This is a genomic window from Mycobacterium uberis (assembly GCF_003408705.1).
Taxonomy (GTDB): domain Bacteria; phylum Actinomycetota; class Actinomycetes; order Mycobacteriales; family Mycobacteriaceae; genus Mycobacterium; species Mycobacterium uberis.
Genome location: NZ_QAYL01000004.1, coordinates 1 through 46,741 on the forward strand (window position 1 = coordinate 1; position 46,741 = coordinate 46,741).

Below are 46,741 nucleotides of genomic sequence, written 5' to 3' on the forward strand. Positions count from 1 at the left end.
CAACTCACACAACCCATCGACCCACACCACAACCCACACCACCACACCCCACATAAAACAAAACCACACAACACCAGACCAGGGTGGGCAGAAGCCCTGGCAGAGAGGCATCAAGGATGCTTTTTCGCATTGTTTGTACAGCCATAGGTACAAAGCTAGCAATCCGATTTCGCTGAGCCGACAAAGCCGGGAAAATCAGCGACGGTGCGTCCCTTCAGCGATCGGTTTTCGCGGCAAAAAATTCAGCCATCGTGTTCCTGGACCGGCCGATTTCCTAACACCCACTTGCGCAGCCCTTCCGTCGCGGCATCCAACACAATCTTGGTCGCACGTTTAACAACGAAACCTGGAATTAGCCCCGACGGCTCGACGGTGATATCGAAACGCACCCGCGTCTGATCGACACCCTCAGGTTTGACGCTGTACTCGACATGCTGTCCATGCTGCTGGAACGTCTCTTTAGCGTCCCATACCACCCAGTCAGGACCCCAGTGATATTCCAGGATCTCAGTATCGACTAAACCAAGAACTTTGACGATGGTCTTCACATAGCGGGGCTGACCATCCGGGTAGCAGTCAAGGATTTCAACCCATCTGTGGACCGGAGACCACACCGACAAGACGCTAACATCGCTAAGCGCCTCCATGACCAGATCTGGCGGCGCATCGATCACAAATTCCCGAGATGCTTGTACAGCCACTACTTCTAAGCTAGCAATGCGGTCCCCGTCCGTGTGCGGCGAATGAGCAACGACTTTGTTACCACCTGATTCCAGCAATCAATGTGGTTGCCGCAGACGGGGGACTGACCGGGCCAACAGGTGTTCGAGAAAACCACAGAGCCGGCACAGCCTAGTCAACATTGTAACAGGTGATTATCGTAGACCAGCCTCTCAGGGGGTCGTTGTTTGCTGCCTTACTCCACGTCAACACCGGGGTGACGAATACATCGATGCCGGCAAAAAACCTGTGTTAACTGTTCTTGGGTCTGACTGGCGAACCGCTGCGCGAAGATCGCGCGCATCTAGAGGATACAAAGCGATATCAAGCTGGCTCGACACCTCCTTGGCCAACAGACCAAGCCCGGTCAACAACGCGGCGAAAAACTGCGGATTGATGGCGCCGACAGACATATGTTTGCCATCGGCGGTCTCATAACAACGACAAAAAATACCACCATCGATCAGGAACAACTCGCGTTCGTCGCGCAGCGCACCGGTCGACTTCATGGTCCACATCATCTGGGCAAGCACACTGATCCCGTCTACCATCGCGGCGTCGACAATCTTCCCCTTGCCAGAACGTTCCCGTTCATACAGCGCGAACACTATGCCCAGCAGCATCAGCATCGAGCCGTGGCCAAAATCGGCGACCAGGTTCAGCGGTGGCCTCGACGACTGGTCGCGGTAGCCCAGCTCTAAAAGTGCACCGGTCTGCGATAGGCTAGTTAATAGTTGATAGCGTGACCCGCCATCGAGGCCAGCTACCCGTCCTGTCCCTAACCGGTAATACGTGCAAAGAGCAGTCAGCGGTTGATCGCTGCGCAGTCCCTGGGGCCGATACCAAATCGCTCGCAGGTACCGGGCCGGAAACAGCTCCAACAACACATCGGCTTTGGCCGCGAGCCCCCAATAGCGCCCCCGACTACGTCTTTAGGTCCAAGTCTACGATCCGCTTTCCGCAATACAGCAGATCGCGGTCCTAGGACGGCATCGTCACGCCCACCTGATGGCGACTCGCTTCGCCCGGCTTCACCGCGCTTATGATCGCCACACCGCCAGGACAGCGTACTCGCATCACGTCAACGCCGAGTTCGACCAAACACCACCCCCGCATAAGGTTCCGGTCCGATGCCACCAAGTTAGATGACCTTGACCCGGCCAGAGAACCCCAAAGGTAAGGTAATTATGTTACCTTACCTTCACCTGCAGCACTCGCTTACGCAGCTCCTCGACCGCTGTCTCAATCGACCCGCTGACCAAGCGTTTGAGTACGACGTGGGACAACGGTACCATCGGCTCGGTGCTGAATTTCAAACTTGACGACAGTGCTATCACCTTTGGAGATCGAACCATACTTCCCATACTGCGAGCGTTCTGCTAAGGATCTGTCCAGTGCACCATGTTGCCGCTCCAGAGGTAGATGTCACCATCTGTTCGTCGGTCATACACACGACCTTGATGTTCATTTTCGCTTTGCTGGGCCGCCCGTTTCAAGCACCTCAGCGCTCTGATGCGCAGCTAACCGCCTGGGCATCGCTTCGATATTGGCGGTAACGTCGAGAACCTCCTCAAGGCTGGCTTCGACGATAATCTTACGGGATTCATTGGCTACTATAGCCTAATGCGATAGCACGATAGAAAACCGGTGCCCGGTCGATAGTGGTTTCCGCCCAGCGTACCGTCGTCTTCGTGACCGCCTCCAAGAGTGAAGCCACGACCGATGCCGTCTATACAGTCAGTGACTACCTGCTTGACCGCCTCGCCGAGCTTGGCGTGACCGATATCTTCGGCGTCCCCGGTGACTACAACCTGGAATTTCTCGACCATATCGTCGCCCATCCAACGATTAGCTGGGTGGGCAGCGCCAACGAACTGAACGCCGGCTACGCCGCCGACGGGTATGGACGCTTGCGCGGAATATCCGCTCTAGTAACGACATTCGGAGTTGGTGAACTCTCGGCCGCTAACGCGATCGCGGGAAGCTATGCCGAGCATGTACCTGTCGTACACATTGTCGGCGGCCCTTCCAAAGACGCGCAAGGCACCCGCCAAGCACTACACCACTCGCTCGGCGATGGGGACTTCGAGCACTTCTTCCGGATCAGCAGCGAAATCACCTGCGCGCAAGCCAATCTCATACCAGCGACAGCGTACAGAGAGATTGACCGGGTGCTCAGTGAGGTGCGTGAGCACAAACGGCCCGGATACATATTGTTGTCCACCGACGTGGCCCGCTTCCCCGCCGAACCACCCGGTGCCCTATTGCCGCACTATATCGGAGGCACCAGTCCGCGAGCGTTGTCACTATTCATCGACGCCGCCACCAAACTCATTTCCGATCACCAGATAACGGTACTCGCGGATGTGCTGGTCCATCGGTTGCAAGTGATCAAAGAGCTCGAGACGTTGCTGGCGGCCGATGTGGTACCACACGCCACATTGATGTGGGGAAAAAGTCTACTCGACGAAAGCTCGCCTAACTTTCTCGGGATCTATGCCGGGGCGGCCAGCACCGAAACGGTCCGTGCAGGGATTGAGCAGGCACCTGTGCTGGTTACCGCCGGGATGGTGTTTACCGACATAGTCAGTGGTTTCTTCAGCCAACGGATCGACCCAGTCCGGACCATCGACGTGGGACAGTACCAGAGCAGTGTGGCCGGTGAGGTGTTCGCGCCGCTGGAAATGGGTACAGCACTCAAGGCATTAGCGTCAATCTTGGTGCACCGCGGCATCAACTCACCGCCAGTGAACTTACCACCTGGCAACCCACCTGCGGACCCACCATCACCCGATCAACCGCTGACCCAACAGATCCTATGGGACAGGCTCTGTGTAGAGTTCACACCGGGAAACGTGGTACTAGCCGATCAGGGAACCGCATTTTACGGCATAGCGGACCATCGGTTGCCGCGAGGAGTTACGTTCATCGGTCAACCTCTCTGGGGCTCAATTGGTTACACGCTACCCGCGGCGCTCGGCGCGGGATTGGCGTATCGCGACCGCAGGACAGTATTGCTGATTGGCGACGGCGCTGCGCAACTGACGGTCCAGGAACTCGGTGTCTTCTTTCGCGAGAGATTGGCACCGGTCATCGTAGTAATCAACAACGACGGCTACACAATCGAACGAGCGATCCACGGAGAGACAGCCCCCTACAACGACATTGTGCGCTGGTGTTGGACCGACATCCCGAGCGCACTGGGGGTGACCAATCACTCGGCCTTCCGGACAGAGACCTATGGCGAGCTCAATGAAGCATTCACCGTCGCCGCCGCACGTAAGGATCAGATGGTTCTCATCGAAGTCGTAGTGCCAAGGCTTGATCTTCCTGACCTGCTGATTGCATTAACCCAGTCAGCACGGGACAACAGCCAGATACTTCGGCTGTCTAGCCCAAGAAGGGGCCACTGAAACAGGCTCAGTTATATCGGTAGGCAAGCATCGCGTGATGCGTTCACTTTGCCGTCCCAATGCGCATCACGTCGAACAACCGGTCGACGAACAGTAAAGGGTAGGGTCATACTCCCACTTTGGATAACCATTAGACCACAGCGTCGGGATGATCAATCCTATACCATGCCTCATAATTTAATCAGGAAGCTCCTACACGCTCAAGCTTTAATGATAATCGTCAAAAGATTGAAAAAGCAATATATTTCGGATATCAGCTGCGTTTAATCTGTCTATCGCACAACAAACCTCCGCGGTTAGGGTTGGCACGTCGTGGACAGCTGCGATCACAGCCACCACTACCCCGGGTGCGGTGGGAGCTAATCCAGAGATCGGAGTCACTGCGACAAATCTGTCGATGATATCGCCGGTAGTCACCAAAGCCAGTCTTTCATCAATTTTTCCGGCAGCATTTCACAGTAGCTCGTCGAGAAATGTTATAAATTCTGATACTTTACATGCTGCCATACACTCTCGGCACCATGCAATCAAGTCAGCTTCGGACAACGAGGTCTTCGGCACCACAAACACTCTACCTACCTGGCCTAAGTCGTTCGTCGGGAATTCCGATGATCGCGGTCTTCACGACCGCTAGGTGGATCGAGTAGGACACCCTCGATCTCCGCCGAGTACGCGTTGAAGTCGCCTACGATGAAAATGTCCTTTTTGCGGCCGTTAATCCTCAGCCGTCCCGCCGCATCCAGGCTACTCAGATCGCCAGTGTGCAAACAACCCTCGACATCAATCGCCTTCGCGGTGTCATGTAGAGTTATCACAATACCCCTGTATGACACAGTATTCTTGGATCAAGAACTATCCGTCATCGGCAATGCGCTGCGCATTCCACTGGGTAAGTTGCACAGGTATGTTGGCCGAGCCCGCCCACTATCGACAGCAGTGGCGGCAGGTCATGGTTCCCCTAGGTCAGTAACAGCGAACGGTACAGCGTCGACGCCCTGGTCAGCATATTAGTCTATTTACACTTAAATCAGCTCCAGCACACTATTGATCTCGAAGACGGCAACCAGGACGACGGTGAATCCTCGGATCATCGAAACGATACAGCCCGTTTTGTAACCGAAGGTGTGGAAAAACAGGTTTACGATCAGATAGCGGTCACCTTCACGTAGGTCAGCGAGATAACACCAATCAGCTTAGAACCGCAGGTTCTTCAGGTGATTTATCATCACCCTTTTGGGCCGTCCAGTGATGACCGAGGTGTAGATGACATCCGCGATGTCGATGCCGCTGGTCCGCCGCTCGAATTACGAATCACTGGCCAAAAAGTCCGACTTGAGATAGATGGCGGCTACATCGGCAGAATCAGAGAAACCCTTTCCCAAGAAGCATTTTTCAACCAACATACTTTTCGCTATACTGCGAAATATAATGCCGGTAGCGTAGGCGGCCTTGAGCCTGGTATTGAACGGAACCAGCACCACGTCAGCGGTCAGCAAAACGAATGCTGCGACGATCCATGCGCCGGAATTTGATTCCCAGATGGCGACCTGATCGCCTTTGCCAGTACCATATAACGCGAAACATCCAGCAGTACAATGAATCCGGCCTATAATCCGAACGAGTATCGGGAACATGAAGCTGTCGACGACGGCTCTTAGCCGTAACCGAAGCGATCCGTCGCACTCAACACCATCGCAGAGATAGTCGTCCAACTTTGCGGACCCGGCTAATCGCTGCGGGCCACGAGAGTAATACCGACATAAGACGAGCGAGACTGCCGCCCACGACCTGTGCTTGACCATTTACGCTCAAATACTGCAACGTATCCGTATACTACAGGAGCTATACGAGCCCCTGCGAGTGCAGAAAGTCCGAGCCATAGAGGAACCTGTTCACCCCAATGAGGCCAACCAAGTCGCTGGCGCTATCTTCATATAATAAACTGCTGTGGATATGGTTCTTGCTCTTTTCGACCTAGTCACCGCCAGGAAAACTGTCCAACGTTTTCTTGTAAACACCGGTCAGCTAATCCAGCAACGGGAATAACCACTTCGATCCGGACTCGATGACCGCGACCTTCAGTCGTGGGAAGCAATACAAAGCGCCGTGAATCATCCAGGATACCACAGCATCCTGGACCGACCGTCACTTGTTGAGCATGGCCAATACATTCGTTTGGAATGGGAGTATATCCTTGTCGCCACCGTCCCATTCGGCGGTGTATTGAGCGTAGCCACTGTTCGACGAATGCATCGCCATCAGTACGTTATGGTCGACACATCGCTGCCAGAATGAGTCGAACTCCGGTACCGCGAACGAGCGTGGACCGCTGTAACCGGAAACGGAGACCGGCCGCACCAGAATCGTCCGCGCGCCACGTCACACCCACCCAGTCCAGCTCCTCGATCGCATTCTCGACGATCGGCAAGCTGACCACTAGGACGATGAAAATAGGATCATGGTAGCTGACACCCCACACCTGATCGAGCCACTGGTGTAGCGCATGCACCATCAACGCTGGGTCGTCACACATTCGCTTCTCAACCAGACTGGCCAGCGTCGGTAATATCACTGAACGGTCGACACCTAGCCTATTCATCAGCTCCAGTCAGAGGCCGGGCTCGCTAAAGGCCGGGATCGAGTGTCTCGGCTCACCAAATATTTGCCGGCGACTCTTGATTTCCGGATTGCCATTTTGAATTACTCCTCCCATCGTTCCAGAACGGGCGACCATCTCAAACGTGGAATTTAGAATAAAATCACTGATGTGACCGCAAACTGCAATACTCGTTCGGCTATTAACCTGGAGACATACTGGATCGCTTCGCTATAGCGCTTCAGCAGCTACTTGGTGAGCGAACCTTGCGTCTCGTAGCGAGTTTCGTGTCGGCGTCTCACAGTGAATACATCGAGTCAGCTACTGACATAATATACTCTATTTCTATGTATGAGAATCGTGATTTTCGTACATAGCACACTTCAACACCTGACCACACGAGCTATCACGCATGGATTCGGAGCGGCACAAGCAGGAACACAGAAATTCTTAGGCAATGTTATTCTCTTTTCACGAAAATGCGAATATAGCAAGAGCCGCACATAGTGTACTTATATTTTTGATCACGGACTTGCGGTACTCACCATCGACCGTCCCCACGTACGCAATGCCATTTCGCTGGGGACGATATATGTAGCACGACACCGTGCAAGGCGCCCAAGTCGTGATCATCAAGGATGCCGGCGATCGGGCATTTATTTTGGGCTGTAACCTCAAAGAACTCGGCACGATCCGAACCTAAGCAGGTGCCGCAGCGATGGCCTGTCAGATGCGGACGATCTGTGATCAACTGGCGGGGGCACTCGACCCGATGATCGCCGTGCTCAACGGTCACGCGCCCGGTGAAAGCGTCGGAGGTCGCTGTGACCTCCAAGGACATTGAGATTGGCTTCAATCAAGTGGCGTGCGAAGATCACACCAGTCTGGAGAGGAACGGAGCGGTTGACAGCATTGGTCGGCAAGAGCCGGACGCTGCTGCTGGCGGGCACTGGCACTGTTGTCCTCGACGCGACGGACACCGAAGGCATTGGACTCGCCGACCAGGTGTTCCCGCAACGGTCCTTCGAGCAGACCTGGCTCGAAATCGCCACAGCGTTCGCGAGTCAGGCAAATCGCGATATCAAACGCGTCATCAGAAGAACATCCACCGAAGAAGCGGTTGCGCGGTTCGCGCGATTGAGGGTCGACGATCAGCACTGGCTCACCACCGATCGCGTGCTAAACCAGCAGTAGCGCCAGTAACCAAACAAGCGGAGAGCCGACATGACGACCACCAAAAATAGCACGACCGTTACTGTGGCAAGAGCAACTACAGCAACGCTTTTCGCGGTGCTGCCGGTGCTGTTCCTAAGCTCTGGTACGTCACGCGTCGACGACCCGATGATGCATCACGTTACATACACCATCACCGCGTCTAAAACGATCTAGACCGACATCCACTTACCTGGATCAAGATCCGCCGATCTTCTCTGACTACAGCCACAATCCCTACCAGTTTGTCCCACACATAAACTTTGACACCGTCCAGGACAGTCCGTGAGTGTACGAACTCAATTTGGCAAACCCCAACGAGTGAGTAATAGTTTCAGTCAGCAATGACCCGGTCCAGGCTTGCAACATATCCGGAACAGGCTGCGGCTCGCCTTCTAGGCCGCATAGATAATTTTAAACCAGCTCAAAGGTTTCGGCGTGACCAATAGACATCCCAACCACCTGCTCGAGCATCAGTAACCGCGGCAAGCTGGCCATAAACACCGTTCATACCACCAGTGGTATGTCACAAGTACCCACTCCATAGCGCTGCCGTGCAGTCGTCACTGCATGGCACTGTTCATCGCGGAAACATGCAACTTAGTAGGCTGTTTCAGCCCGTATTTCCTTGCGACGATTCGCCGAGGTCATGAATTCCATCAAAATCCGAGTGCATGCGATATTGGTGCCAAACCTCCACAATGTCAACAACAGCCAAGGCGATTGCAGCGCTTTGACTTAACATCTGAAGACTTTCTTCGGCGCAACAGCGGAAGACCTCCAGGAACAGCTCCTTCCACGGTGCGGAAGTAATAATGCACGAGCTGAGATTTCAGCCCCGCCCTGTTCACGAGGCATCGCGACGTAACCCTCTTCAAGCATCAATTGCTTGGCCATATCGAGCAGTAAGCCGCGATTCTTAGCGTCGATGCCATGCCCTCACTCCATGCTGTTGACATCTGCTCAAAGGTTTATTGGCCTGTCAAGTCGACCACGCTGGTGGTAACCACGTCACGTTACAGCTTAGGTTGTCTACCTTTACCACATACATTATCGGCCATGCTGAACTAATGTTCAGCACTTTATAGATTTCGAACACGCGCGACGGAGAGCTCTCATCATCTACGCACCTGTCGGACAACATCAGTTTCTAGAAGAACGCACAACATGAACAACTACGAATCGATCAACTTCTTCAACGATCCGTCTTTCGTTCCGGGCCAGCACACCTAACTTGAACCGGCTGCGCAGCAAAAGCTACGTCATACAGCTACTGCACTACACGGTTTTTGCCGCCACCGGATAGGATAAAGCCGCCACCATCTATAAAAACACCGATACTCTACTCGAACTGCGCCGCGCTCGGTAGGCCCTTGCCGCCGTTGCTACTTCAGCCTGATGGAAACGACATCAACGCCCAGACCAACCAGAATCACCACAAATTCCCAATGTACGAACAGATGGTCACTATGGAACCTGTAGATCACAGCCGCGTGCAATCGCTGCTCAGCCAACTGCTGACACCGAGCAGGATCAAGCAGAATGAGTAGTTAGTATGACATCTTGTTGATCGTCAGCTTGACGAATTCTCAACTACCGGCGAATGTGCGTTCATCAACGAATACGTCTAGCCCTTCAACACTTTGATGATCCCCGACCTGCTCGGCGTCCCAGAAGACGACCGCAAGGAGTTCTGCGTTGTTTTGGATGCCGAACGCCTAGGCTCACAGGGGAGGAACGCTGGACCACGAATCGATTGGGGTCAACCCGTTAGAGTGGCGCGACAAACGCACTACTGTTCCTACATCGAGGACCAGCGGCGTAAAAAACCATGCAACGGCGTGCTGGCTGCCCTGGCGACCACCAGGTATCCGGATGGATCGACGTTCAGGGTTATCGACATAGTCCGTTCGGCCACCTTCTCCTGTTCCCGGCCGGCCAGGAAAAATACCGCCAGACTGCTCTCGGTTGCCTTACAGGTCCTCAGCAACCGAGCCCGATATCCAGCTACAGGCTACATCAGAACCCCACCGTAATTCCGCTATTCATCGAATGAGTCGCTTCGCATGAAAAGCCCTGTCAAAACCAATTCCTGGCTAGCCCGCAATGTAATCTCGATTATAGTCTAGCCATGCAAAGCATAAGCATATCCGCTCTGAAAGCACAGCGGGGACTAGCCGTTAACATGCGGAGGTCCACGCACGGATTCGGTTTACTCATTAACCCGTTGTATTGCTGCCTGGATGATGAAGATCGCTAGCTGGCACTGGGTGTTCCAGGTGGCCATGCCGCTCACAACGCCGGTTATTACTGTCACCCTCGAGAATGCCAAAGCGTGATAGCTGCGGGAAAGTTATGAGTGGCTTGGGACGGCACCGCCGTTAAATACATGTCTTTAGACTGCAGCACCTTTCACTGAACTGAACTTCCCGGAGGACCCGGAGCTCCCTGGTAACGGGCATCATCCTACCGATACTGTCCAACCTGTGGATGCAACGCTTGTTTTCCGGCGGGTCTTTCGCCCAAAGTGCTGTAAGTTTAATCTACACTACCATTATTGACATCTGCCGAATCGTTGTTATTCATCAATGTCCTGAGCTACTCGCCGGACAATGCCAGCTGGGTCATCGTGATAATGACCGCCAGCTGTATCGTCGTCCAACCGTCGACCAAACGAGAGGCCGACACAGTCGGTCCCCGCTCCCATGACAGTTACCCTTGCGATGCAAGCCGCGGCCCTGGCTAGGATCAGACTTGTCTTCAACTCGGAAACGACGCTGGCAAAATACTAATTCCGTTTACTATCATGGATATTGGTGTAGGAATCATACTTTCATCATGCAATATTTTGGCCATGTCGGCCGTGGGTACCGAACCGAGGCTCATCCAAATGATCTTCAACATCCCTGTTGCACTCGGCGTGGCACTTGCGAAGCCGGTAATCGGCGCCCTCACGGCATCGAAGATCGCCGCTGGTTTCGATCAACCGGAACTGCGGCAGGTGAGTGTATAACACGTCGGTTCGGGATCAGTCTAGGACGGTCATCTCTTGCAGGACAACAACATCCTGGTAACATAACCCAACGACACCGTCGCGGCTATCCAACGGGACGAGGTGAGTGCTTCATCAGCGGCAATCACGAACTCGATGTTGGTGCTTGGTGGCCGTCGCGCTAGTGGGCACGCTCTTCGCCTGGGCGTGGACACACTCTTCGAACCACAAGTCCACGGATTTCCTTGCCAGAAACTAAGGCTCTAAACACGAACCTCTTTGTTCTGTAAATCCACTGACATCATTGAGCGATGGTGGATGATGTCCCAGACAAACTACAGATGGTGGCCGGTTCCATCGACGACCCCGGCGCAGTCGAACTACTGGCCTTTGCAATCGGCGACGGTCATGAGCGACTTCATTAGGCGATCGAGCTATACCACAGTGACAAAACCACTATGGGTCTTCTCCTCGCAATCGCCGGGCAACATCCGTGCTGTTCTTGGTTTCGCGTTGACCGATGCCGAGGTGATCGTGTTTTATATTGCTACGATGCCCCTGGTCCGATATCGGCCAAGCTAGTTCTTTCTGGGCTCGGCACCTATCTGCCTATTGTTGGTTTGTTCGGGAGTTGGGGTGTTAGGTGATTGGTGTGGCGACTGGGGTGATGGGGTCGTGTTGTTGAGCGAAGACGGGGTCCAGTAGGCAGATGGTGCGGGTTCTTACGCCATGTGGACCTATTTACTGGGGAGTTGTGTGGCTGATCTTATGTCGTTTCCTGCTGCTGTCTATACGATCGTGCGTAGGTTGGAGTTGGGGGACGATTACCGGCGCGACTATTGATGGCGATGTCATGGTGTTGTTTTGTGGCCTTCTCGATGGTGGCCAGCGTTGTTGTCTGGGTTGTGGTGGTGAGGAGAGGGGATTTACCGCGATAGCGTTGTGCGTAAGGTGACTGATGTGCCCGTTGTCGGGTATCCGTTGCGGGTGTGGGTATCTCGCGGTACTGCTGCCTAGTTAGTGACTGTGATCGGGAAGTGTTTATCCACAACATCTCCTGGCTCGTCGGATCGGGCTGGTTAACTACGCTGTGGTGTGTGCGCTGCATTTTGCGGCCACTCATGATCAACCGCACCCCCAACAGGCCCACCAAAGCTATCAACGGCTTCCTAGGAGCCCTATGTCGAAACGTCCTCGAATTCCCCAACCTCGCCTACTACTGAATCCTATCCCTACCACACTGCGGCAACCTCACCCAACAAATCGACGCTTGGCAAAGTCAGCAATTGGCTGCGTGCACTTTCCCAATCGCAGCCGACGTCCAAGAAACAGTTCTGTCGTCGATACCGGTAGGAGACCAATGCGCTCAGCGTCCTTTGTCGGGCTTTGGGGGCCGCCAGATGGATCGGATCGACGTCAACGAGCTACTCAAACCGACGGGAAGGTGTCGGCCAATGCACGGTCGACATCGTGGACCAGCCGCCCGTAGGCAGTGACCAGCCGGCCCAGGTGGATTCTCAAGCGCTGTTAAACTAGTATCACTGTTAAACTAGTATCATATGGGTGGTGAGTTCGTTCTCGTTAGCGTGGAATATTTTGTCCGGGAGATTGTTGCACCACCGGGGCCAGCTTGGGGTCACGACTCAACTTATTGACCACCTTTACGGGATTGGCATCGGGGTCCAGTAGCTGTCAACAGCGTGTGATCGTGGTCGTCAGGTCGCCCAAGTCGTCGAGCACCAGTTGGCAGCACACGTGATCGGCGGCCGGTGTCAGGGTGACCACGGCGCTATTGGTAGGGAAGCCGCAGGCTGCGTCCGTACACGCCGGCCCGGACCTCCTCGCATCCGGGCACGGTGCCAATGGCGAGATGACCGAAAACACCCTGGTAGGCAAAATGGTGTGCGGACTGGGAGTCACAGTGACATGGTGCCCGGTGAAGTAGCTGCAGATTTCAAACCTCTGGACCGGACCGCTACGCGCTGGCGCAGCATCGTCGGAGTGCTCTTGAACATTAGGCACGCGGTGTCGTTGAACTGGTCAGATACTAGAAAACCCGGCAGCGAATGCGACATCACCAAAGGGCAGGACCGTGGTTTCGATCAGCAGCCAGGCTGGCTTGGGGTGTGTTGCGTACGAGCCAGTGTGAGCGGCCAAGACACTAATGTCCTTGCGGTCCACTATACTGTCCGTGATGAGCCGCATTGACGCTACCACGTCACCATGCACGTTCCAGTCCAGGGAACCCCGGGAAGTGTCGGGACGGCAGCGCTTGCACGCGCGAAAGCCCGCTTGTTGGACGGCTCTATAGCAGCGTTCGAAATCTTTATGCACGCCTTTAACATTTACACTTAGCCGCCAACAAAACTAGCGAGAGAACAACATCATAGTGAGCTCATGCGACGGCCTCGGTTTGGCCGGGCGGATAATAGTTTGGGCACGTTTCACGTTGTCTCCGTCGCGTCACGTGGTACCGCGATTCGGGTAATTGACAATGTGAGACATGATATAATCGTAGAAGCCCAATGTTGGCGCGTGAAATCTCGCGCCAGATGTTTCTGCTGGTTGCCGCTGAAAAAGGTTAGCCTCCAGCATAGTTTTTGGATCGAGCAATGTTGGTTCAGGCTAGACTCTCGCCGCTCCGAACAGCTTCGGTTTGGGGTGTTCTTCCTGCTGTTCTAGGTGGGAAAGTGTTGCGATTCGGAGACGATACCAACTCGCAACGGCTAAAAAGGTTTCCAACACTAAATACAACGGCTCGACGCCGGCAGTAATCGTTGCCCTGACATCGATGGCGGACGTGTAAAAGACGATGGCGTTCACCGTTGCTCATCAACTCGAGATCGCTGCGCGCAGTGGTGGGCACTCTTATGTGGGCGCGTCTACGGTGACCGACACCATGGTGCTTGATTTGCCTCAGCTGCTAGGAGGAATCAATTGCGACGTCACCACCGGGACAGGTCACGGTGACACTGGCTACCGGTTTGTATGCAATGCGCTAGGTTATGGCCGGCTCCGGTCGGGACATCTAACTGACACCTGCCCGTCGGTCAGTTCAACAGGGAATGTCCCAGGTGGCTAGGTGGGTGCCGATTTCCGATATGCTGCTTTGCTCTGTGATCGTGATCAATTGATGTCGGCATTGGTGGTGCTGCCTCAGTGGCTAGCTAGTCATCGGGTTTGCCACCAACCATCCCGACTTGTTCTGGGCGTGGGTGTTGCGCTGCGGTGGTGGCGGCAATGCCGGGGTGACAACCTCGCTGACCTTTGCCGCGTTCCCCGCCAAGGACCTAGACGTGGTAAACCTTAATTTCGGTCCGCAGGAGCTCGCCCAGGTTTTGCTCGGTTGGCAGAACTGATTACGTATCGTCGACCAAAGTTGCTGGGTACTGGTGGACGCCACCGTCGACCTGCTGGGTACGCATTGTCGTATCCTCATGACCTACCCGGTCCGGTCGGGCAACAACGTGGCGGGCGCTATCATTTCAGCTGTTGGGGTGCAACCGAAAGGGGCGGAGAATCACACCTTCAATTATTTGGAGCCGGTGAAGTATCTGGCTGTTGGCAACCTCAATCCGTCGTCGCTGTGATTACTATGAATTCGTTTTATGCCTTTTCCTCCGTCAACACGGCTGCCACCCCAGGGGTTGCCTCGGCTGTCGACGCTTTTTCGCGCGGCGTAGTCTGTGCGTTAGCGGTCCTGCATGCCTTCGATGGCGCGCTCGCCGATATGGCTTCTAGGAGGCTACTTTTTTGTGGTGTCGGTCGCCTGAGCTGATCCAGTAGTATGTGGAAACTTTTAGTGACTCAGCGGAAGTGACTACCTGGATCAATACGACACACCAAGCAATGCAATCGTATTTGGTAGACAGCCATGCTAACTATATCGAAGCAAACCAGCTGGCGTCGCGGTCCTTTGACACGAATTTCTTCCAAATGAGCGCGGTGTGGCAGAAGTTATGACCCCGGCTGAGTCATGTGCTTCGAACTGAATTTATAGTCGTCGAATGTCATCCAGGCTTGGCAGCTTACACGCACCACGCCAGTTGGGTGGGATGCTTGTGCCCGCAAAGCGCGCATGATTTCACCTAAAAACAAACGAGTGCAATCGTTTTCGCTTACGTCTTGCAGTGTTGTTGTCGTCGCTAACACCCGTCCTGGGTATGACTTGGCTAGTTCACACAGTTGGGTTGTCTCGTTGGCCGGCTTGCCGATCACGATGTACTCGAACTGTTTTTTGGTGGCTACATTGCCGACCACGACCTGGCTCATCACCACATCGGTGCTGGCTTGGCACTCGGGCGTTTCGGTGGTCAGGCGGTCGGCGATGGCGCAAGCGGTGGCCAGCGTTTCGTCCTCGGGATGGTCAAGGTGATTTGGGACCCTAAGGTTTGCCAGCGATGTGTCACCATCGAATTTGTTGACCAGTCCATGGTGTCCGGTCCACTTCTTCGATGCCGATCGCGAAAAACTAGTTGAGGAAAGGCAACCACATTGACCGCAGGCCGGTTGTTCACTAACTGGGTGGAGCCGACGATATCGAGGAATACGATAGCGACATGGCGTTCTTCCCCGCCCAGCTTCGGTCGCTCGCGTTCCGCGGCGGCGGTGACTTTTCGCCCCATGTGTCTGCCAAAAGATCGCGTACGAGTTCACGCTCCCGCAGTCCATCGACCATCGAATTGAACCTGACCTGTAGCTCACCGAGTTCTATACCGTCGAACACCACCAAGTTGTCCTGCAAATCGCCCTGCTCGACGCGCTTGAATGTGGTACGCACAATTCTGTGCCGGGGTCGCGGTCAGTCAGGCCGTGATCCACATCAGCAGGAAGCGGAAGATCAATGTTGCTGTTAATACGATCAGCACGCTCGTTACGAACTGGATCCGGGTTCGATTACGCAGCAACATTTCGAAAATCGCTAGCAGGCCGACGCTGATGATGGGCACGCCCAAGTCGAGCAGCCACATCATTAATATAGTTCGGCCTACGATGCCTGGTGCGAACCGCCGCGGAGGCGATCTGGCTTCAAGTGCCTAGAGAGGCCATTGGGCGCAACGTGAACTTGATGAGTAGGTAGTTTCCGGTGCTGACCAACGCGCCGCAGAAGCTCATTGCGAACAAGAAGCGCGGGATGAACCTAGTGTTTGCCAGGTGATAGTTAGAGTCGTCAACAGCGCCGTGCCGACTTCCCACAGGATGAGGTCGACGATAGCGACTCACCAGGGCAGCCAGAATGTGTTGCGTGTGTCGTTGCAGCTGGGTTTGCGTTTTTCGATTGCCTAATGCAGGGCCAGTAAGGTCCGTCGGTTAACAATATAGGCGCCGAAAGCCAAGGCGACCACGAAGTAGGCGGGTCTGACCACGAACTTGACCCACGCCAGCGCGTTCGCGAACACACTGTTAGCTGGGATGGCAAGTGTGACCAAGAGCATGGCGACGCCGATCCCGATCAGGTGCACGGTCCCCACCAGGACGGTCAAGATGGTCTGGATGCGCATCCGCCGACGTTGCTGGCTTTCCAACACCTGGCTAAGCAGCCAGGAGTCATACGCGGGAATTTTCTCCAACCAGCCGCTTTGACGAGTCAACGTCTCAGACACCCGGCCCAACCGGTGCGCCATGCTTTTCGTGGGGTCCAGGTGGTCGACATGGCGGTGACAGCCTAATTTGTCGGCCACGCCCTAAAGTGAATCGGATGCGTCTAGTGGTTGCCCAGTGTACTGTCGACTACCTTGGCCGTCTTAGCGCTCACCTGCCGTCCGCGCGCAGGTTGTTGCTGTTTAAGGCTGATGGGTCGGTGAGTGTACACGCCGACGACCGCGCCTACAAGCCGTTGAACTGGATGAGTCCGCCGTGCTGGTTGACCGAAGATGCTGCTGGTGCCTCGCCGATTTGGGTGGTCGAGAACAAGGCCGGCGAACAGCTGCGCATTACCGTTGAGAAGATCGAGCATGACTCTTGTCACGATCTGGGTGTGGACCCCGGGCTAGTCAAAGATGGCGTTGAGGCCCACTTACAGGCGTTGCTCGCTGAGCATATTGGGTTGCTGGGCAAAGGATACATGCTGGTCCGCCGTGAGTACATGACCGCGATCGGGCCCGTCGATCTGCTCTGCCGTGATGAACGGGGTGGCTCAGTCGCGGTGGAAATCAAACGGCGTGGTGAGATCGAAGGTGTCGAGCAGCTCACCCGCTATCTCGAGTTACTCAATCGGGACAGTGTTCTTGCGCCGGTGAAGGGGGTGTTCGCCGCTCAACAGATCAAGCCGCAGGCGCGCACTCTTGCCATTGACCGCGGTATTCGCTGCTTAACATTGGATTACGACAAGATGCGGGATATGGAGAGCGATGAGTACCGGCTGTTCTAAAGTCTCCCGATTAGACTGACGCTATGACTCAGCACCGCACATCGCCACGTAGGCAACGCCCGCTATCGTTATCCTGGGTTCTGCGCCGGGTGGAAGTGGGATCCGACGGCCGTGAGTATGAAGTGCGCCCGATTGCTGCAGTTCGCGCCGTCAAGATTTATCGCTGCCCTGGATGTGATCACGAAATCCGTTCTGGCACTATGCATGTGGTGGTATGGCCTGCTGACTCGCCGCAAGCGGGAGCCGAAGATCGGCGACATTGGCACACCCTGTGCTGGGCTCATCGTGCTACCCGCGGTCCGACCAGAAAATGGTCTTGAGTCTCTCCGCGTCAGGAAGCTGGCTCGACCAACTCGATCAGGACGCCGCCAGCATCTTTCGGGTGGATGAAGTTGATTCGCGCGTTCGACGTTCCCCGTCTAGGTGTGTCGTACATTAGTCGAACTCCTTGGGAGCGGAGTTGGTTGGCAAGGTTGTCGAGATCGCTGACCCGACAAGCCAATTGCTGAATGCCCGGTCCGCGTTTATTCAAGAACTTCGCGATCGGCGACGATTCGTCGGTCGGGGCCATCAATTGAATCTGTGCTGTGTCGATCGGGGCGCCGCATGCCGACAGCATGGCCTCACGGATGCCCTGGTCGTCGTTGACTTCCTCGTGGACGAGGGTCATACCCAGGTGGTCCTGATACCAGGCGATGGCCGCATCTAGGTCGGCAACCGCGATGCCGACGTGATGGATCGCTGTTACCAGAGGGGTGGTCAATGGCTTAGGGATGTCGACTTGATCGGTTGTCACCGCACAACGGTAGCCTTAAGGAAAGGATTGCGCTTCTCCGGCAGGTTGAATCGGCCTGTAGATGAGGACCCGAGAGCAGGCCCAGGAGGTAGTCTTGACGACATCGGTGATTGTTGCTGGGGCACGGACACCCATCGGCAAGTTGATGGGGTCATTGAAGGATTTTTCGGCTAGCGATCTGGGCGCGATCGCTATTGCCGCCGCGTTGCAGAAGGCTTACGTGGCGCCGTTGGCGGTGCAGTACGTGATCATGGGCCAGGTGTTAACCGCGGGAGCCGGTCAGATGCCGGCGCGACAGGCGGCAGTAGCGGCCGGCATCGGTTGGGATGTTCCGGCGCTGACGATCAACAAGATGTGCCTGTCCGGTCTTGACGCCATCGCGCTCGCTGACCAGCTCATTCGCGCTGGAGAATTCGATGTGGTGGTGGCCGGTGGCCAAGAGTCCATGACGAAGGCCCCGCATTTGTTGCTAGACAGCCGATCGGGCTACAAATATGGCGACGTTACGATTTTGGACCACATGGCTTACGACGGCCTGCACGATGTGTTCACCGATCAACCGATGGGCGCGCTCACCGAGCAGCGCAACGATATCGACAAATTCACGCGCCAAGAACAGGATGAGTTTGCTGCCCGGTCACACCAAAAGGCGGCCGCGGCATGGAAGAGCGGCGTCTTCACCGACGAAGTAGTGCCAGTGAATATTCCGCAGCGAAAAGGTGATCCGTTGCAGTTCACCAAGGATGAGGGGATCCGCGCCAACACAACGGCTGAGTCGTTAGCCGGTCTGAAACCGGCGTTTCGTCACGACGGTACCATTACCCCAGGCTCTGCGTCGCAGATCTCCGATGGTGCAGCCGCCGTTGTGGTGATGAATAAGGAAAAGGCGCAGCAGCTGGGGCTGACGTGGCTGGTCGAGGTCGGTGCCCACGGTATTGTGGCCGGCCCAAATTCCACACTGCAGTCCCAGCCGGCTAACGCAATCAAGAAGGCAGTAGGTCGCGAAGGGATCACCACCGACCAGCTCGACGTCGTAGAGATCAACGAGGCGTTTGCGGTGGTAGGGTTGGCCTCGATGCGTGAACTTGGCATCACTCCCGAGCTAGTCAACGTCAACGGTGGCGCGATCGCTGTTGGGCACCCTCTCGGGATGTCGGGGGCCAGAATCACGTTGCATGTCGCGCTGGAGTTGGCACGTCGCGGTTCGGGCTACGGCGTTGCGGCTCTATGTGGCGCTGGTGGCCAGGGTGACGCGCTGATTCTGCGGGCTGGTTAGTCGTCGTGCCCGGTGCGCTATGATTTTTGGCACAGTGATGGTTAGGGGTATCGAAACCCGGTTTTCGAGCCGGTTTTGCGAATACGTAAACGTGGACGCTACCGGGTGGATCGGTGCCCGATACGACGTGAGAGACTTGATAACGTGACGCGTCCGCGATCCCCTATCGTGCCTGCTATGGCCGGTGCGGTTGACCTTTCCGGTCTGAAGCAGCGAGCTCAGCAGAAAGCTTCAGCAACTGCCTCCGCCAGCAGAGCAACATCAGCAGCGCGCGGCACGGATGGTCCCGAAAACACCTCGGTCACTGAGATCACAGAGGTCAACTTCGAAGATGAGGTGCTGGTCCGATCGAACGAAGTGCCGGTTGTGGTGCTGGTGTGGTCACCGCGCAGTGATGCATGCGTAAAGCTGTTCGAGACACTGTCCGGCTTGGCGGCCGCTGACGGTGCCTGGTCGTTGGCGACGGTCAACGTCGACGAGGCGCCCCAGGTGGCGCAGATCTTTGGTGTTGATGCGGTTCCGACCGTGGTCGCGCTGGCTGCCGGGCAGCCGCTATCTAGCTTTCAGGGCGTACAGCCCGCCGATCAGCTGCGACGTTGGATAAACTCGCTGCTTTCGGTGACAGCCAGCAAGCTGAGGCGGTCACCAGCTGGTTCCGAAGACTCGGCGGAAATAGATCCCGCCGTTGCCCAGGCTCGTCAGCAACTGGAGGCCGGCGACTTCGTCGCTGCGAAGCGGTCATATCAAGCGATAGTAGATGCCAATCCGGCCAGCGTCGAAGCTAAGGCCGCGATCCGGCAGATCGATTTCCTGACGCGTGCAACCGCGCAACGCTCCGACGCGGTCGCTGTCGCCGATGCCGCGCCGGGTGACATTGCGGCGGCGTTCGCGGCCGCCGATGTGCAAATTCTCAACCGAGATATGACAGCAGCGTTCGATCGTCTGATTGCGTTGTTGCGCAGTACATCTGGAGACGAGCGAAGTTCGATACGTACTAGGCTGATTGAGCTGTTCGAGCTCTTCGATCCTGCTGATCCCGACGTCATCGCTAGTAGGCGCAATCTTGCTAACGCACTGTACTGAGTTTTGCGTTATTGTGGTTCTAACCACAATGCTGATATCGGCGGCAGCACCAGAGTCGCCGAGGCAGGGAAGCCGTGCCACGGGTCGTCGTTAGCGTTCACGCCGCCGAGGTTGCCGATTCCGGAGCCATTGTAGGCGGTAGCATCAGTGTTCAATATCTCGCGCCAGCGTCCGGCCAACGGCAGGCCGAGCCTGTAGTTATTGTGTTCTGAGCCAGCGAAATTGAACACACAGGCAAGGACCGAGCCGTCGTGGGCATAGCGGAGGAAACCCAGTACGTTGTTAGCAGAATCGTTGGTGTCGATCCAGGAATAGCCCTCGGAAGTGGTGTCTTGACTCCACAGCGCCGGGTGTTTGCGGTAGAGGACGTTGAGGTCACGCACGAGTCGTAGAATCCCGTTGGAGAAACCGTTTTCGTCAAGTTGGAACCAATCTAGGCCGCGCTGCTCTGACCATTCAGCGCGCTGGCCGAATTCCTGACCCATGAACAACAGTTGTTTGCCCGGGTGCGCCCACTGGTAGGCGAGCAGGCTGCGTAGTCCGGAGGCTTTGGCGTGGTTATTGCCCGGCATCCGTCCCCACAGCGTACCCTTGCCGTGCACCACCTCGTCGTGGCTGAGCGGCAACACGTAGTTCTCACTGAATGCGTACAGCATGGAGAACGTAATTTGGTTGTGGTGGTAACTGCGGTGCACTGGATCACGGCTGATGTAGTCGAGTGTGTCGTGCATCCATCCCATGTCCCACTTCATCGAGAACCCCAGTCCGCCAATGTTGGTCGGTCGTGTCACGCCGGGCCACGACGTTGACTCCTCGGCGATGGTGACGATGCCTGGCGCGGCCTTGTGTGCTGTGGCGTTCATCTCCTGCAGAAATTGCACTGCTTCTAAGTTCTCCCGCCCACCATATATATTCGGAGTCCAGCCTCCCTCGGGACGTGAGTAATCTAGGTATAACATCGACGCTACTGCGTCCACCCGGAATCCGTCGACATGGAACTCTTCGAGCCAGTACAACGCATTGGCCACTAAAAAGTTCCGGACTTCCGGACGTCCGAAATCGAATACGTAAGTGCCCCAGTCTAATTGTTCACCGCGCATAGGATCGGAATGCTCGTAGAGGGGTGTCCCATCAAATCGCCCCAGCGCCCATGCGTCCTTTGGAAAGTGTGCCGGTACCCAATCCACGATGACACCGATGTCGGCTTGGTGCAACGCGTCGACCAACGCTCGGAAGTCGTCGGGAGTGCCAAATCGTGACGACGGCGCGTAGTAGGACGTGACCTGGTATCCCCACGATCCAGCGAACGGATGCTCCGCAACAGGAAGCATCTCAATGTGGGTAAATTGATTTTTTGCAACGTAATCCGTCAATTCATAGGACATTTGACGATAACTGAGTCCGGGACGCCAGGAGCCGAGATGGACCTCGTAGATGCTCATAGGCTCAAACACTGGGTTGCGCTGCGCACGCTGTGCCATCCACTTGTCGTCGCTCCAAGTGTAGTTACTCGATGTGACCCGCGATGCTGTCTGCGGTGCCACCTCGGTACCGAAGGCGAGCGGGTCGGCCCGATCGGTGATCACACCGTCGGCGCCGTGCACCCGGAATTTGTACAGGCCATCGACAGGGAAGTCGGGCCAGAACAATTCCCATACACCGGAGGAGCCCAGTACTCGCATGGGCGCGTCATTGCTACTCCAGCCGTTGAACTCGCCGATCAAACTGACGCCTTCGGCGTTAGGTGCCCATACGGCGAACGATACCCCGTCCACCACGCCGTCAGCTGTGGTGAACGAGCGTCGTTGAGCACCAAGGACTTTCCATATCCGCTCATGTCGGCCCTCGGCGAATAGATGAAGGTCGACTTCGCCCAGGGTGGGTAGAAAATGGTAGGCGTCAGCGACGATTACTGGGTCGCAGTAGCCATAGTTCACCTGCAGTCGGTAGTCGATGAGGTCGACGAACGGTATCGCCACAGCGAATAAGCCAGATTCGAGGTGCTGCAGTGGGAACCGGTCATCACCCACCACCGCGACAATATCAACCGCGTGCGGTCGAAACACTCGGATAACAGTGTGATCGGCATATTCGTGAGCGCCTAGGATGCTATGCGGATTGTGGTGTGCGCCGGCCAGTAAGCGTGTCATGTCGGCTGGCTCGGGCTTCAGGTAGCTCTCGGTGAGTCGGTCGGTTCGGCTCATACGTTCTTTCCCTCCGTTTCCTTTCACCTCCTGCGTAGCAGCGCGATTCCTGATTCGTATGGTAGAAGTGGCATGTTGATGATGTGAGCGACTTCCTGTTTCGGATCGATGCGGATGTAATTCGCTTGCCCCCATTGGTATTGCTGGCCAGTTATCTCATCGCGCACCCAAAACCTTTCGTAGGTATCCATACCCAATGCGGGCATGTCTAACCACAGTGTCGCTTCTTCAGGGCCAAATGCGTTAAGTGTCACCACTACCAGTACACAGTCTCCGGTGGCCGGATCGAACTTGCTATATGCTAGTAAGGCCTCATTGTCCACATGGTGGAAATGAATGGTGCGTAACTGCTGTAGTGCGGGATGTAGCCGTCGAATTTCGTTGATCTGCTTAATGAATGGTTCTAATGATTTGCCTTCGGCGAGTGCGCCAGCATAGTCGCGCGGACGCAATTCATATTTTTCCGAATCCAGATATTCTTCGCTGCCCTCCCGTACCGGACGATGCTCGAACAGCTCATAACCAGAGTACACTCCCCAAGTCGGACTCATAGTTGCCGCCAGCACAGCGCGGATCGCGAACATGCCCGGGCCATCATGTTGGAGTACCGCGTGCAGGATGTCAGGGGTGTTGACGAACAGGTTCGGCCGGTGGTAGTCGGCGAGTTTGGCTATTTCGTTACCGAATTCGATGAGCTCCCACTTAGCTGTACGCCAGGTGAAATGGGTATAGGATTGCGTGAAGCCGATCTTGGCCAACCCGTACTGGCGTGCCGGCGGCGTAAAGGCTTCGGATAAGAAGAGTACGTCGGGGTTGGTAGTCTTGATCTGACCGATCAGCCAGGACCAGAAGTTGGGTGGCTTGGTGTGTGGATTGTCAACTCGAAAGAACCTGACGCCGTGGTCGATCCAGTGTCGCGCTACGCGCAGCACTTCGTCGTAGAGGCCAGCAGGATCGTTGTCGAAATTCAAGGGATAGATGTCCTGGTATTTCTTCGGAGGATTTTCCGCGTAAGCGATTGTACCGTCAGGTAATTCGGTGAACCAATGTCGATGTTCTCTGGCCCATGGATGATCCGGAGCACATTGCAGCGCCAGGTCCAGAGCCACCTCCATGCCCAGGTTACGTGCCGCGGCGACGAAGTCGTCAAAGTCATCGATAGTGCCCAGGCTTGGATGAACCGCATCGTGGCCGCCCTCGTCACTACCGATCGCCCATGGAGATCCGATATCTGTCGGTGTGGCGGTAGGGGAGTTGTTGCGTCCTTTGCGATGTATCTTGCCGATCGGATGGATCGGTGGCAGGTACACCACATCGAATCCCATGTTGGCGATACGCGGAAGTGCTGCGGCTGCGGTGGCGAAGGTGCCGTGCACCGGGTTTCCGTCGATGTCCCAGCCGCCGGTCGAGCGTGGAAACATTTCGTACCAGGAGCCGAAGCGGGCCAACGGCCGATCCACCCATACTTCGAACTGTTCGCCGTGTGTAACCAGTTCCCGTAGCGGGTAGTTTGTCAAAAGTTCATCGATTTCGGGTGCCAGTGCCAGCGCGGTGCGAGTCACTGGATTTCCGGGGGTCCGTAACGTTGCCGCGGCCGTCAGCAGCGGACTGCGCAGCGCGCGCGGCACACCGGTTGCGGCACGTTCGAACAGCGCGGCTCCGATCAAAAGATCGTTGGACAATTCCGTCTCACCCTGACCAGCGTCCAACTTGGCAATCAACCTATGTCGCCAAGTGTGCATTGGGTCGGCCCAGCCGTCGACTCGGAAAGTCCACAATCCGACGCGATCGGGGGTGAACTGACCGTGAAAAACATAGGGTTCTTGACCCATTGTCATGTGAATCAGTAGCGGTTCTACTCGTTGGGTCTGTGCGGGTGTGGTTGTCGGGCTTGCTTCGGGGGACTGGGCCGCTTTGATCCGGCGGGTTTCTGTCGTGAGCGGATAGCGCAGCCCGAGATAGCGGACGACTAGGGTGGCTGCGACGGCTTCGTGGCCTTCTCGCCATACCGTGGCGCTGACCGGGACTATCTCGCTGACTACGGCTTTGGCGGGATAAACGCCGCAGGAGACGACCGGTGCGACATTATCGATCTCGACCCGACCGGGCACCATCACTCCTTCTACTCCGTGGCTGACCCGCACGAGGGCGACCCCATGTACTCTGCCGGAGAATGCCCCACTAGCCATCGGATACCCACCCTAGTGGCTAGTCATACTCCCGCGGACAAACGGTTGCTAAGTAGTCATGCGTACACCGGAATCCTCAGTAAGGTGATGACGTGTGAAAGCCCTTCGCCGCTTTACCGTCCGCGCTCACCTCCCCGACCGCCTCGCAGCCCTAGAACAGCTATCGACCAACCTGCGGTGGTCGTGGGACAAGCCGACGCAAGATCTGTTCGCAGCCATCGACCCAACGCTGTGGGCGCAGTGCGGCAATGATCCGGTGGCGCTACTAGGGGTGGTGAATTCGTCACGGCTCGACGAGTTGGCATTCGACGAAGGGTTTCTGAACCAACTTGATGAGTCAGCTGCCGCCTTGAACAACTATCTAAGCCGTTCGCGATGGTATCGGCACCAGCAGGCAGGTGTTGCGATGCCGACCGCCATTGCGTACTTTTCAATGGAGTTCGGCGTTGCTGAGGTGCTACCCAATTACTCGGGTGGCCTCGGCATCTTGGCCGGCGACCATCTGAAGGCCGCTTCCGATCTAGGGGTGCCGCTTATTGCGGTGGGCCTCTACTATCGCTCCGGGTACTTCCGGCAGTCTTTGACCGTGGATGGCTGGCAACACGAGACCTATCCGTCGCTAGATCCGCAAGGGCTGCCGTTGCGGCTGCTCATTGCTGACAACGGCGATCCTGTGCTGGTGGAGCTGGCCTTGCCTGACTCTGCACAGCTGCGGGCTCGGATTTGGGTTGCGCAGGTGGGCCGTGTTCCGTTGCTCTTGCTGGACTCCGACATCCCGGAAAACGAGCACGATCTGCGGGGTGTCACCGACCGTCTCTACGGAGGCGATCAGGAGCATCGCATCAAGCAAGAAGTTCTGGTCGGTATTGGTGGTGTGCGGGCGATCCGCGCGTTTACCGCCATCGAGGGGTTGCCCGCCCCTGAAGTATTTCACATGAATGAGGGCCACGCCGGATTTCTCGGAGCCGAACGCATTCGCGAATTGGTCACCGATTCGGGACTGGACTTCGACACCGCACTGACAGTCGTGCGATCCAGCACGGTGTTTACCACGCACACCCCGGTTCCTGCCGGTATCGACCGGTTCCCGGTAGAGCTGGTGCGACGCTATTTCGATGGCAATCCTAATGGGTCCGATGGGCCGGGGGCGTCGGCGCTGCTGCCGGGTGTGCCTGTGCAGCGAATTCTCGCACTTGGCGCCGAGGACGATCCGACCAAATTCAACATGGCCCATATGGGTCTGCGGCTGGCGCAACGGGCTAACGGCGTCTCACAGCTGCACGGCCGCGTGAGCCGGGCCATGTTCCGCGAGCTGTGGCGCGGATTCGACCAAGACGAAGTGCCGATTGGGTCGATCACCAACGGCGTTCATGCACATACTTGGGCGGCGCCCCAGTGGTTACAGCTGGGACGCGAACTGACTGGATCGGATTCGTTCAGTGACTCCGGTGTCTGGCTACGATTGCAACAAGTCGATCCCGGCCATCTGTGGTGGATACGCTCGCGACTTCGCTCGCAGCTGATCGATGACATTCGGGTTTGGCTGCGTCGCTCCTGGTTGGAACGCGGCGCGTCGGACGCCGAACTGGGCTGGATCGAAGCGGCCTTTGATCCGAATGTGTTGACCATTGGCTTCGCCCGCCGCGTTCCCACGTATAAGCGCCTCACCCTGATACTGCGTGATCCGGATCGGTTAGAACGGCTGCTGCTCGACGACAACAAGCCGATTCAGCTGATCGTCGCCGGTAAGTCGCACCCCGCTGATAACGGTGGCAAGGCGCTGATCCAGCAGGTGGTGCGGTTCGCTGACCGGCCGCAGGTACGCCACCGTATCGCCTTCCTATCCGATTACGATATGTCGATGGCCCGAAAGTTATATTGGGGCTGTGATGTTTGGCTAAACAATCCGCTGCGACCGTTGGAGGCGTGCGGTACCTCAGGGATGAAGAGCGCTCTGAATGGCGGATTGAATCTGTCCATCCGCGACGGCTGGTGGGACGAGTGGTATGACGGCGAAAACGGTTGGGAGATACCGTCTGCCAGCAACGTGGCGGACGAGGATCGTCGCGACAATCTGGAGGCCAGCGTGCTCTACGATCTCCTAGAACATGCGGTGGTACCGAAGTTCTATGAACGTAACGAACGCGGGGTCCCGCTGCGGTGGATCGAGATGGTGCGGCACACCTTGCAAACACTTGGGCCGAAAGTGTTGGCTTCCCGCATGGTGCGTGACTATGTCGAACACTACTATCTGCCCGCGGCGCAGTCGCTGCGCAGGACGGTCGCGGCGCCTGAGGGCGACGATACGGCGGGCGAGGTGTTCAGCGCGGCCCGTGAGCTGGCTGCCTATCGGCGGCGCGTAGAAGAAGCATGGCCAATGATTGACATCACCGATGTCGACAGCACCGGTTTGCCCGACACCCCAGTGCTTGGGTTGAAGCTGACCTTGACCGCCACCGTGCAGCTGGCCGGGTTAGATCCCGGCGAGGTGACGGTGCAGGCGGTGCTCGGCAGGGTGGACAGCAGTGACATGTTGCTGGATCCGGTCACTGTCGAGATGGCGCACACAGATACTGCCGAGGGCGGCAACGAGATCTTTTCGACGACTACGTTGCTGCCACTGGCGGGAGTGGTCGGATACACGGTGCGCGTGCTGCCGCGCCATCCGATGCTCGCGGCCAGCAACGAGTTCGGTCTGGTCACCCTCGCCTAGCAGGTGGTCTCCACCACACCTTATGGACTTGCTGCGGATCCTGCAGCCGCTTGCGCCGCTCCTCGTGTGCGTCACCGAACTGAAACTCCTGATTTCCGGCGATTAGTTTGCGCAGCACCGACGAAACAAGGATCTTGTCGTTCTTTGCCTTCACCGCGATTCGTGCCGCGAAGATCACATTGTGAACAAAGAAGTCCTCCTGCTCGCGGATCACTTCGCCAGCGTGCAGTCCGATCCAGACATGTGGTAACCGGCTACCGGTACGATCGCGACGCTCAGCGAAGTCGTGCTGGATCACTATCGCACAGCGGACCGCGCTGCTGGCGCTGCCGAAAGCAGCTCTAGATCCATCGCCCTGCGATGTGACCGCAAAGCTGCGGTGCACTGTCAGGTGATGACGGATGACCGCGTTGTGGTTGTGTAGCAGCTTGAGCCACCGCTCGTAACCGAGCTGCTCAGTAAGTACCGTTGAGCCTTCGGTGTCGGAGAACATGATCGTGATCATTCCGTCGGGCACCGCTACCGTGCGCAGGTCGGGCCGGTTCAGTTCGACGGATTGCGCAACGCTATCCAGTCTTGTTCAGTCGTACACCGGCTTCGGTTCTAGAGGCCGCTTGATGCTCCTGGTGCAGTCGCGTGAGTCGTTCGACTCCGACGTGCATGCCAATTACGTCGCACCAGCGCAAGCTTGTGGTCTATCAGATCTATCGTCTTCTGTTGATCCGCGTGGTCAGTTCTGTCGAGCAGCGTGCTGCGCGTACTCGTAGGGTCACATAGATCGAGCCGATCTCGACGTTGTGCGCCAGCGGGAGTTCAAGGTGGCGCACGGTATCCTTGCTGCGGCCGGGTCGCCGCGACGGCGAAGCCCAGGAACGCCTGCTTGGAGCCGAGGCAGCGGCTCCTGTGAGAAATAGTGTGCAGGTGATCCGCATAGGGTGAGCAACAGGCCGTACAGTCGGTTTGCGGCGACGCTGTCGCCGACTGCAAGCGACATAATGGTGCAGCCCATAGACCGACGTCAACCCACTGGTGTGCACGAACGCCGCGAAGCCGTCGGCCGCAAGCGCGGAGAACCTAACACTGTGGCCTCGTCGAGCTGGTCTGTTTCGGTGAGCATCCACACATGCGCCGGCAGCCATGCCTGATTGTAGCGTGGTGGCCTTGCGGCCGACATCGGTGAGCTGAGCTAGGCTGTCATCCACTAACCGGGTCAGAATGACTGCGCAGTAAAAGTGACTCTGGCATCAGGGCCCGCATGGTGCAGAACACCGCCTCCTTCCGTACGTGGCGTGGTTGGTGCAGTTCGTCCGCAAACCGGTCACATATCTGGGTACTCTGCATCAAACGCTTGAAAGTCGCCAAGTTGTGCGCGATGAACGGCAGGTGTTAACCCTAGAACTCCATGTCGCGGTCATCTGCGATGCGGGCGATCCATACCACCTCCTTGCCGGCCGCGACCGCCTTCTCAATCTGGTCGGGGCCTAACGTTGACCACTGGCGGCTGTTCATGGCCAACAACAAGCTCTTCGGGGCGCTGACCATGCGCAGCTATTTCTTATTCCTGCACGCTGATCTGGTTGGCTGCTGCCAGCACCCCTTTACAGCAAAGCTCGAGCGTAAGCCGAGCCGGCACTTGCATGGGCAACGTGCTGTCACACGCCAGCAACGCCTCGAGTGCCTCATTAACTATTGTCACTAGCTGGTCATCGGCACGAACAGTACTCGAGAAGCCGTCCTAAATTGCCGGCTCCGTATCTCAGCGCGGTTTGGGTGTAGTGGTCATTCAGAGTCAGGTCACACATCGCCACCGCCTCGCCGCACGTCTCCCGAGCCGCCATCGGTGTCACCGCGCTGGTTCGCAAACGGGCGCTTCCAAGAGCCACTAGCAGAGCGCACCAACGCCGTGGCACCACCTCCGAGAGCGTGTCGAACAGCCGCAGCGTCTCTTTGCCGGCCCACCGCGGGATTCCTTGTAGCTACTGCGCTTCTGTACCGGCATGCCGTCAACTTCAACCAGTTTGTAGACTATGCTTGCCATTGGTGCGCCCGAGCCGGTGGCCAGCGACGTGCCGACGCCGTAGCTGTCCACAGGCTAGGTACGCAACGCGGCGATAGAGAACTCGTCGAGATCGCCGGACACCACGATGCGGGTTTCGGTAGCGCCTAATTGATCGAGCTGTTTGCGAATCTGGCGACTCAGTACCCTCAGCTTGCCGGAGTCGATATGGACCGGCACCCAGCGTCGGACTGGCGGCGGCTGCCATATTGGCCACACCGGTCGTCACGTCATAGGTGTCCACCAGCAGTGTGGTGCTGACGCCCAGCGCGTTGACCTGGGTACGAACGCAGCGAGTTTCGTTGATTCGGGTGGGGCGTCGTCACGACTGTGTAGCGTTGCAAACGCGTGGGCGGCGGTGCCTCCGGTCGGTACTCCGTAGCGCCGCTGGGCGTCGAGGGTAGATTGTTACGGCGAAGCCGGCAGAGCGCGCCGCTGCGACGACGGCGTGCTCGTGGGTCCGTCGTGATCCCATTTCGATTAGCAGGTGTTCCTTGCCAGCACCAACCATGTGAACAGCCGCAGACACGATCGCAGTGTTGTGGTTGAAAACCAACAATACTAGCGTTTTGATCACCATGTATTCGGCGAAGGTTTCGCGCACCGATAAAAATTTGAGTGACTCTGGAAAGCAGAGCTCAATCCTTGGCGTATCCGTCGATGTCACCGCCGAAACGAAAACCGCGTGTAGGTAGATAGTTCAACGTGCCGGAGTCGAGAAAGTAGGACAGCAACTGGCAGGCGTTGTCGTCGAACCGGAACTGTGGCAAAGCTTCTAAATAATCGGCTGATTCCGGCGACCACTCCGTAACGGCGGCCCTCCGGGAGTCGGTGGGCGAACACTTCGAATATGATCCGGCGGTGAGCGGTGCCCTCGCGCAACGTTGCCGCCAACATGGTCAACTCGTGCCTGTCGGTCAGCAACCCGGCTAAGACCGAGTCGTTCATCCCGCAAAGGTAACGGCTGGCAGCACAAGTTCGGTATCGTGTATGCCATGGTTGTTACATCAGCGCCGACAGAGCCGAAGGTGAGGCCGGGCATAACCTCGCAACGCGAGTCCGCTCTGGTAGACGTCACGGCCTGTCCATGGGTCACGATTGTCTGGGATGACCCCGTCAACCTTATGACGTACGTGACGTATGTGTTCCAGAAATTGTTTGGCTACAGCGAGCCGCATGCCACTAAGTTGATGCTGCAGGTACACAACGAAGGTAAGGCAGTGGTGTCGGCTGGCAGCCGGGAGTCCATGGAGGTCGATGTGTCCAAGCTGCATGCCGCCGGTTTATGTGCGACGTTGCAGCAGGATCGGTGAGATCCGAGGGTATCCTCCAGTATCCGGGCTAGTTCGTGCATAAATGGAAGCGCGTCGAGACCGCCGGCGGTCTCCGTTTTCGGTCTGCCTTGACGCCGCACGAGGCTGCTGTGCTCAAGAACCTCGTCGCCAAGATGCTTGGTTTGCTGAACGAGCGCGAATCTTCCTCGCCGTCAGGAGAACTCGAGGCACTAACCGGTATCAAAGTCGGGAATGAGCAGCGCCCAGGGGATCCGACGCTGTGTCGGTTGCTGCCAGATTTCTACAAGCCAGAGGATAAGGACCGCTTAGACCCCTTGGCTCTCGATGCCGCTGATAACCTGAACGCCGCGTTACGCGGTCTGCACGAACCCGAGATCATCGATGCCAAACGCGTTGCTGCACAGCAGTTGTTGGACACGGTTCCGGAAAGCGGCGGCCGGCTGGAACTGACCGAAGAAAGTGCTAACGCCTGGATTGTTGCGGTCAACGACCTTCGATTGGCGCTGGGAGTCATGCTCGAGATCAGTCCCCAGAGACCCGAGCGTGCGCCAGCCGGCCATACGCTGTCCGCGCATTTTGACGTCTACCAGTGGCTAACGGTGTTGCAGGAATACCTAGTCTTGGCGCTGATGGAGACCCGATGATCTTGACGGCAGCGCCGATGAACTCCATCACCGACGTTGCAGGTATCCAGGTTGGTCATTATCAAAGGCTTGATCCCGACGCGTCCCTCGGTGCAGGCTGGGCCTGCGGTGTGACCGTCGTGTTGACACCGCCCGGGACGGTTGGTGCGGTCGATTGCCGGGGTGGGGCGCCGGGCACCCGGGAGACCGATCTGCTCGACCCGACCAACAGTGTGCGGTTCGTTGACGCGGTGTTGCTTGCCGGCGGCAGCGCCTACGGTCTGGCAGCCGCTGACGGTGTCATGCGCTGGTTGGAGAAACACGATCGCGGCGTGGTGATGCGTGGCGGAGTGGTGCCCATCGTGCCGGGCGCTGTGATTTTCGATTTGTCGGTCGGAGACTTCCACTGCCGGCCGACGGCGGAATTCGGCTACCAAGCGGCTGCGGCGGCCTTCGACGGCCCTATCGCGGTCGGAACGGTTGGCGCCGGGGTCGGGGCGCGAGCTGGTGCGCTCAAGGGAGGTGTTGGCACCGCGTCGATCACGCTGGAGTTGGGAGTGACAGTGGGCGCGGTGGTGGTGGTGAACTCGGCTGGCGACGTTGTTAATCGGACCACCGGCCTGCCCTGGATGACGGATCTAGTCGACGAGTTCGGTCTGCGGCCACCGTCGTCCGAGCAGATCGCTAGGTTTGCGCAGCTAACTTCCCCGTTAAGCGCGTTGAACACGACGATCGGAGTGGTAGCGACCGACGCTGCGCTGTGCCCGGCGGCGTGCCGGAGTGTCGCCATTGCTGCCCACGACGGCCTGGCCCGAACTATTCGGCCGGCACACACTGCGCTGGACGGCGACGCAGTGTTTACGCTCGCCACCGGGGCAGTTGAGGCCGCCGCGACGGCTGATCTACCTGCCGCGATGTCACCGGAGACGGGCCTGATCAATGCGGTCAGCGCGGCTGCGGCCGACTGCTTGGCTCGTGCGGTGTTGGTTGCGGTGCTGGCCGCCGAGTCGGTTGCTGGAATACCGACTTACCGCGGCGTGTTTCCCGGAGCGTTCGGGACTATAAGTGGAGAAGGCAATCGTTGTTGGTGACTAGTGATAACTTGGTGGATGTGATAAGGACTCTCACACATGTCAGGATCACCCTGCCGAAGCGTGCAGGGTGCTGGCCGGTCCATAGGGTTCCGATCACCCTGAGCGTCACATCCCGCTGGTTAACGCCGAGCGGTCGCTGACGTTCTACCAATTCGACGCGTAAGAACAGTTCCACGTGTGACTGTCGATGGACGATGCGGGTGGGGAACACCATTATCTTTTACCGCCCGCATGCCGCGACCGAGGTGTATCCTAACCGTACGCATATCGACCTGGCCGTTGAATTGGACGTACACTATGTGACGGCTTCCATTCGCAACCCAGACGGTTATGAGCTGCGCAATTATCGTATCATCGATGATGTTGTCACCGAAAAACCCATCACTGTCCACTATACATGTAACAAGCACTGAACAGACCCTAAAGAAAATTTCCCAAGAGTCCGAGAAAGGCTCGCATGAGTGGGGCCGTTTCTGCCTCGACTGTTGTGCAGCCCGCTACCGGTGGTCAGAAGCCTGTACCTGCCAGCAGCCACACACTGGGTGCGGTCGTTAGCGATTTAGAGTGCAATTACTCGGGTATCTTCGAGCGCCTGATCGATAATGGCACGCTACACTGTCTTGTAGGCATTTATGTGTCAATGATGTGGACGTGCGGTTTTTCGGAGGTTTAGACACCGGAGTAACTGACGGTGACTCGGTTAGCATCTTGCCCGCCGTGGCGGGTGGGTGAGCGGAGAGCATGACTCTATGACGATTCACCGTTGGCCGCCCCGAGCAACACGCCGCAGGTCAGCCTGCAGAGGCTATCCCCATGATGGGGAGATGACTTGCACGTGCGGCTGTGGACTAAGCCCAAGGAACGCAATCCGACCGTGTCGATCAAGGTACCGGCTCGCGTTACGGATGATCAAGCAGGCCGAGGCCGACAAGGTTGCTGGCGCCGAATGCGACGGTCCGCGAGCCCGTCAGCCGTAACACTGGTATCTCGTTGGCAATGGAAGTTCGGCTCAAGGGTTATCAGCTGATCGGCCTGATGCCCGAGAACACGTCAGTAGAGCGGTGCCAGCTGCTAGAGTTTTATGGTGCGTAGATCGCTTTCTCGCCGGCCGAAGGTGGAGTGAACACTGCGGTAGCTACCGCCAAAGATCTGGTCGCTGCCAATCCGTCGTTGGCGATGCTGTATAGGTTATGACAGCCTAGCTAACACTGAAGCGTACTGCCATGGCACCGGGCCCCGAGTTGCTTGCCAGCCTGCCCAATATTACGCACTTCGTAGCTGGTTTTCGGCACACGGGCATACTGGTGGGCACTGGCCGATTTCTGTGTCAGCGTGCTCCCGACGTTAAAATCGTGGCCGCCGAACTCCGCTATGGCTAAGGGGAGCATGCGCTGTGCAACATCAATGAAGGATTTGTGCCCGAGCTGTATGACTCGGACGTGCTGACCATCCTATACCGCCGACGCTGTGCGTTGTATCCGAGAGCGTGCGGCTTCCGAGGGCATCTTTGCTGGCATCTCAGTCTGTGCGTTGCTGTATGCAGCCCTCATGATGGGATAGCGGCCGGTGAGCGAGCTGACATTGCGTTGGTGGTCGCCGACGTCGGCTGAAAAGTATCTGTTTGCCGGCGCCTACACCGGTAGCCTGGATGATGTCGAGAACGCTTTGGAGGGGCAGTTATGGGGATGACCCGCGCCGGCGACGATGCAGAGTGAAGTGATGATGAGGAGGAGTGGCTCTCATGACCCAGCCGGCCAAAGGCCCCAAGCCGATGGTAGAAACTAAAAAGCGATCCCAGTGGGTGGTGAGCGGGGTCACGATCCTCACCTTCGTGGCGTTAGGCTATCTCGTCGAGGTGATTGATCAACTGACCTGGCATTCCTTGGACACCAATAGGGCCAGGCCGCTGAAAACTGACGGCCTATGGGAGCCTCTTCGTCTCCATACTGTACGCCAATTGGCAATACCTGATAGCCAGTACGATTCCGCTGCTAACACTTGGGTTTCTGATGATACTGGCTGGATCGCCCCGATTCGTTTGGGCCACCGCGATGGTATGGGTCCTCGGCGGCTTCGGCACCTGGCTTGTCGGCAATGTGGGCAGCAGCTGTGGCACGATCGAGCACATCGGGACCTCCGGTCTGATCTTCGGCTGGTTGGTTTTCTTTCTGACGTTCGGGCTGTTTGTTCGCAGAGTGGCAGACATCATCATGGGGCGCGTGGTCTTATTCACCACCAGTGGTGTGCTGTTGGTTGCTATGCTGGTTCTCGGTAGATGCGGTGGCGTGTCGTGGCAAGTCTATTTGTGTGGCCTGATCGTAGGTGTTGTGATCACGTATCTGTTATCTGCGCCGAAACGTAAGAACCACGTACTCAAAAAAGTCGGCACCAGTTCTCCGTGCTTGAAGATATGAGCTCGCCGCTGTTGTCCATCGGGATCTTCGACTCCGGTGTTGGCGGATTGACGGTCGCGCGGGCGATCATCGACCAGCTTCCCGACGAGGACATTGTGTATGTGGGCGACACCGGCCACGGCCCGTACGGACCGCTATCTATCCCCGAGATTCGTGCGCACGCGCTTGCCATCGGTGACGACCTGGTCGGCCATGGTGTTAAGATCTTGGTGATTGCATGCAACACTGCGTCTGCGGCATGCCTGCGCGATGCTCGTGAGCGCTACGATGTGCCTGTCGTCGAGGTCATTTTGCCGGCAGTGCGCCGGGCGGTTGCCGCCACCCGTAACGGCCGCATTGGGGTCATCGGTACCCGAGCCACTATCACCTCGCACGCGTACCAAGATGCGTTCGCCGCTGCCCGCGACACTGAGATCACCGCGGTGGCGTGCCCACGTTTTGTCGACTTCGTCGAACGCGGCGTGACCAGCGGTCGTCAGGTGCTTGGACTGGCTGAGGGCTATCTGGAGCCGCTACAGCGCGCCGGAGTTGACACTCTAGTGCTGGGTTGCACGCACTACCCACTGCTGTCGGGACTGATTCAACTGGCGATGGGCGAAGACGTCACGCTGGTCTCTAGCGCCGAGGAGACCGCCAAGGAAGTGCTGCGGGTGCTCACCGAAAGGGATCTGCTTCGTCCGCATGATGCACCGCCCGCCACCCGAATCTTCGAAGCCACCGGTGACCCCGAGGCTTTCATTCGGTTGGCTGCGCGATTTCTCGGTACCGCAGTGAGTGGCATTCAACCGGTGCAGCCTCATTCTCGTGTCCACTAGGTCGGTGCAAGAGATTCTGATCACCTTAATGGGCAATGTTTTCCGCATCCTGGCATCGAGCATGGCACAGTAGTGACCGTGCGAATAACCGTGCTCGGCTGCTCCGGCAGTGTTGTGGGTCCGGACTCGCCCGCGTCGGGTTATCTGCTCCGAGCACCGGACACCCCGCCACTGGTTCTTGACTTCGGCGGGGGAGTGCTTGGTGCACTGCAACGGCACGCGGATCCCGGCTCGGTGCATGTGCTGTTGTCGCACCTACACGCCGACCATTGCTTGGACATGCCCGGACTGTTCGTGTGGCGTCGCTATCACCCGTCGCGCCCCGTCGGCAAGGCATTGCTGTACGGCCCAAGCGATACCTGGTCGCGGTTGGGTGCTGCGTCGTCACCGTACGGTGGCGAGATCGACGATTGCTCTGACATCTTCGATATGCACCACTGGGTTGACGGCGAACCGGTGACTCTGGGAGCGCTGACGATAATGCCGAGGTTGGTAGCGCACCTGATGGAGTCTTACGGCTTGCGCATTACCGATCCCAGCGGTGCATCATTGGTCTATAGCGGTGACACTGGTCGCTGTGATCAGCTCGTCGAACTGGCTCGAGGTGCGGATGTCTTCCTCTGCGAAGCATCTTGGACGCATGCGTCGAACAGGCCACCGAATCTGCATCTGTCGGGCACCGAGGCCGGCAAGGTCGCGGCACAGGCAGGTGTCCGCGAGCTGCTGCTGACGCATATCCCGCCGTGGACTTCACGTGAGGGCGTGATCAGCGAGGCCAAAGCGGAGTTCGATGGCCCGGTTCATGCGGTGGTGTCCGGTGAGACATTCGATATTCAAGCTCCCGAACGACTCTGAGCCGTCCTAAGATCTCGTCCCAGGTTGGTTGCCTGCTTTTCTATACCCACGCCGTGCCGGCGCGCATCGCCGACGGGCTAGGGTTGCTGCGTGTCCAAACGAGAAGACGGTCGCCTTGACGACGAGCTTCGTGCGGTGGTTATCACCCGCGGGTTTACCGAACACCCGGCGGGTTCGGTGCTTATTGAATTCGGCAAAACCAAGGTCATGTGTACCGCCAGTGTCGTCGAGGGAGTGCCGCGCTGGCGGAAAGGATCCGGAAAAGGGTGGCTCACCGCGGAGTATGCGATGCTGCCGTCAGCCACCCATACTCGTTCAGAACGCGAATCGGTGAAAGGTCGGCTAAGCGGGCGTACCCAGGAAATCAGTCGGTTGATTGGACGGTCATTGCGGGCGTGTATCGACCTGGCGGCGCTTGGAGAGAACACCATCGCCGTCGACTGCGATGTGTTACAGGCCGACGGTGGCACTCGCACAGCGGCCGTCACCGGCGCTTACGTGGCGTTGGCCGACGCGGTGACTTACCTGTCGGTGGCGGGTAGGCTATTAGATCCCAGGCCGTTATCGTGTGCTATCGCCGCGGTCAGCGTCGGCGTGGTCGACGGTAGGATTCGGGTGGACCTGCCCTACGGGGAAGACTCGCGGGCAGAGGTTGATATGAACATCATTGCGACTGACACCGGGACGTTGGTGGAGATTCAGGGGACCGGTGAGGGTGCTACGTTCCCGCGTTCGACGCTGGACAAGCTGCTCGACATGGCATTGGGTGCTTGCGACAAGTTGTTTACCGCACAGCGCGATGCGTTGGTGTTGCCGTACCCGGGTGTGCTGCCCGATGGACCGCCACCACCGAAGGCGTTCGGAAGTTGACCCGGCTGTTGCTTGCCAGCCGCAACCGGAAAAAGCTGGCAGAATTGCGCCGCGTGCTCGACGGTGGCGGGTTGTCGGGGTTGACGCTTGTATCGATGAACGACGTGGAATCTTTCGATGAGGCATCCGAAGTTGGCGCAACTTTAGAGGACAACGCTCTGGCCAAGGCGCGCGATGCATTCGCAGCGACAGGTCTGGCGAGTGTGGCTGACGATTCCGGTTTAGAGGTGGCCGTACTGGGCGGCATGCCGGGGGTGCTGTCGGCGCGTTGGTCGGGTAGCCACGGCGACGATGCCGGAAACACCAGGCTACTGCTGGCGCAGTTGCGTGATGTGCCTGACGAGCGGCGCGGCGCGGCATTCGTGTCGGTCTGCGCGCTGGTGTCGGAGTCCGACGAAGTCGTCGTTCGAGGTGTGTGGCCGGGCACGATCGCTAGGGAGCCGCGTGGTGACGGTGGGTTCGGCTATGACCCGGTCTTCATTCCTGATGGTCCTGAGCTGGAAGGCCGCACCGCGGCTCAATTAAGTCCGGTGGAGAAGGACGCGGTCTCGCATCGCGGTCGTGCGTTGGCGCTGCTGGTGCCTGCGCTGCGGGCGCTTGTCGCGCAAACGTGACGCTGTTCGTATGTTCGCACAGCCCGAGTGTGCAGCCGGCTTCACGTTTGACTGTGCCTAAAGCGCGAAGCGCGTCTTGATGTCCTTGGTTTGGAAATGCTCGACGATTATGCCTAGCAACGGGATGGTGCCGGCCAGCAGTACACCGATCGTTTTGCCGATCGGCCATATGACCTTGACTGCGAGATTGAACGCCGTTAACACATAGACAAAATACACCCAGCCGTGTACTACTTCGATCCACCGGATTTCGTGGTGGAAGGCGAGGTGTGAGACGATCTCGTAGCACAGTGCGATGAGCCAGGTACCCGTTGTCCAAGCCATAATTCGGTAACCGAGTAGGGCGGTGCGGATCTTCTTAACAGGAAAAACGGGCGTTTGGGGTGCCTCGGGCGTGGTCATGCGGTGGTCCTATTCTGCTTTTTGGTGTCTTGCTTCGCTAGTTCGGCTAGGTAGGCATTGTATTCTCGTAGAGCGGGATCGTAGGGTGGCTGCTGTGCAGGCTCGGGGCGAGCGGGCAGCAGTTCAGGTGGAATTTCGGTTACATAGTTTGCGTTTCGTGGCTGCGGGGGTGACTCTTCATAGCGCACGAAGTTGTGGTACGCGTAGAGGAAAAACCCGGCGAACAGAGGCCACTGTAACGCATAGCCGAGATTCTGGAAGGTACCCGAGGCTGACTGAAACCTGGTCCATTGCCACCAGCCCAAGGCCAGACAGCCACAGGCAGTAATGATGACTAAAGCTATCAGTGCGGGCCTGCGACGACGTATGGCGGACACTCCTTGACGGTACCGCTCATGGTTTGGGGTCGACGAATTCATCAAGGAGCGTCACCGCGGCCTTGCGGTAGAGTGGCGACGCCGTACTTGTATGGTCGCGTCCACGGGACTCCAAAGGTTGTTGAGCGCCGCGCAGAACAGTTCATGGGTACTGTCTCGGATCGGTTTGAAAACGTAGTATTGCATGCTTTGGACGCCATGGTCATGGCGACCACATAGCACCCGTCGTTATCGATCAAGCCGAAAATATTCTCTCGTTGCTTGTGTGACGAGCCGCTCCTGTCAAGGTTCCAACCGAATCGACCTTGAGTGTTGCTTACCAGGACCACGCTGAGGCAGCAGACATGGCTAATACTTTGAGTATAATGAGGCAACTGCTATAGATTAATCAATTAGACTACCTGCAAGGTGTGCGCTGATTGGCCATCAACGACATGTCGATGGCGGTGCGAGTGATCATCAGACGCCACAGGCGGCGGCATCGTGAGATGGAGGCCGAGAATATGTACAGTATGTCGCGGTCGGAAGTGCGAAAAAGTCATGACCGACTCCGCAGCTCGGTCCGTTCGCTAACCTCGGGTCGAATCTGTGGTCGGCGTCGTCAGTCCCGTATCCATCGGTCGCGGCACATTGAGCTGATACGCAATCGCACATTGTTTACATCAGTTGCGAAGAGGTGCCTAGCCGCCTCTAACTCCTCTGCAGACCGCACGTTGCTCCCTTTGGTCGGTCACTGAGAGCCATGCTATGCCGCACCACCGACAAAGCAAGCGATAGGATCGCGAGGTTCCGCGGGCGTGGCGAAACGGTATACGCGCCGGCTTTAGGTGCCGGTGCTCGAAAGAGCATGTGGGTTCGACTCCCTCCGCCCGCACTTCTCAGCTAAACAGATCGCGGTGTTGTTCGACGTAGCGCTGTACCGTCTGTGCGATGTGGTGGGTGGATGCCTTCAACATCGCGGGTTGAGCGGTTGTAGTGGTTTTTGCGGTCCAGCCTGACCATGGTAGCGATGTGTTGTTGAATATGCGGGGCCCAGGCCCACCTCCTCGAATACCTCGAGCCAATTGTTATAAGGTGGCCGAACCGCGGTGACGGGCCGCCTCAGGGCTTGTGCGTATTGCTCGGCGAGTTCGTTGGGGTCCAGTGTCGGCCCGAGCCATTTAGTTCATAAACCGCACTCAGATGATTTTGGAGTGCGCACAGCGCCTTAGTGACGACATGGGCGAAGTCTTTGGATGCTACAGGCGAAATGCGGACGTTGCCGAACGGTAGGGATCCGGTCAGTATCCCTAATTTCTTTCATAGAATGCCCTATATGAAATAAGGTATTTGATTGATGAGCGCCTGAAGCTAGGGCACTAGTGGCTAGGGGTGTATGATCCAGGTGGCATTATTGAGCGGTCCGATCGCGGTGCTCATAGGCGGTGCACAAGGTTCTGGGTCTGGGCATTGCCGAGCAGTTCATCGCAGAGGGTGCGAATGGTGCTCGGCGACGTGAGCCTTGAGGTGACTGGAGTTGCGGCGGAGCAATTGGGTGGCACAAGATATGACCCTTGGCAATGCAATGTGATGTGATGTGGCCTGTGCCGCTGCCTCGTTTGAACGGCTTTCGAACAATTCGATGGGCTGAACATCATGGTCAAACAACGCCGAGATTACCCGTGATGTGACGATGTGCAAGATGACCAAAGAACTATTGTGACGAGTTCATTGTGGTGTACCTGAAGGAGACGTGAAACAGTACTAGGACGTCGGCGACAATCATTCAGGCTAACAGACATGGCGCGATTGTGAACATGCTTTCGGCGTCGAGGCAAGATTAGTATGGTCGGTCAGACCAACTATTCGGTGGCCAAGGCCGAGATTGTGAGGCTGACCAAGGCCGACGCTAAAGAGCTTGCCTAACTAGGTATTCGGATAAACATGATCGCTCCTGGGTTGATTCGTTCAGCCATGACCGAAGCAATACCGCGACGCATTTGGGACGTAAAGGTAGTGGAAGGTCCCGATGAGGCGAGTCAGGGGACTTAGCCAAGTGGCTAGCTTCGCATTGTTTTTCGCTTCAGATCTGTCATCGTAGGTGGTCGGAACCGTTATAGAAGTCACTAGCGGTCGATACATCTGCAGCCAGTAGAGCGACCATGCCCCAAGCTGTTATTTGCGAGCAGGTCTGTAATGGCTCTGAGTTGCCGCTGACCGGTGTCAGTGTTGTTGAGATGTCCAGTTTTGTCGCCGTACCGTTGTGTAGTATAACGCTAAGTCAGCTTGGCGCGCAGGTGATCCGCATTGATCTGGTCAGCGTTGCCTTAGCAAGTACAATGCTGGCGGCTGATGGCACATCGATCTGTTGAACCGTTCTGAACAAGGGAAAGTTTTCGACCATTGTCTATTTGCACTGGGCCGAAGGATAACAGCTCGTCCAACTGCTGATCTTCGATGGCGACAGCGTCGTCATCATTAACGTAGCTGGCTTGGCTGGGCCAAGTTATGATCATTTGGTTGTCAAGATTGCCGAATGTTATTCATGTTCAGCTGCTTGGGTATGACGACAGTTTCACCGGCGTGGATTACGTTGTGAATACGAGTGTCGGATTCGCACTCGTCACCTGGTCCGGCCAATCATGGAGCGCTGATCAACCATGTGTTGTCGACCTGGGATGTGTGTTGTGGCCTCATATGTCGTGCTGGCCATGACGGGAAACCTCGGGTTATTGACTGAGTCGCAGGTAAATGGGATGCAATGCCAGTGTCTGGGTAATGCTATCTGCGGCCAGTACAGGCCAGGATTTCTCCACTCTTGATGAGGCTGCGTTCATGGTTGTGGTGTTGACGGTAAGGCACTTTCGCTACTGGATTGAGGTGACAGGCATCGGGACAGCGGTAACTGCGCTCACCGCGGCGCTCGGTATTGGCTTTGGCGACGAAGGTGTCCGGTATCAGTATCGTGACATGTTCTCCGGGTTGTTTGCTTGCTGGTTAGCTCATTACACGACCGACGAGACCACAAATCACCGTTTTTTGAGCGATACCGCACGTTCGAATAGGTTGCCGATGACGAACAGGCAACTGGCAATCCATTGTTCTTGCTCGGTTTCGGATGGTATTTCACCTTCGGTATGTCGGCATTGCTCGACGGCACTCATATCGTCAGCGCACCCGCTCCCATACTGGGATAAGACACCGTGGACGTCCTAATCCAGTGTTTGGGCTTGACCATCGCCTATCAGAACTATATCACTGCTACAGTTAAGACAATTCGTCGACAAAGAAGTCATTTCCAACATGCTACAACTGGAACGCAGTGATACCTATGCACAGGGCATTGTAGACCGGATGCGGGATATTGGGTCTGTTCGGATTGATGATTCCGCAGACTTATGGTGGCTAGCGGCCTGGAGGAGTCACTATTGACCTATGCATTGTGAGTCGAGGACGCTAGCGCGGCTGGACAAGTGTATCCTGAGTGGTCAATACCCATTTCGCCGTAGTGGCATATCTGTTGCGCCAGTATGACACCGAGACGCAGTAGCATTGTTCCCTGCCGCGCATGGCTGCCAGTGAGTACCGTGGCGTGTTTTCGACGTCAGAACCGAAACCGGGTTCTGGTGTGGCGGCGATCTGAACCCGGGTGGCGCGTAGCCCGGGTGGCGCTTACACCATCAACGGCCATAAGACGTGGCTGACTAACGGCGCTAATGCCACGCTAGTTTCTGTATGGTACGCATCGACGAATGCACTGAGAAGTAGCATCGCAGCCTCGTCGTGTTTCTGGTAAAAAAGCTAGCTGATTTCGATGAAGTAGTTTCAGAGACAACAGGATCCGGCGAAATCGACAAGCTGGGAAAGGCATCGAAACCAGCAGACTCATCTTCGATGGCTATCTGACAAGGGTAGACGACATCCTTGGCGGTGTCCCAGGGACGAGTCTTGGTCTAGATGATGGGTGGTATCGAAGTCGGCCGCGTCAACGTGTCGGCAAGAGCTTGTGGTGTGCTATGCTCAACAACGCTGCATATTCGGTAAGACGATTGCAGAGCACCAAGCCATCGCGTTCCAATCCGTCGAAATGACGACCAAAGCTCAAGTCGTGTATTTTATGCTGGTCAACACGGCATGGCTGAAGGATTCAGGCGAATGCAACGACCTTGCTGCGGATATGGCTAAATACCTTGCCAGCGAATTCTGTTCCGAGATCACCCAGCAGGGTTTCCGGATGCACGGCGGCGATTGCAAGGATGATGCAATCGAGCAGCTGATATGCCATGCGCCGTTCTTGTTCATCGGTGAAGGAACCAGCGAAGTCCAGGAGTCTACCACCGGTAAACGGCTGCTTAACGAGTAGCAGCTTCTACCGGCTAGTATTCCATAATTTCATTGCGCAACAACAACTTCCCGAGGACATTGCACGCGTTGTCTGCAACAGGATCTTGGATGCCATCTATGAAGCAGGACGGTATGCTCGTCTAGAACAATTGGCAGCAGATTTGGGGAGCAGCGTCACACCGTTTTGTGAAATACTGTTCGTCCTCAGCGTACAAGATCTGCTGGTCCAGTAGCACTGCGGCTTTATGATCCTATCGGTGACTTAGCAAGATCTCACCGACGTCGCGAACGTGCAGAGATCCGTCGGTTGCCAGCTTGCTGCGTGGTCCGCGGCTAACAACACTATCGACCAAATGCTGGAACTCAAACATATCTAAGCCCAGCGGGAAGACGCTTGTGCCAGAAGCGACGACGAGCGAACGGTTCGCCTCAACTATGAGTTGTATAGGGCCATTTGTGTTGTAGCGGAATCGCTAAAGTTCGTCCAGCTGATGTCACAGATGACCCACTACACACCTGGGTGGATGTTCCTCGCGACCGGGGGCTAGTCCGATCAGTCGCTATAGGACCATCTGCGGGGTACTATCTGCTCTCAAGAAACACGACGATGAACTCGACTGGGCTGCGATATCGGAACACTTTGCTGACGCAGCTATTCCGTTGATCGATCACTTGGTCGTGCGTGTCGCGGTTGCTGAAGCGAGTTGTCCGCGATCTCGACAGTGTCAGCACAATACGGCGGGCTGAAGGTTCTTATGCGCATCAACTAGCCCCGGTCACCTTAGTTCACCGGCGTTGACCGGTTGACTTGGCTGCATGTGTGCTTCGTCGATCACCCGGCTAACGTCGTCGAGAATGCGGTTGAGGCCGTATTCGAAATTGTTTTCATCAAGGTTCTCAATGCGATCTCCCTTTCTGATCACTCAATTGATCAGCGGAGAGTAGTTGTGGGATTGACGGCCACGACGTCCTCGATGGCATGTGAACCGCTATCTATCGGCTGGTTCTTTCGCACAGTTGGGACAGAACTACTGATCCGCGGACGTGGACCGAAGACGAGGAATAGGCTTCAAAGGCGTCTTCAGATGACAAGTCGGCCTGAATCAGATTGGCGATCACCCGTTCCATCTTTTGCGCACTCAATAGTGCCGCTTTGGGAGTAAGAGCGGCTTGAATCAAAATCAGATCGCACAGTATTTGGTTGCCCACGAACGTTTTACGCATCAGACGTGCATGGCTTCGCAACGTCTCGCGCCCGTTGCTGGTTTCCGCATAGGGGGTGGTAAACACATACTTGGTTCAAGTGCGGTCGATCATCGTGTTTAGCAGAGTATTCTTCTTGTAGAAATATCAGTAGATCTTCGTGATGCCGATGCCAAGATATTTTCCGAGTAGCGGCAAGCTCAGGCTGAACTGGCAGTGACCACCAGCGCTTCCTGAGTAGGTGTAACGGTAATTGGTGAGGCTGCCAAGTTACTGGCAGATCCGTTGACGTAACAACGAAGACTAGCGATTGTACGCGGCGTTAGTTCATTTGTGCGCTCGTGCTTTAGTATCCCTGGGTCGATATGCCAAACTACCGCCCGTTCTAGGTGATTACCAAGAATGCCGAGATTATGGACATCGAATGTGATAGCCCTGCTATTCACCAACTGGCCACGTCCGGTCTTGCTGACCGACGTGGCCGACTAGCTGTAGGCTGCCATGAGTGTACGCAGACTGATTCACCTGGACATCCGCGGCACTGGGTGGTACGGCGATTGGTACGGAATGGCTTCGCCCGAAGGCAATGTGGGCACTAAAAGTGCGCATCAACGAACTAGCCAAGAGTTATGTCAATAAGATGATGGCCGCCCGGACCGGAGTGCGATTTCCCACGCATGGTCAAGCTGACCCAGGAGTGGTTCGGTAACGATGAGAGTCAGTTCAGGCGTGGCTACACGAACGAGGGTAGGCTGCCGGCATTGCAAGGCACGTTCGGTTACTTCAATGGTGTGAACGCTTCGCACCGCAAGCATCCAATCGAGGATTTCGCGTCGACAATCGCCAACGATCCGTATCGACGGTGCACTGCTGTCAGATATTGACATCGTGTCCTACTCTCGCATCGAGACTACCGCAGGGCACGACACCACTAGTAGCGAAACCATCTCCGGAGTCCTGCACGCACTTATCGAGAATGCGGACCAACTTGCGCGTCTGTGCGAAAATCTCGGCTTGATGCCAATAGCCACCGAGGAGATAACTCGTTGGGTTATTCCGGTCAAGCAGTTCATGCGCATTGCTGCAGAAGACACCGCTGTGCATGGAATATCCATCGCAGCAGGAGAATCGGTACTGTTACCTGATGTATCGGCCAACCACGGTGAGGATGTGTTCTGCTCCGACATCGAGTGTGGAGTCCAACAAGGATCTGGTCTTCGGCCACGCTGTGCATTTATGTTTGGGCGCGATCCTGGCTCGTATGGAGGTCAATAGCTTCCTCACCGAGTGAATGTCCAGGCTGAAATTCATTGAGCTGGAGGGTGATCCGGAACCTATTGCCATGAAATTCGTCGCGGCACCCTCGACTACCTGCCGGTTTGCTACTCAATTGCTTTAAGCGGGTAGTGAGGATGCCGATGGGCTGCCCGGTGTCGACTTTGGTAGGAGCGGCGCTGAGGTGACTCTAGGTTAGGCCCAACTGGAACCGACAGAGCGGTCCGTGTCAGCCATGTTGTTACCGGCAGCTTGCACCTTTCGGCCGTGAGCGTTGGCCTGCTCATAAATCATCTGAAAGTTGCGACCCAAATCACTGACGAACTGCTCACATGCCACCGAACCCTGTCCACCCCAAAAGTCAGCGGCATCACGCACACTCGCCAAGATGGCCTGGTGCGTGGCCTCCAACGATGCCGCTTGTACGCGGATCGTTGCACCATGCGCATCAATATCCCCGAACTGGTAGTTAATACTGGGCATAAACTATCGTCCTCCTGAATTAGTAAAGTAAATGAGAAAGTAGTGGGACAGCAGCGGTTTTCGGAGCTAGCTACCCTGCAGGATCTGCTGAGAAGTCTGCTCTTGCTGCTCATAGCGGGTGGCAGCAGCACCCAACCCATCACGAACCTCGTGCAGCATGGTCACGATGTTGCGAAACGCCTGATTCATCTGCCCCATGACGTCAAAGGACGTCGCCTGAGCCGCCCCACTCCAGCCCGCACCCGCGATGTTCAGCGTCGACGCCCACATCTTGTGAGACTCGTCCTCCACGGTCTGAGCATGCACTTCAAAACGGCGCGCCATATCCCGCATCGACTGCGGATCGGTCATAAAACGTGCTGTCATTATTTGCTGTCTCCTTCGATTGGTTTCGTTGCCTTGCAAGTGAAACAACCCGAGCCGCAGCGGTTACCCGCCCGCCAGGTTGCGTGGCATCGTAAACGGACGCGGTGGCAGA

At 56.8% G+C, this 46,741-nt stretch carries 35 protein-coding genes, 1 tRNA gene and 15 pseudogenes; 27 read left to right on the plus strand and 24 right to left on the minus strand.

The genetic code is table 11. The features are described 5' to 3' along the window. Positions 1-242 precede the first annotated feature (242 nt). The 4 genes from MUBE_RS03880 to MUBE_RS17065 all read right to left on the minus strand — a co-directional run bounded on the left by MUBE_RS03880 (position 243) and on the right by MUBE_RS17065 (position 2,075). Complete coding sequence (locus MUBE_RS03880; protein ID WP_116539584.1) at positions 243-701, minus strand: SRPBCC family protein; 459 nt, start codon at positions 699-701, stop codon at positions 243-245. A gap of 225 nt (positions 702-926) precedes the next feature. Next, a complete protein-coding gene (locus MUBE_RS03885) occupies positions 927-1,607 on the minus strand; it encodes a CoA transferase (RefSeq protein ID WP_116539564.1) in 681 nt (226 codons plus the stop codon). Between the two features lie 94 nt (positions 1,608-1,701). After that, the gene (locus MUBE_RS18845; RefSeq protein ID WP_279386661.1) at positions 1,702-1,836 is read right to left on the minus strand and encodes a hypothetical protein; all 135 of its coding nucleotides are present in this window, start codon (positions 1,834-1,836) and stop codon (positions 1,702-1,704) included. A 74-nt stretch (positions 1,837-1,910) separates the two neighbouring features. After that, positions 1,911-2,075, minus strand: a complete 165-nt coding sequence (locus MUBE_RS17065; protein ID WP_243632810.1) for a hypothetical protein — start codon at positions 2,073-2,075, stop codon at positions 1,911-1,913. A 336-nt stretch (positions 2,076-2,411) separates the two neighbouring features. On the opposite strand from MUBE_RS17065, the gene MUBE_RS03895 reads away from it, so the two are divergent. Further along, positions 2,412-4,133 (plus strand): alpha-keto acid decarboxylase family protein, encoded by a 1,722-nt coding sequence (locus MUBE_RS03895; RefSeq protein ID WP_116539585.1) that lies wholly within the window; start codon positions 2,412-2,414, stop codon positions 4,131-4,133. 453 nt (positions 4,134-4,586) lie between these two features. Here the strand turns inward: MUBE_RS03895 and MUBE_RS19860 are convergent. Both MUBE_RS19860 and MUBE_RS03915 read right to left on the minus strand, forming a co-directional pair. Beyond that, a pseudogene (locus MUBE_RS19860) lies at positions 4,587-5,826 on the minus strand (AMP-binding protein). Positions 5,827-5,885: 59 nt separating this feature from the next. Then, positions 5,886-7,031, minus strand: a pseudogene (locus MUBE_RS03915) (amidohydrolase family protein); the annotation flags it as partial. Positions 7,032-7,245: 214 nt separating this feature from the next. On the opposite strand from MUBE_RS03915, the pseudogene MUBE_RS03920 reads away from it, so the two are divergent. Next, positions 7,246-7,923, plus strand: a pseudogene (locus MUBE_RS03920) (enoyl-CoA hydratase/isomerase family protein). 255 nt (positions 7,924-8,178) lie between these two features. On the opposite strand, the pseudogene MUBE_RS17075 reads toward MUBE_RS03920, so the two are convergent. Together MUBE_RS17075 and MUBE_RS15070 are read right to left on the minus strand one after the other, a co-directional pair. Continuing rightward, positions 8,179-8,838 (minus strand): annotated as a pseudogene (locus tag MUBE_RS17075) (TetR/AcrR family transcriptional regulator). 904 nt (positions 8,839-9,742) lie between these two features. After that, complete coding sequence (locus tag MUBE_RS15070) at positions 9,743-9,931, minus strand: hypothetical protein (protein WP_133297044.1); 189 nt, start codon at positions 9,929-9,931, stop codon at positions 9,743-9,745. A gap of 900 nt (positions 9,932-10,831) precedes the next feature. On the opposite strand from MUBE_RS15070, the gene MUBE_RS18850 reads away from it, so the two are divergent. Next, positions 10,832-10,954: a hypothetical protein gene (locus MUBE_RS18850; protein ID WP_279386662.1), complete on the plus strand. Its 123-nt coding sequence runs from the start codon at positions 10,832-10,834 to the stop codon at positions 10,952-10,954. A gap of 1,244 nt (positions 10,955-12,198) precedes the next feature. Here MUBE_RS18850 and MUBE_RS19865 read toward each other — a convergent pair. Next, positions 12,199-13,267: pseudogene (locus MUBE_RS19865) on the minus strand (AlkA N-terminal domain-containing protein); the annotation flags it as partial. Between the two features lie 291 nt (positions 13,268-13,558). Beyond that, positions 13,559-13,756 carry a hypothetical protein gene (locus MUBE_RS17080; protein ID WP_243632811.1) on the minus strand — a complete coding sequence of 66 codons (198 nt, stop codon included), beginning with the start codon at positions 13,754-13,756 and terminating at the stop codon, positions 13,559-13,561. On the opposite strand from MUBE_RS17080, the gene MUBE_RS17085 reads away from it, so the two are divergent. The 3 genes from MUBE_RS17085 to MUBE_RS17095 all read left to right on the plus strand — a co-directional run bounded on the left by MUBE_RS17085 (position 13,746) and on the right by MUBE_RS17095 (position 14,523). Next, positions 13,746-14,015 carry an FAD-dependent oxidoreductase gene (locus MUBE_RS17085; protein ID WP_243632812.1) on the plus strand — a complete coding sequence of 90 codons (270 nt, stop codon included), beginning with the start codon at positions 13,746-13,748 and terminating at the stop codon, positions 14,013-14,015. The two genes, MUBE_RS17080 and MUBE_RS17085, sit on opposite strands and share 11 nt — an antisense overlap. 118 nt (positions 14,016-14,133) lie before the next feature. Beyond that, positions 14,134-14,292 carry a hypothetical protein gene (locus tag MUBE_RS17090; protein WP_243632813.1) on the plus strand — a complete coding sequence of 53 codons (159 nt, stop codon included), beginning with the start codon at positions 14,134-14,136 and terminating at the stop codon, positions 14,290-14,292. Positions 14,293-14,325: 33 nt separating this feature from the next. Beyond that, a complete protein-coding gene (locus MUBE_RS17095) occupies positions 14,326-14,523 on the plus strand; it encodes a hypothetical protein (protein ID WP_243632814.1) in 198 nt (65 codons plus the stop codon). Between the two features lie 438 nt (positions 14,524-14,961). On the opposite strand, the pseudogene MUBE_RS03945 reads toward MUBE_RS17095, so the two are convergent. Further along, positions 14,962-16,575 (minus strand): annotated as a pseudogene (locus MUBE_RS03945) (adenylate/guanylate cyclase domain-containing protein). A gap of 56 nt (positions 16,576-16,631) precedes the next feature. On the opposite strand from MUBE_RS03945, the gene nucS reads away from it, so the two are divergent. Together nucS and MUBE_RS03955 are read left to right on the plus strand one after the other, a co-directional pair. After that, complete coding sequence (gene nucS, locus MUBE_RS03950) at positions 16,632-17,303, plus strand: endonuclease NucS (protein ID WP_116539568.1); 672 nt, start codon at positions 16,632-16,634, stop codon at positions 17,301-17,303. 23 nt (positions 17,304-17,326) lie between these two features. Then, entirely contained in the window at positions 17,327-17,623 is a 297-nt protein-coding gene (locus tag MUBE_RS03955; RefSeq protein WP_116539569.1) for a hypothetical protein, read from the plus strand. An 11-nt stretch (positions 17,624-17,634) separates the two neighbouring features. Here MUBE_RS03955 and mce read toward each other — a convergent pair whose 3' ends face one another. Continuing rightward, positions 17,635-18,099, minus strand: a complete 465-nt coding sequence (gene mce, locus MUBE_RS03960) for a methylmalonyl-CoA epimerase (RefSeq protein WP_116539570.1) — start codon at positions 18,097-18,099, stop codon at positions 17,635-17,637. Positions 18,100-18,193: 94 nt separating this feature from the next. Between mce and MUBE_RS03965 the strand changes: the two genes are divergently transcribed. Further along, the gene (locus MUBE_RS03965; RefSeq protein ID WP_116539587.1) at positions 18,194-19,375 is read left to right on the plus strand and encodes an acetyl-CoA C-acetyltransferase; all 1,182 of its coding nucleotides are present in this window, start codon (positions 18,194-18,196) and stop codon (positions 19,373-19,375) included. A 144-nt stretch (positions 19,376-19,519) separates the two neighbouring features. Further along, a complete protein-coding gene (locus MUBE_RS03970; RefSeq protein ID WP_165849687.1) occupies positions 19,520-20,458 on the plus strand; it encodes a tetratricopeptide repeat protein in 939 nt (312 codons plus the stop codon). 8 nt (positions 20,459-20,466) lie between these two features. Here the strand turns inward: MUBE_RS03970 and glgB are convergent, their stop codons facing one another. After that, the gene (glgB, locus tag MUBE_RS03975) at positions 20,467-22,662 is read right to left on the minus strand and encodes a 1,4-alpha-glucan branching protein GlgB (protein WP_116539572.1); all 2,196 of its coding nucleotides are present in this window, start codon (positions 22,660-22,662) and stop codon (positions 20,467-20,469) included. A gap of 23 nt (positions 22,663-22,685) precedes the next feature. Beyond that, the gene (locus MUBE_RS03980; protein WP_207801647.1) at positions 22,686-24,773 is read right to left on the minus strand and encodes an alpha-1,4-glucan--maltose-1-phosphate maltosyltransferase; all 2,088 of its coding nucleotides are present in this window, start codon (positions 24,771-24,773) and stop codon (positions 22,686-22,688) included. A gap of 172 nt (positions 24,774-24,945) precedes the next feature. On the opposite strand from MUBE_RS03980, the gene glgP reads away from it, so the two are divergent. Beyond that, positions 24,946-27,564, plus strand: coding sequence for an alpha-glucan family phosphorylase (glgP, locus tag MUBE_RS03985; RefSeq protein WP_116539573.1), 2,619 nt, complete (start codon positions 24,946-24,948; stop codon positions 27,562-27,564). On the opposite strand, the gene MUBE_RS03990 is transcribed toward glgP, so the two are convergent. The 5 genes and pseudogenes from MUBE_RS03990 to pncB all read right to left on the minus strand — a co-directional run. Next, entirely contained in the window at positions 27,551-28,081 is a 531-nt protein-coding gene (locus MUBE_RS03990) for an adenylate/guanylate cyclase domain-containing protein (protein WP_116539574.1), read from the minus strand. The genes glgP and MUBE_RS03990 overlap by 14 nt on opposite strands. Before the next feature lie 187 nt (positions 28,082-28,268). Further along, positions 28,269-28,766: a hypothetical protein gene (locus tag MUBE_RS03995; protein ID WP_116539575.1), complete on the minus strand. Its 498-nt coding sequence runs from the start codon at positions 28,764-28,766 to the stop codon at positions 28,269-28,271. Positions 28,767-28,956: 190 nt separating this feature from the next. After that, positions 28,957-29,106 (minus strand): hypothetical protein, encoded by a 150-nt coding sequence (locus MUBE_RS15485; RefSeq protein WP_165849688.1) that lies wholly within the window; start codon positions 29,104-29,106, stop codon positions 28,957-28,959. A 13-nt stretch (positions 29,107-29,119) separates the two neighbouring features. Continuing rightward, complete coding sequence (locus MUBE_RS15490) at positions 29,120-29,260, minus strand: hypothetical protein (protein WP_165849689.1); 141 nt, start codon at positions 29,258-29,260, stop codon at positions 29,120-29,122. A gap of 258 nt (positions 29,261-29,518) precedes the next feature. Beyond that, positions 29,519-30,568, minus strand: a pseudogene (gene pncB / locus MUBE_RS04000) (nicotinate phosphoribosyltransferase); the annotation flags it as partial. Between the two features lie 47 nt (positions 30,569-30,615). Here pncB and clpS point away from each other — a divergent pair. The 11 genes and pseudogenes from clpS (at position 30,616) to MUBE_RS04055 (ending at position 38,200) form a co-directional block, all read left to right on the plus strand. Further along, positions 30,616-30,933, plus strand: a complete 318-nt coding sequence (gene clpS, locus MUBE_RS04005; RefSeq protein WP_116539589.1) for an ATP-dependent Clp protease adapter ClpS — start codon at positions 30,616-30,618, stop codon at positions 30,931-30,933. 35 nt (positions 30,934-30,968) lie between these two features. Then, positions 30,969-31,559, plus strand: a complete 591-nt coding sequence (gene aosR / locus MUBE_RS04010) for an oxidative stress transcriptional regulator AosR (RefSeq protein ID WP_116539576.1) — start codon at positions 30,969-30,971, stop codon at positions 31,557-31,559. Positions 31,560-31,576: 17 nt separating this feature from the next. Next, entirely contained in the window at positions 31,577-32,629 is a 1,053-nt protein-coding gene (locus MUBE_RS04015; protein WP_116539590.1) for a P1 family peptidase, read from the plus strand. A 34-nt stretch (positions 32,630-32,663) separates the two neighbouring features. Next, positions 32,664-33,045 (plus strand): annotated as a pseudogene (locus tag MUBE_RS04020) (Mov34/MPN/PAD-1 family protein); the annotation flags it as partial. 44 nt (positions 33,046-33,089) lie between these two features. Continuing rightward, positions 33,090-33,364 (plus strand): annotated as a pseudogene (locus MUBE_RS04025) (MoaD/ThiS family protein). Positions 33,365-33,395: 31 nt separating this feature from the next. Continuing rightward, positions 33,396-34,321: pseudogene (locus MUBE_RS04030) on the plus strand (pyridoxal-phosphate dependent enzyme). Between the two features lie 52 nt (positions 34,322-34,373). Beyond that, positions 34,374-35,046: pseudogene (locus tag MUBE_RS04035) on the plus strand (rhomboid family intramembrane serine protease). After that, complete coding sequence (gene murI / locus MUBE_RS04040; protein WP_116539577.1) at positions 35,043-35,861, plus strand: glutamate racemase; 819 nt, start codon at positions 35,043-35,045, stop codon at positions 35,859-35,861. Before MUBE_RS04035 ends, murI begins: the two are co-directional and overlap by 4 nt. A 72-nt stretch (positions 35,862-35,933) precedes the next feature. Further along, positions 35,934-36,716 carry a cyclic nucleotide-degrading phosphodiesterase gene (locus MUBE_RS04045; protein ID WP_116539578.1) on the plus strand — a complete coding sequence of 261 codons (783 nt, stop codon included), beginning with the start codon at positions 35,934-35,936 and terminating at the stop codon, positions 36,714-36,716. A gap of 90 nt (positions 36,717-36,806) precedes the next feature. Next, complete coding sequence (gene rph / locus MUBE_RS04050) at positions 36,807-37,586, plus strand: ribonuclease PH (protein ID WP_116539579.1); 780 nt, start codon at positions 36,807-36,809, stop codon at positions 37,584-37,586. Beyond that, entirely contained in the window at positions 37,583-38,200 is a 618-nt protein-coding gene (locus MUBE_RS04055; protein ID WP_116539580.1) for a non-canonical purine NTP pyrophosphatase, read from the plus strand. Before rph ends, MUBE_RS04055 begins: the two co-directional genes overlap by 4 nt. Before the next feature lie 57 nt (positions 38,201-38,257). Here the strand turns inward: MUBE_RS04055 and MUBE_RS04060 are convergent, their stop codons facing one another. Next, entirely contained in the window at positions 38,258-38,602 is a 345-nt protein-coding gene (locus MUBE_RS04060; RefSeq protein WP_116539581.1) for a DUF3817 domain-containing protein, read from the minus strand. After that, positions 38,599-38,979, minus strand: a complete 381-nt coding sequence (locus MUBE_RS04065; RefSeq protein WP_116539582.1) for a hypothetical protein — start codon at positions 38,977-38,979, stop codon at positions 38,599-38,601. The genes MUBE_RS04060 and MUBE_RS04065 overlap by 4 nt, the downstream gene beginning before the upstream one ends. A 791-nt stretch (positions 38,980-39,770) precedes the next feature. On the opposite strand from MUBE_RS04065, the gene MUBE_RS04070 reads away from it, so the two are divergent. The 4 genes and pseudogenes from MUBE_RS04070 (at position 39,771) to MUBE_RS04085 (ending at position 43,321) form a co-directional block, all read left to right on the plus strand. After that, positions 39,771-39,853: transfer RNA gene (locus MUBE_RS04070), tRNA-Leu, on the plus strand. A gap of 501 nt (positions 39,854-40,354) precedes the next feature. Beyond that, positions 40,355-41,059, plus strand: a pseudogene (locus MUBE_RS17100) (SDR family oxidoreductase). A gap of 61 nt (positions 41,060-41,120) precedes the next feature. Next, positions 41,121-41,330: a CoA transferase gene (locus tag MUBE_RS17105; RefSeq protein WP_243632815.1), complete on the plus strand. Its 210-nt coding sequence runs from the start codon at positions 41,121-41,123 to the stop codon at positions 41,328-41,330. An 831-nt stretch (positions 41,331-42,161) separates the two neighbouring features. Next, positions 42,162-43,321, plus strand: a pseudogene (locus MUBE_RS04085) (acyl-CoA dehydrogenase family protein). Positions 43,322-44,078: 757 nt separating this feature from the next. On the opposite strand, the pseudogene MUBE_RS19870 reads toward MUBE_RS04085, so the two are convergent. Continuing rightward, a pseudogene (locus MUBE_RS19870) lies at positions 44,079-44,712 on the minus strand (TetR/AcrR family transcriptional regulator C-terminal domain-containing protein); the annotation flags it as partial. A 45-nt stretch (positions 44,713-44,757) separates the two neighbouring features. Between MUBE_RS19870 and MUBE_RS04100 the strand changes: the two are divergent. Continuing rightward, positions 44,758-45,912, plus strand: a pseudogene (locus MUBE_RS04100) (cytochrome P450). 63 nt (positions 45,913-45,975) lie between these two features. Here the strand turns inward: MUBE_RS04100 and MUBE_RS04105 are convergent. After that, positions 45,976-46,263: a WXG100 family type VII secretion target gene (locus tag MUBE_RS04105; protein ID WP_116539433.1), complete on the minus strand. Its 288-nt coding sequence runs from the start codon at positions 46,261-46,263 to the stop codon at positions 45,976-45,978. A gap of 66 nt (positions 46,264-46,329) precedes the next feature. Beyond that, on the minus strand, positions 46,330-46,629 hold the full coding sequence (locus tag MUBE_RS04110) for a WXG100 family type VII secretion target (RefSeq protein WP_116539434.1): 300 nt from the start codon (positions 46,627-46,629) through the stop codon (positions 46,330-46,332). Between the last annotated feature and the right edge of the window lie 112 nt (positions 46,630-46,741).

Bases quoted from the DNA above. Each gene is read 5' to 3' on its own strand.
- MUBE_RS18845 (WP_279386661.1), bottom strand. From the start codon at position 1,836: ATGCGGGGGTGGTGTTTGGTCGAACTCGGCGTTGACGTGATGCGAGTA.
- MUBE_RS04110 (WP_116539434.1), bottom strand. From the start codon at position 46,629: ATGACAGCACGTTTTATGACCGATCCGCAGTCGATGCGGGATATGGCG.
- MUBE_RS03955 (WP_116539569.1), top strand. From the start codon at position 17,327: ATGACTCAGCACCGCACATCGCCACGTAGGCAACGCCCGCTATCGTTA.
- MUBE_RS04015 (WP_116539590.1), top strand. From the start codon at position 31,577: ATGAACTCCATCACCGACGTTGCAGGTATCCAGGTTGGTCATTATCAA.
- clpS (WP_116539589.1), top strand. From the start codon at position 30,616: ATGGTTGTTACATCAGCGCCGACAGAGCCGAAGGTGAGGCCGGGCATA.
- MUBE_RS18850 (WP_279386662.1), top strand. From the start codon at position 10,832: ATGATCTTCAACATCCCTGTTGCACTCGGCGTGGCACTTGCGAAGCCG.
- MUBE_RS04060 (WP_116539581.1), bottom strand. From the start codon at position 38,602: ATGACCACGCCCGAGGCACCCCAAACGCCCGTTTTTCCTGTTAAGAAG.
- MUBE_RS17065 (WP_243632810.1), bottom strand. From the start codon at position 2,075: ATGGTTCGATCTCCAAAGGTGATAGCACTGTCGTCAAGTTTGAAATTC.
- MUBE_RS17085 (WP_243632812.1), top strand. From the start codon at position 13,746: ATGGCGTTCACCGTTGCTCATCAACTCGAGATCGCTGCGCGCAGTGGT.
- MUBE_RS17105 (WP_243632815.1), top strand. From the start codon at position 41,121: ATGCCCCAAGCTGTTATTTGCGAGCAGGTCTGTAATGGCTCTGAGTTG.
- MUBE_RS04105 (WP_116539433.1), bottom strand. From the start codon at position 46,263: ATGCCCAGTATTAACTACCAGTTCGGGGATATTGATGCGCATGGTGCA.
- nucS (WP_116539568.1), top strand. From the start codon at position 16,632: ATGCGTCTAGTGGTTGCCCAGTGTACTGTCGACTACCTTGGCCGTCTT.
- murI (WP_116539577.1), top strand. From the start codon at position 35,043: ATGAGCTCGCCGCTGTTGTCCATCGGGATCTTCGACTCCGGTGTTGGC.
- MUBE_RS15485 (WP_165849688.1), bottom strand. From the start codon at position 29,106: ATGGTCAGCGCCCCGAAGAGCTTGTTGTTGGCCATGAACAGCCGCCAG.
- glgB (WP_116539572.1), bottom strand. From the start codon at position 22,662: ATGAGCCGAACCGACCGACTCACCGAGAGCTACCTGAAGCCCGAGCCA.